This is a genomic window from Acinetobacter sp. M5A5_2a (genome assembly GCF_053345265.1).
The window spans coordinates 1-57671 of sequence record NZ_JBKEZV010000001.1 but is presented as its reverse complement, the minus strand read 5'-3'; the positions used below and the strand labels follow the sequence as shown (position 1 = coordinate 57671).

53 protein-coding genes and 1 tRNA gene (1 of these 54 running past the window's edge) are annotated in these 57671 nt (G+C 37.3%); 38 read left to right on the top strand and 16 right to left on the bottom strand.

Annotated elements, in window-relative coordinates; all coding sequences use genetic code 11:
• From ACLBWE_RS00270 to ACLBWE_RS00250, 5 genes are all read left to right on the top strand, one after another.
• Window positions 1-1775: the 3' portion of a fimbria/pilus outer membrane usher protein gene (locus ACLBWE_RS00270; protein WP_447600954.1), read on the top strand. 682 nt of this gene lie to the left of the window's left edge; 1775 of the gene's 2457 nt are visible here — the last part of the coding sequence; its start codon lies beyond the left edge, outside the window; it ends in the stop codon at window positions 1773-1775.
• On the top strand, window positions 1772-2791 hold the full coding sequence (locus ACLBWE_RS00265) for a fimbrial protein (RefSeq protein WP_447600438.1): 1020 nt from the start codon (window positions 1772-1774) through the stop codon (window positions 2789-2791). The genes ACLBWE_RS00270 and ACLBWE_RS00265 overlap by 4 nt, the downstream gene beginning before the upstream one ends.
• 560 nt (window positions 2792-3351) lie before the next feature.
• A complete protein-coding gene (locus ACLBWE_RS00260; RefSeq protein WP_003651366.1) occupies window positions 3352-3531 on the top strand; it encodes a hypothetical protein in 180 nt (59 codons plus the stop codon).
• Between the two features lie 84 nt (window positions 3532-3615).
• Complete coding sequence (locus ACLBWE_RS00255; RefSeq protein WP_447600435.1) at window positions 3616-4620, top strand: AraC family transcriptional regulator; 1005 nt, start codon at window positions 3616-3618, stop codon at window positions 4618-4620.
• 95 nt (window positions 4621-4715) lie between these two features.
• Window positions 4716-5342, top strand: coding sequence for a sterol desaturase family protein (locus tag ACLBWE_RS00250; RefSeq protein WP_080026919.1), 627 nt, complete (start codon window positions 4716-4718; stop codon window positions 5340-5342).
• Window positions 5343-5433: 91 nt separating this feature from the next.
• Here ACLBWE_RS00250 and ACLBWE_RS00245 read toward each other — a convergent pair whose 3' ends face one another.
• Complete coding sequence (locus tag ACLBWE_RS00245) at window positions 5434-6285, bottom strand: LysR family transcriptional regulator (protein WP_005047512.1); 852 nt, start codon at window positions 6283-6285, stop codon at window positions 5434-5436.
• Window positions 6286-6379: 94 nt separating this feature from the next.
• Here ACLBWE_RS00245 and ACLBWE_RS00240 point away from each other — a divergent pair, with 94 nt between their 5' ends.
• The 3 genes from ACLBWE_RS00240 to ACLBWE_RS00230 all read left to right on the top strand — a co-directional run bounded on the left by ACLBWE_RS00240 (window position 6380) and on the right by ACLBWE_RS00230 (window position 9690).
• Entirely contained in the window at window positions 6380-7309 is a 930-nt protein-coding gene (locus tag ACLBWE_RS00240; RefSeq protein ID WP_447600432.1) for a DMT family transporter, read from the top strand.
• Window positions 7310-7564: 255 nt separating this feature from the next.
• Entirely contained in the window at window positions 7565-8029 is a 465-nt protein-coding gene (locus ACLBWE_RS00235) for a hypothetical protein (protein WP_003651360.1), read from the top strand.
• 245 nt (window positions 8030-8274) lie between these two features.
• Entirely contained in the window at window positions 8275-9690 is a 1416-nt protein-coding gene (locus ACLBWE_RS00230) for a purine-cytosine permease family protein (RefSeq protein ID WP_447600429.1), read from the top strand.
• 58 nt (window positions 9691-9748) lie between these two features.
• Here the strand turns inward: ACLBWE_RS00230 and ACLBWE_RS00225 are convergent, their stop codons facing one another.
• The gene (locus tag ACLBWE_RS00225) at window positions 9749-10186 is read right to left on the bottom strand and encodes a PACE efflux transporter (RefSeq protein ID WP_198078660.1); all 438 of its coding nucleotides are present in this window, start codon (window positions 10184-10186) and stop codon (window positions 9749-9751) included.
• Between the two features lie 89 nt (window positions 10187-10275).
• On the opposite strand from ACLBWE_RS00225, the gene ACLBWE_RS00220 reads away from it, so the two are divergent.
• Window positions 10276-11160: a LysR family transcriptional regulator gene (locus ACLBWE_RS00220; RefSeq protein ID WP_447600427.1), complete on the top strand. Its 885-nt coding sequence runs from the start codon at window positions 10276-10278 to the stop codon at window positions 11158-11160.
• Between the two features lie 1018 nt (window positions 11161-12178).
• Window positions 12179-12255 (top strand) — tRNA-Ile (locus ACLBWE_RS00215).
• Window positions 12256-12442: 187 nt separating this feature from the next.
• Here the strand turns inward: ACLBWE_RS00215 and ACLBWE_RS00210 are convergent.
• Window positions 12443-13306: a hypothetical protein gene (locus ACLBWE_RS00210; protein ID WP_447600425.1), complete on the bottom strand. Its 864-nt coding sequence runs from the start codon at window positions 13304-13306 to the stop codon at window positions 12443-12445.
• Window positions 13307-13585: 279 nt separating this feature from the next.
• On the opposite strand from ACLBWE_RS00210, the gene ACLBWE_RS00205 reads away from it, so the two are divergent.
• From ACLBWE_RS00205 to ACLBWE_RS00195, 3 genes are all read left to right on the top strand, one after another.
• The gene (locus ACLBWE_RS00205) at window positions 13586-14158 is read left to right on the top strand and encodes a TetR/AcrR family transcriptional regulator (protein ID WP_045125357.1); all 573 of its coding nucleotides are present in this window, start codon (window positions 13586-13588) and stop codon (window positions 14156-14158) included.
• A gap of 175 nt (window positions 14159-14333) precedes the next feature.
• The gene (locus ACLBWE_RS00200) at window positions 14334-14879 is read left to right on the top strand and encodes a 1-acyl-sn-glycerol-3-phosphate acyltransferase (RefSeq protein WP_009388278.1); all 546 of its coding nucleotides are present in this window, start codon (window positions 14334-14336) and stop codon (window positions 14877-14879) included.
• A gap of 160 nt (window positions 14880-15039) precedes the next feature.
• Entirely contained in the window at window positions 15040-15789 is a 750-nt protein-coding gene (locus ACLBWE_RS00195; RefSeq protein WP_003651352.1) for a YebC/PmpR family DNA-binding transcriptional regulator, read from the top strand.
• Between the two features lie 44 nt (window positions 15790-15833).
• On the opposite strand, the gene ACLBWE_RS00190 is transcribed toward ACLBWE_RS00195, so the two are convergent.
• A complete protein-coding gene (locus ACLBWE_RS00190; protein WP_004642558.1) occupies window positions 15834-16304 on the bottom strand; it encodes an Lrp/AsnC family transcriptional regulator in 471 nt (156 codons plus the stop codon).
• Between the two features lie 344 nt (window positions 16305-16648).
• On the opposite strand from ACLBWE_RS00190, the gene ACLBWE_RS00185 reads away from it, so the two are divergent.
• A complete protein-coding gene (locus ACLBWE_RS00185; RefSeq protein WP_447600421.1) occupies window positions 16649-17962 on the top strand; it encodes a DcaP family trimeric outer membrane transporter in 1314 nt (437 codons plus the stop codon).
• A gap of 54 nt (window positions 17963-18016) precedes the next feature.
• Here ACLBWE_RS00185 and ACLBWE_RS00180 read toward each other — a convergent pair whose 3' ends face one another.
• The 5 genes from ACLBWE_RS00180 to ACLBWE_RS00160 all read right to left on the bottom strand — a co-directional run bounded on the left by ACLBWE_RS00180 (window position 18017) and on the right by ACLBWE_RS00160 (window position 22591).
• Window positions 18017-18760, bottom strand: a complete 744-nt coding sequence (locus ACLBWE_RS00180) for an amino acid ABC transporter ATP-binding protein (protein WP_042896581.1) — start codon at window positions 18758-18760, stop codon at window positions 18017-18019.
• Between the two features lie 13 nt (window positions 18761-18773).
• Window positions 18774-19451 (bottom strand): amino acid ABC transporter permease, encoded by a 678-nt coding sequence (locus ACLBWE_RS00175; RefSeq protein WP_447600418.1) that lies wholly within the window; start codon window positions 19449-19451, stop codon window positions 18774-18776.
• 2 nt (window positions 19452-19453) lie between these two features.
• Window positions 19454-20296 (bottom strand): amino acid ABC transporter permease, encoded by an 843-nt coding sequence (locus ACLBWE_RS00170; protein WP_004642555.1) that lies wholly within the window; start codon window positions 20294-20296, stop codon window positions 19454-19456.
• Window positions 20297-20389: 93 nt separating this feature from the next.
• Window positions 20390-21283, bottom strand: coding sequence for an amino acid ABC transporter substrate-binding protein (locus ACLBWE_RS00165; protein WP_004642554.1), 894 nt, complete (start codon window positions 21281-21283; stop codon window positions 20390-20392).
• A 543-nt stretch (window positions 21284-21826) separates the two neighbouring features.
• Complete coding sequence (locus ACLBWE_RS00160) at window positions 21827-22591, bottom strand: glutathione S-transferase family protein (protein ID WP_447600415.1); 765 nt, start codon at window positions 22589-22591, stop codon at window positions 21827-21829.
• Window positions 22592-22935: 344 nt separating this feature from the next.
• On the opposite strand from ACLBWE_RS00160, the gene ACLBWE_RS00155 reads away from it, so the two are divergent.
• The 8 genes from ACLBWE_RS00155 to ychF all read left to right on the top strand — a co-directional run bounded on the left by ACLBWE_RS00155 (window position 22936) and on the right by ychF (window position 31418).
• Window positions 22936-24171 (top strand): SfnB family sulfur acquisition oxidoreductase, encoded by a 1236-nt coding sequence (locus ACLBWE_RS00155; protein WP_447600413.1) that lies wholly within the window; start codon window positions 22936-22938, stop codon window positions 24169-24171.
• Window positions 24172-24183: 12 nt separating this feature from the next.
• Window positions 24184-25407, top strand: coding sequence for an SfnB family sulfur acquisition oxidoreductase (locus tag ACLBWE_RS00150; RefSeq protein WP_447600411.1), 1224 nt, complete (start codon window positions 24184-24186; stop codon window positions 25405-25407).
• Window positions 25407-26819 (top strand): LLM class flavin-dependent oxidoreductase, encoded by a 1413-nt coding sequence (locus tag ACLBWE_RS00145; RefSeq protein WP_447600409.1) that lies wholly within the window; start codon window positions 25407-25409, stop codon window positions 26817-26819. The genes ACLBWE_RS00150 and ACLBWE_RS00145 overlap by 1 nt, the downstream gene beginning before the upstream one ends.
• A 14-nt stretch (window positions 26820-26833) precedes the next feature.
• Window positions 26834-27664: a MetQ/NlpA family ABC transporter substrate-binding protein gene (locus tag ACLBWE_RS00140; RefSeq protein ID WP_447600407.1), complete on the top strand. Its 831-nt coding sequence runs from the start codon at window positions 26834-26836 to the stop codon at window positions 27662-27664.
• 13 nt (window positions 27665-27677) lie between these two features.
• Window positions 27678-28511, top strand: coding sequence for a MetQ/NlpA family ABC transporter substrate-binding protein (locus ACLBWE_RS00135; RefSeq protein ID WP_447600405.1), 834 nt, complete (start codon window positions 27678-27680; stop codon window positions 28509-28511).
• A gap of 5 nt (window positions 28512-28516) precedes the next feature.
• Window positions 28517-29593 (top strand): methionine ABC transporter ATP-binding protein, encoded by a 1077-nt coding sequence (locus tag ACLBWE_RS00130; protein ID WP_447600403.1) that lies wholly within the window; start codon window positions 28517-28519, stop codon window positions 29591-29593.
• Window positions 29574-30233 carry a methionine ABC transporter permease gene (locus ACLBWE_RS00125; RefSeq protein ID WP_056479479.1) on the top strand — a complete coding sequence of 220 codons (660 nt, stop codon included), beginning with the start codon at window positions 29574-29576 and terminating at the stop codon, window positions 30231-30233. Before ACLBWE_RS00130 ends, ACLBWE_RS00125 begins: the two co-directional genes overlap by 20 nt.
• Window positions 30234-30326: 93 nt before the next feature.
• Entirely contained in the window at window positions 30327-31418 is a 1092-nt protein-coding gene (gene ychF, locus ACLBWE_RS00120) for a redox-regulated ATPase YchF (RefSeq protein WP_004642544.1), read from the top strand.
• Between the two features lie 45 nt (window positions 31419-31463).
• Here ychF and ACLBWE_RS00115 read toward each other — a convergent pair whose 3' ends face one another.
• Window positions 31464-31991: an Mpo1 family 2-hydroxy fatty acid dioxygenase gene (locus ACLBWE_RS00115; RefSeq protein WP_443272343.1), complete on the bottom strand. Its 528-nt coding sequence runs from the start codon at window positions 31989-31991 to the stop codon at window positions 31464-31466.
• A gap of 95 nt (window positions 31992-32086) precedes the next feature.
• Between ACLBWE_RS00115 and ACLBWE_RS00110 the strand changes: the two genes are divergently transcribed.
• On the top strand, window positions 32087-32791 hold the full coding sequence (locus ACLBWE_RS00110) for a Crp/Fnr family transcriptional regulator (protein WP_447600399.1): 705 nt from the start codon (window positions 32087-32089) through the stop codon (window positions 32789-32791).
• Between the two features lie 171 nt (window positions 32792-32962).
• The gene (locus ACLBWE_RS00105) at window positions 32963-33259 is read left to right on the top strand and encodes a hypothetical protein (protein ID WP_447600397.1); all 297 of its coding nucleotides are present in this window, start codon (window positions 32963-32965) and stop codon (window positions 33257-33259) included.
• Window positions 33260-33330: 71 nt separating this feature from the next.
• Here ACLBWE_RS00105 and ACLBWE_RS00100 read toward each other — a convergent pair whose 3' ends face one another.
• Entirely contained in the window at window positions 33331-33801 is a 471-nt protein-coding gene (locus ACLBWE_RS00100; RefSeq protein ID WP_201784109.1) for a hypothetical protein, read from the bottom strand.
• Between the two features lie 121 nt (window positions 33802-33922).
• Here ACLBWE_RS00100 and ACLBWE_RS00095 point away from each other — a divergent pair, with 121 nt between their 5' ends.
• The 6 genes from ACLBWE_RS00095 to dapC all read left to right on the top strand — a co-directional run bounded on the left by ACLBWE_RS00095 (window position 33923) and on the right by dapC (window position 40717).
• Window positions 33923-34645, top strand: a complete 723-nt coding sequence (locus ACLBWE_RS00095) for an AzlC family ABC transporter permease (RefSeq protein ID WP_447600952.1) — start codon at window positions 33923-33925, stop codon at window positions 34643-34645.
• Between the two features lies 1 nt (window position 34646).
• Complete coding sequence (ygaH, locus tag ACLBWE_RS00090) at window positions 34647-34988, top strand: L-valine transporter subunit YgaH (RefSeq protein ID WP_003651314.1); 342 nt, start codon at window positions 34647-34649, stop codon at window positions 34986-34988.
• A gap of 132 nt (window positions 34989-35120) precedes the next feature.
• Window positions 35121-35510: a tautomerase family protein gene (locus ACLBWE_RS00085; RefSeq protein ID WP_056479469.1), complete on the top strand. Its 390-nt coding sequence runs from the start codon at window positions 35121-35123 to the stop codon at window positions 35508-35510.
• Window positions 35511-35613: 103 nt separating this feature from the next.
• Window positions 35614-36831: a formate-dependent phosphoribosylglycinamide formyltransferase gene (gene purT, locus ACLBWE_RS00080; protein WP_080632523.1), complete on the top strand. Its 1218-nt coding sequence runs from the start codon at window positions 35614-35616 to the stop codon at window positions 36829-36831.
• A gap of 27 nt (window positions 36832-36858) precedes the next feature.
• Window positions 36859-39522 (top strand): [protein-PII] uridylyltransferase, encoded by a 2664-nt coding sequence (glnD, locus tag ACLBWE_RS00075; protein ID WP_348949556.1) that lies wholly within the window; start codon window positions 36859-36861, stop codon window positions 39520-39522.
• A 25-nt stretch (window positions 39523-39547) separates the two neighbouring features.
• On the top strand, window positions 39548-40717 hold the full coding sequence (gene dapC / locus ACLBWE_RS00070) for a succinyldiaminopimelate transaminase (protein WP_447600950.1): 1170 nt from the start codon (window positions 39548-39550) through the stop codon (window positions 40715-40717).
• A gap of 50 nt (window positions 40718-40767) precedes the next feature.
• Here the strand turns inward: dapC and ACLBWE_RS00065 are convergent, their stop codons facing one another.
• The 4 genes from ACLBWE_RS00065 to msrB form a co-directional block, all read right to left on the bottom strand.
• Window positions 40768-41400 carry a LysE family translocator gene (locus ACLBWE_RS00065; RefSeq protein WP_447600393.1) on the bottom strand — a complete coding sequence of 211 codons (633 nt, stop codon included), beginning with the start codon at window positions 41398-41400 and terminating at the stop codon, window positions 40768-40770.
• A gap of 64 nt (window positions 41401-41464) precedes the next feature.
• Window positions 41465-42310: an AraC family transcriptional regulator gene (locus ACLBWE_RS00060; protein WP_447600391.1), complete on the bottom strand. Its 846-nt coding sequence runs from the start codon at window positions 42308-42310 to the stop codon at window positions 41465-41467.
• Entirely contained in the window at window positions 42310-42795 is a 486-nt protein-coding gene (locus ACLBWE_RS00055) for a glutathione peroxidase (RefSeq protein ID WP_003651303.1), read from the bottom strand. Before ACLBWE_RS00055 ends, ACLBWE_RS00060 begins: the two co-directional genes overlap by 1 nt.
• The gene (gene msrB, locus ACLBWE_RS00050; RefSeq protein WP_005041267.1) at window positions 42792-43211 is read right to left on the bottom strand and encodes a peptide-methionine (R)-S-oxide reductase MsrB; all 420 of its coding nucleotides are present in this window, start codon (window positions 43209-43211) and stop codon (window positions 42792-42794) included. The genes ACLBWE_RS00055 and msrB overlap by 4 nt, the downstream gene beginning before the upstream one ends.
• Window positions 43212-43450: 239 nt before the next feature.
• Here msrB and ACLBWE_RS00045 point away from each other — a divergent pair, with 239 nt between their 5' ends.
• From ACLBWE_RS00045 to ACLBWE_RS00010, 8 genes are all read left to right on the top strand, one after another.
• Complete coding sequence (locus ACLBWE_RS00045; protein ID WP_348949563.1) at window positions 43451-44881, top strand: pyridoxal phosphate-dependent aminotransferase; 1431 nt, start codon at window positions 43451-43453, stop codon at window positions 44879-44881.
• 475 nt (window positions 44882-45356) lie between these two features.
• Entirely contained in the window at window positions 45357-46664 is a 1308-nt protein-coding gene (locus ACLBWE_RS00040; protein WP_133746223.1) for a dicarboxylate/amino acid:cation symporter, read from the top strand.
• Between the two features lie 686 nt (window positions 46665-47350).
• Window positions 47351-48418, top strand: a complete 1068-nt coding sequence (locus tag ACLBWE_RS00035) for a type II asparaginase (protein ID WP_198495981.1) — start codon at window positions 47351-47353, stop codon at window positions 48416-48418.
• A 199-nt stretch (window positions 48419-48617) separates the two neighbouring features.
• Window positions 48618-52181: a DNA polymerase III subunit alpha gene (gene dnaE / locus ACLBWE_RS00030; RefSeq protein WP_017390496.1), complete on the top strand. Its 3564-nt coding sequence runs from the start codon at window positions 48618-48620 to the stop codon at window positions 52179-52181.
• Between the two features lie 14 nt (window positions 52182-52195).
• Entirely contained in the window at window positions 52196-53035 is an 840-nt protein-coding gene (locus tag ACLBWE_RS00025; RefSeq protein WP_348949566.1) for an RNA methyltransferase, read from the top strand.
• A complete protein-coding gene (cysE, locus tag ACLBWE_RS00020) occupies window positions 53028-53837 on the top strand; it encodes a serine O-acetyltransferase (RefSeq protein WP_005041283.1) in 810 nt (269 codons plus the stop codon). The genes ACLBWE_RS00025 and cysE overlap by 8 nt, the downstream gene beginning before the upstream one ends.
• Before the next feature lie 105 nt (window positions 53838-53942).
• Window positions 53943-54884: an ABUW_2363 family tetratricopeptide repeat lipoprotein gene (locus ACLBWE_RS00015; RefSeq protein ID WP_198078676.1), complete on the top strand. Its 942-nt coding sequence runs from the start codon at window positions 53943-53945 to the stop codon at window positions 54882-54884.
• A gap of 116 nt (window positions 54885-55000) precedes the next feature.
• A complete protein-coding gene (locus tag ACLBWE_RS00010) occupies window positions 55001-57007 on the top strand; it encodes an esterase/lipase family protein (protein ID WP_447600385.1) in 2007 nt (668 codons plus the stop codon).
• A 54-nt stretch (window positions 57008-57061) separates the two neighbouring features.
• Here the strand turns inward: ACLBWE_RS00010 and ACLBWE_RS00005 are convergent.
• On the bottom strand, window positions 57062-57671 hold a 610-nt coding region (locus ACLBWE_RS00005; RefSeq protein ID WP_447600383.1), incomplete at its 5' end, for an FAD-dependent oxidoreductase.

The following is a 57671-nucleotide window of genomic DNA, read 5'->3' as shown; positions in this document are numbered from 1 at the left end:
TTGTGACTTTAGGCGATTATTTTACTAATAGTGATTTTATCGACTCTTTACCATATCGGGGAGTAAATATTTCAAGTGATGACCGAATGCTTCCAAACAGTATGCTCGGTTACGCTCCCAGAGTGAGAGGTTATGCAAAAACCAATGCGAAAGTCGAGGTTAAGCAACAAGGCAATTTAATTTATCAGACAACGGTACCACCCGGAAACTTTGAAATTAATGATCTTTACCCAACGGGATTTGGAGGTGAGCTACAAGTTTCGGTAATTGAATCTAATGGAGTAATTCAAAAATTCTCTATTCCCTATGCTTCTGTCGTCGAAATGCTACGCCCTCAAATGAGTCGATACTCTTTTACTTTAGGGCAGTTTCGAGATTCAAACCTTAGCCTAACTCCATGGCTGATACAGGGTAAGTATCAACGGGGAATTAATAATTACCTCACAACTTATAGTGCGGTTCAAGCAACCCAGCAGTATTTCTCTTTGTTACTAGGCACAGCTTTTTCAACACCAATTGGAGCCGTCTCTTTTGATGCCACTCAGTCAAAAGCTGAGTTTGATCATCAATCTAAAATGACAGGACAAAGTTATCGTTTAAGTTACAGTCGACTATTTTCTCCAACAAATACTAATTTAACATTAGCTACTTATCGCTATTCAACAGAGAACTACCTCAAATTGCGTGATGCAATTTTAATTCAAGATTTACAACAACAAAATATTGATAGCTTTTCCGTAGGAAAACAAAAAAGTGAATTCCAGATTACTTTAAATCAAGTTCTTCCCAAGCAATGGGGAAATTTTTATTTAGTGGGTTCATGGACAAACTATTGGAATCAACCCACGACCAATAAACAGTTCCAATTAGGTTATAGCAATCAATTTAAAGATTTAACTTATAGTTTATCCGCAATTAACAGCGAGATTAATGAAGGCAGCAATCGTACAGGTCAAGATACGCAGTACCTTGCTTCTTTATCTTTTCCATTAGATTTTAAGAAAAATTCTCTGACTTTTAATAGTGTTATTGGTGAGGACAGCCAGACTTTAAGTTTCAGTGGCTTTACAGGAAGTCGCTTAAACTACGGCGCATCAATTTCTAATCAGGATCATGGTCAAACCAACCTGAATATTAATGGTACCTATAAAACAAACTATACAACACTAGGTGCTTCATTAAGTCACGCAGATTCATACCAACAAGAAATGCTTAACTTCAGTGGCAATGTTGTTGCACATTCCCAAGGAATTCTGTTTGGGCCAGATCAGGCTCAAACCATGGTGCTGGTCTATGCACCAGATGCTACGGGAGCACAAGTCGGCAATACACCAGGGCTCAGTATTAACAAAAAGGGATATGCCGTTATTCCGTATGTTACGCCTTATCGTATGAATGACATCAGTCTTGATCCACAAGATATGTCCACACAAGTTGAACTTGGTGAGAGCAGTTTAAGGATTGCCCCTTATGCAGGCTCGATTACTAAGGTTCAATTCTCAACAAAAAAAGGTTACGCACTTTTTATTAGTACAACAACATTAGATGGCTCACATCTACCTTTTGCCGCACAAGTGTACAACCAGAATAACGAAGTAATAGGTATTGTCGCGCAAGGCAGTCGCATTTATTTACGAACACCCTTAACCCATGACCGTTTATATGTGAAATGGGGAAATACGAGTACTGAAAAATGCGAAATTGAATACGATATAGCGGATCAAATAAAGCATAACAACCAACCAATTATTATGACAAAGGCAGTCTGTAAATGAATAATATTTTAAAAAAAATTGGATTTTTGGCAGTGAGTATATTTGCTTATAGCCATACAAATGCAAATTGTAATTTAAGTAAAGGATTTACTACCGTCGATATTCCGATGAATATAGGTAAAATCGTAGTAAAACCACATGATCCAATAGGAACGATCTTACAAAAGAATACTTTTACAGTATCTCCTAATAATTCGACTGCAACTTGTAATCGAGCGAGTGATCAAATTATTGCAGCTCTCCCCTTAAATTATCCAATTAGTCCTATAGGGAATAATGTTTATGCTACCAATATTCCAGGTATTGGTATTCGACTTTATCGCGAAGCTGCCGATGCTTCAGATTTTTCAGGATATTATCCCTATAGACGTACATTAACACCCAATCAAACATATACACTTTCCCCTGGATATTTTGTTATGGAAGTTATTAAAACTGCCATGACAACAGGCTCCGGAGCACTAGTCGCAGGCCGTTACAGTACCTATTACGTATCAGGACAACAGAACCGCCCATTTTTAACAACGACCGTATTAAGTAATGCCCCTATTCTTATTGCGTCTTCATCTTGTGAAATTCAAAATGGTGTAGATTCACCAGTTCAACTTCCAACCGTGATGAAATCAGGCTTTAGAGCGATTGGGTCAACCCAAGGGGAACAGAATTTTAATCTATCAATCTTATGTAATGGTGGCGAAAACAACTCTGGTATCGCTACGAGCAATACGATCAGCTTAAGTTTTGATTATAATTCTGATACCTCCAATAATCAGGTGATTAACAACAGTGCCGCGAATTCAATCAAAGCCAACGGTGTTGGTGTCGAACTGTTATGGAATATGAATGGAGCAAATCAGCCGATTCAAAAAGCAAGCAAACTAAATATAGGTATGGTGAGTTCCAACCAAACTGTTGAATATGATATACCTTTAACTGCTCGTTACTATCAGACTGCCACCAATGTGACCGCAGGTGAGGTTAAAGCCACAGCGACGGTGACGATTCAATATGATTAACTATTCTCTATAAAATTACTAAAAACAAATAAGCTTAATGCTACTAAGAGAACTCAAAAAACTAATTTTTTTAAACTTTGTAGTTCTATTAAAAAATCACATAAAAAAATGCTCATAAGCAAAAATAGCAAATGAGCATTAGTGATAACCACTTAACCTGAAATACAAATTGTGGGAAATAGATCACAATTTGCATGGGTATAATTTCAAAATTCGGCTTAAAGATCAAGTCTTTTTTTTAACAAAAATTTAAAAAACCACCATAACATATTGTTTTAAATAAATTAAAAAAATAAATTTAATTTATAAACGCTATTTTATAGTGCTTCTAAAGAATTATCATTCTATATAATTAATATAAACTTAATTTTAAGAAAAATTAAAAGACACTCGTCAAGTCGAATAAAATTAAATTTACTTTAACTTCAAATATTTAGGCCAAAATCATCAAAAATTAAATTTTACAGAATTACATAATTTATAATAAAAAAAACATAAATAAATTTAGAAATCTCCTTCAATTGCCAATAATATCTTTAGACTTTTTATCAGAACGTAACATGCTCATTTTTTGGAAAATATTATGTATCTTATTACTAAGTCTAGGCGCTACAAGTATAGGTTTTGCGATTAGTAACATCGATCTTTTTCTTTTTTTTATAGGTTTGCTTTTATTAACCTCTTTTATCTTAGCTTTAAAACAAGCACGTGAAGATGCGGGTTTCTTTCCTGATCATTAAACTAATATAAGTTTCCGAGATATAGAATCAGCAATAAAATCATGATTGAATATGCGCTATAATTTATAGAGTTGTCATCAAATTATGTCTAAAAATTCTTCAGACGCTGGAATTTTTTTATGGATGACTTACCAGACTATGCAAAAGATGGGCTTAGATGCAGCATCTATTTTTGCAAGTGTAAATTTGCCTAATCAACCACCCGATAAAAATATTCGTAGAGATAATTCTACCCAACATCGTTTTTGGACAGCTGCTGAAGAAATTAGCCAAGATCCTGATATTGGCTTACATGTAGGTAAGCAAATGCCGCCGTTCCGAGGTTTGGTTATTGAATATCTATTTTTGAGCAGCTCTACATTTGGTGAAGGATTGCAGCGCGCTATAAGATATCAAGCCCTACTTACAGATGTATTTAGCCTTTCCTTAACCATTAATGAAGATCAAGCAATATTATCGGGTTTTGAGCATCCCGTAAGACATTATCTAGAATGTGGGATTGGTATTTTCCTTAATTTTTTTAAATATATTACTAATAATGAGTTCAGACCTAGTCATATTACTCTACCTTATCAACAAGGCGCCTCGGCTAAAACTTATCAAGAGATGTGGGAATGCCCCGTCATTTTAGGCCAAACAAAAGGTGCTATTGTTTTTCCTAGTGTACTATTAAATAAGACCTCGCCAGCTGCTGAGCCAGAATTATTAAAAATTCATGAAACTCTTGCGGAACAACAGCTATTAACATTAGAAAAGCATCAACTCATTCATGTAATTGAACGTTTGCTTAGTAATGGATTACTTGAATCTGGGCAATTTGATCAAAAATTGATTGCCGAACAATTAAACCGCAACCCTCGTACTCTTCGCGCTGATTTACAAGCTATTAATACAAATTATGAAAAGATTTTAAATCAACATCGAGAAAAACTTGCCAGACGTTTGCTTGCTAATACACAAGAAACTATTGATCAAATTGTTTATTTAACCGGTTTTTCAGAGCCCTCTGCGTTCACACGTGCATTCAAACGGTGGACTAATGAAACTCCCAGTGCTTATCGACAACGCAAACAAAAACAATCAAATTGATTTTAAAGGCAATTGGTCTACTGCCTATTAGGTCAAAGGGATAAAACGTTCTTCTTTTAAAATGGCTTTAAATTGTAAAAGAAGAAGTGACACATATGCTTGGATTCCCTGTAGGTGTTTTTGTAGCCAATGGCTTGGAATGGTACTTTCATAAAGTTTGGCTGCATGAGTTTCCAAGCCAGTATCGTAATAGTCCATTTTTCACCCATATCGCACATCATAAACGTGCCCGTTTAAATGGCTTTCATGATGAAGGCTATGCCGAATCTATGCTTAAAAATGCTGAAATTTATAATGAAAAAACAGCCTTAATTGGATTAGCAGGTGCTGCTACCATTTTTTTACCTGTAGCTCCTTTTTTTACAGCTGGACTCTATTATGGTTTATGGAATTATTGGCGCGTGCATGCCAAGTCTCATTTAGACCCAGAATATGCAAAAAAACGTATTCCTTGGCATTATGATCACCACATGACAAGCAATCAGAATGCTAATTGGTGCGTTACCAGACCTTGGTTTGACTATATTATGGGAACAAGAGTAACCACCGAAGTATCTAAAACCGAAACTAATCCTTTAGGGATAAAATTACCTAAATGGGTAGAAAAACCTATTAATTCAGCTGCTAGACGTTTACTTGCTAAGTCTTTTGCCAAAATTGATTTAAACTCTCGTCAAGATCAATCTAATTTACGTGAAGGCATAGAAGTTAGTCTAACCTAGCGTATTGATCTAACCAAACTCAAAAGAAGCTGCGGAAAAATGGCAGCTTCTTTAAACAGACGTCTAAGAGTTAGCATTTAACTAACCAAGTTTAAGTTCTAAAAGACTCGAAACAACTCACCAGAAAATCCATTACTACACGTATTGCAGGACTATGTCGTAGATCTTCATGGGTTACCAACCAGATTTCAGCACTCATGGGATGATCATCTTGCAATCTGACCAAGTTACTCAGTGTTCCTAAAAAATCAGGTAATACAGCTAACCCAGCTTCGCCACATGCTGCTCTCCACTGAAGTTCAGGATGATTTGTAACCATTACAGGTTCTTTATTGCCTAATCTTTCTTTTAACTTCTGCTGTTTTTGACCATGTACACCCCCGACCTCTACGCTGATCCATTCATAACTTTCAGAATCAGTTGAAGCTAAATAATTTGGAGCAGCATATATCCCAAAAGGAATTTCTCCTACTTTTCGAGCAACTAAGTTTTCATCTTTAGGACGACCAAATCGTACGGCAATATCAGCCTCACTATGCTGTAAAGAAACATAATGAACATCACCGAGTACACGTAATTTTAATTGGGGATAATGTCGATAAAATCTCCCCAGATGAGGCATGATGAGATGCGCAGCCGTTAAAGGAGGCATACTAATAGAAACACTACCCATCACTTCTTGCTGACCAGCTTGAGTTAAACGTTCAATAGAAAACGTTTCTTCCATCATACGAGCAACTACTTGTGCAAGACGCTCTCCATCCGGGGTAAGTATGTAGGTCCGTGGTCTACGATCCACTAATTTGAGTTTTAAATTTTGTTCTAGTTGAGCAATTCTTCTGGATACAGTTGCATGATCTACGCCCAACTTTCTTGCGGCAGCTGACAGTGACTTCTCTTCGGTAAAAACTGAAAAGTAATGTAAATTTTCCCAATCAATCATTGTGCAAATTTTCACATTAGAAGTGTATTAATACGGAATTGTACACCTTTATATAATTGCCCAGAATAAAACCTTTCTTAGTGGGAGCCTGTCGATGAACAGAACGGTGGCTTATGCCTATGCTGGTGTTGTATTAACGATGTTTTTTTGGGGATCAGCATTTAATGCAATGTCTTATATTATTCAACATATGCCTCCGCTATCTGCCGCATCTGAACGGTTTTCAATTGCAAGCCTAAGCTTACTTCTGATCTTTTCAATCACAGGCAAACTAAGATGGGCAGCCTTAAGTCAAAATTTATTTATCTATCTTATTATTGGGGTTGTCGGCATTGCAGGATTCAACATAGGTTGTTTTTATGGCTTACAGACTACATCTGCTGTGAATGGGGCCTTAATTATGGCAACCACACCGTTGATGACTCTATTAATGACAATTATTTTGGACGGTGAAAAACTTACCCCTAGTAAATTTTTAGGTGTTTTATTCGGCTTAAGTGGTGTGTTACTCGTCATTAGTCAGGGGCATATAACAACTTTACTTCACCTGAAAATAGACATTGGAGATCTATTTATATTATTAGGGGCTTTCGGATTTTGCTTAGCAAATGTTCTATCTCGCCGCTATGTAAAAAATGCCACGCCTCTAGAAACAACGACTTTTTCTATGATGTTCGGGGCAATAACACTTGGCGTGTTAAGTATGATATTTGAAAATCCTCTTACAGCCATCACTTCTGCGCCTGTAAATGCACATTTGGCCATGGGTTATGTCATTATCTGCTCTACAATGATTGCTTATCTATTCTGGTTTAATGGCATACAAAAGTTAGGAGCCGGACGTGCTTCCGTCTTTTTTAACTTTGTACCAGTATTTAGTATGCTGATCGCCCTACTTACAGGGCAGTCTCTCAATATCTGGCAATTGATAGGAACAGCTTTAGTAATGTTTGGTGTAATGAGTAGCGGAGGTTTTTTTAAAATTAAAGGCACCCCACTTATAGTAAAACATTGTACAAAATAGGAAATATGCTGCTACATTAAAAATCATATGTTTATCATGTAGCAGCATTTCCAAATAAAAAAATAGAAAAAATATTTACTTAATAAACTCTTTAATTTTATAAGTTTTATTTTTAAAAATATATTTTTACATTTTCAATTATTTATCACAAAAGCTCATCTTAATTATTGCGTTGTAACAAATAATATATGTTTCTTTAAAACTTAATAAAAGATTGCCATATATAGTTTTAAAACAATCTAAGGAGATATTAAAATGAAGCTGGATTTCACCACCATTGAAAAACAAGCCCAATTGCTGCAAGAAGAGCAAGAAAAAATTGGACAACAAGATCATGATTTTCAAATCGCTTTAGATAAGCATAGAGAATCTTTAAAGAATTTATTTAAAGAGCTTTTTCATGATCAAGAAATTAAAACAGAAAATGGAGGCCACTGTTGTGTAACATTCGGAAATTTTAAAATTTCTTTATTAATTGAAACTGCTAAATTTGAGAATGGTGTTCCGGTAAAATTAAATTCAGTAAACCCTATTATTGTGAAATTTAAAAAAGACAAACCCGTTGCAAAAGCACAATTTACCGATGCAACTCAATATCTCGATAATCATTCAGAAGCTCCAAACTATCAATATTATTATAAACAAGAAGATAAAACCCAACTCGTCCAATTTTCTGAACTTCCAACTTTTTTTCAAGCTATCTTAGACACTAATGTATAAAGTCAGGCCCTCAATAGAGGGCTTTTTTATATATTATTTTTATATCATTTAAATCTATTAAAAATAATATCAGTCTAATTATTTTTTTATTTATCTATGAAATATTTAAGCCACTTTTAGGTTCTACAGCCTCAAAAAGTATTTGATTCTTTTTAAAATTACTTGTATATACATGTTTGTATTTGTTTGTACAAATGCGGACTTAATAAAAATAGAGTGGACTCTTAAAGGACAAGGAGAGTGTAATGGACTCATCGGCTGAGAAACCAAATAGCAGTTTTATTGAAAACCGAAGCATTGATTTTATTCCAGAGAATGAAAGACATGGCGGAGTGTTTGCTCAATTCACCCTCTGGTTTGGTGCCAATTTGCAAATCACGGCTATTGTGACGGGTGCTCTAGCAGTTGTATTAGGCGGGGATGTTTTTTGGTCTATTATTGGTTTATTTTTGGGACAGTGTTTTGGTGCTGCTGTCATGGCTCTACACGCTGCTCAAGGTCCAAAACTTGGCCTTCCACAAATGATTTCAAGTCGTGTTCAATTTGGGGTATATGGTGCGTGTATTCCAATCATACTCGTCTGTCTCATGTATCTGGGGTTTACTGCAACTGGTGAGGTACTCGCGGGTAAAGCTATTGCACATCTAGCACATGTCAGCAATACAACTGGCATCTTAATTTACGCATGTTTGATTATTATATTCGCAACTATTGGATATCGTTTAATTCATGTGGTAGGCAAAGTAGCCAGTATTATTGGCTTGATTGCTTTTGTTATTATTCTGACTCAAATTTTAGCTCTTTCTGATTTTTCTGAACTCTTAGCAGTACGTCATTTTAGTTGGTCTTCATTTTTGTTAGCAGTTTCACTTTCTGCTTCTTGGCAAATCTCTTTTGGACCTTATGTTGCAGACTACTCTCGTTATCTTCCAACTAAAACATCTTCATCTCGTGTTTTCTGGGCCGTTGGCTTAGGTTCTTTAGTGGGTTCACAAATTTCTATGAGCTTAGGTGTTTTGATTGCTCAAGTTGCAAACGGCAATTTTGTTGGAAATGAGGTTCAATATGTCGTTGGCATGAACCCCATCGCCTTAGTTGTTACCTTCTTATATTTTAGTATTGCTTTTGGCAAAGTTACTCTGACGACCTTAAATGCTTACGGTAGTTTTATGTGTGTTGCTACGGTTTGGAACAGTTTCAAATCGACAAATCAAATCTCAAAAATAACAAGATTGCTCATTGTCCTTGCTATGGTTGTGATTTCGACCTTTATAGCAATTATTGGCGAGCACACTTTCTTAAGTGCTTTTAAAGCATTTATTTTGTTTTTACTTACTTTTTTTATTCCATGGAGCGCAATTAATCTGGTTGATTACTACTTTATCTCTAAAGAAGAATGTGATGTAGATGCGCTCTATGATCCAAATGGCAAGTATGGCCGCTGGAATCGAATCGGTATTACTTGCTACTTTTTAGGTATTTTAATTCAACTACCATTTATTGATAGCAAATTCTATACAGGTCAAATCGCGGCAATGTTGGGAGGCATAGATCTATCATGGCTAGTGGGACTTATCTCTACAGCTTTGATCTACTATTTTTTTGCTAAAAGAGCTCAACTAAAGTTTGTAAAACAGTTACCTCTCGAACAAGTTAAGTAAAGCCCAAACATAAGATATCAAAGTATGACTTTGATATCTTATTGAAATTGATGAAAAGCTATTCTTGTAATGCTTTAACCTGTGCTGAAGCAGGAAGCCCAAACAACTTATCAAAACTCCAATTAAATATAAAAGTGTAGATGGGAATAATGATAATAAAGGCTACATCTAGCCAAAAAGCAGCAATCAGAGAAATATCCATCCACCATGCAATAAGAGGAATCAAAAATAAAACTAAGGTAAGCTGAAAACCAATTGCATGCCCAACCCTACGTTTGACTGTACGGATATTACTGCTTTGCCTAGCCTCCCACTTCTCATATAAAACATTGTAAATAAAATTCCAAGTTACAGCGATGGTCGTAATCATGACAGATAGAGGCCCAGTATGCTCCACACTATCACCGGCCAAAATAGCTAACCCTACTGATGAAATAATCATTCCAATCACTTCATAAGAAGAAACATATACGATTCGACGCTTTACACCTTGCATAATCAATGAACTCTGCTTAATTCTTTATATTTTAATTTCAGTTAAAATCATATATAAAGTTAATAGCTTTCAGTTTGACTGATATTAAAATGAATTTTAACAGTGAAAATATTGAACTCTTCATTACCGTACTAGATACGGGATCTTTCTCTGCGGCCGCTCGTAAACTAAATCGCGTCCCCTCAGCAGTCAGCATGGCCATTGCTAATTTGGAAGCCGAATTAGGTTATATCTTATTTGAACGAACCCATCGTAAGGTCATTCCAACCCCTACAGCATTAGCTTTAGAACCACAGGCTCGCATTATTTCTGAACAGCTTAGGCTATTTAGTACTCATGCCCATGAACTTTCTTTAGGGCTTGAAAGTAAATTACGTATTGGTGTTGTCTCTGATGTAAATACCAAATTATTATTCTATTCAATAAAAAAATTAGCCGATAAATTCCCATTACTTAATATAGAAGTTATTACTGCCCCTCAAGATGACATCGTCAATTTACTTTATAAGGAAGAAATTAGTCTTTGCTTAGCAGGTTCAGACCTAAATATAAAAATGCGTGAAAATCTGCAATTGGTAATGACTGAAACAGTAGTTGCCACGATTTCGTCTACTCATAGTCTTCTACAAGAAAAAACAAAGCAGTTTTCTATTGAAGAGTTAATCAATATTAGGCAAATTGTAGTAGCGAGTAGTGACCATGAAATGACAGATTCTCGTTCAATTATTGGTGCAATGTACTGGAAAACGAATAGTCTACAAACAGCAATTAATATGGTTGAAGCAGGACTCGGTTGGGGAAATTTCCCTTTATCATTAGTACAAGAAAAAATCGATCAAGGTCATTTAGTTCTTTTAGATTTTAAAAATACCAAAAATCATTTACCTCTATCCATTTATTTAATTTGGCTTCAAGACCGCCCATTATCTAAAGCGGCTCGAGAACTCATCCAAATTATTCAAGAAAATTTATAATTTCTTATACTTTAGTTCTGAGTACATCTGATCTCTTTTTATAGTTTTACTTCAAATTAAATATGCTTGCTTTAAAGATTTACCCTATTGTTCAGCCCCTATTTCCGTCAATATTATACAAAGCAAGAAGCCTACTTAAAAAGCAGGCTTCTTACTGTATTTCAGGACTAAGCAATAGTTTTTTATTTTGGATAAAATACATTTATACTTTATTAAAACCTAGCATTTTAGTCAAGAATAAAATTAATAAAATACAATCATTTGTATTCCATGTGAAAGCAATCACACTTTAAGTTTTATATAGAAAACACATTAGGAAAAGAAAGAAATTTCAATGATAAAAATTTCGAACTTTTCCACTTAAAAGTTCTATGTTTTGAATAAAATGAGATAAAGCCCTTAATTTTAAAATAAGCTCACTTTTATTCATCTTTTTTTGTTTTTCGTCTTTAAAGCTTTATTCATCCTATATATTAGATTATTTATTTTAAAAACTTTGACTCTCAATATTTTATAAGTAATTTTTCGATTATATCCAAACTTCCAAAAATTGAAGGAAAAGTCCTTTATAGGTTCTAAAAATAATTAATCCTAAATTTATAAATTGCATACGATACATACATGCACAAATCAGCTTGTGCTCTACTATTTTTTGGTAAACCTATCTAACTTAATCTTGTCAGTATTATTCCAATAATCTCCCACAACTTGGTTATATTTCAAACAATATATATTTTAAGAGAATTAATAATTTGAATCGAAAAGACAATTAAGCCTCTACCACTATAAGTTGCTGGCTGGAATAAGTTCTAATTGATCGATAAATAACTTAGTTCACTTTACTCGCGAAGTACTCATACGCTAGAATCACTATCGCTTGTAATATTTAACCAAAACAACACAATATTTTTTGGGCTACGATGTGCCTACTTTAGAAAATGACTTGTGTTTAATTAAAAAATTGATTAGTATTGCACGCACTGAAAAGCCTTGAGATTAAAAGCTTTTCTTGCTTATAGGGCCTATAGCTCAGTTGGTTAGAGCAGCGGACTCATAATCCGTTGGTCCCGTGTTCAAGTCACGGTGGGCCCACCAAATACCAAACCTCATAAATTAAAAGTTTATGGGGTTTTTTAATATGTATTCAAATAGAATTTGGTTCACCGTTATAAACAATACTTAAAATTTAATTATCAAATTTTAAAATTTATTTTTATTCCCAAATTTTTCAGCTTTTTTAAAATAAATTTTCTTTGTGCACTGAATATTTCTACTTCATCTATTAAGCTAAGATTTGTTTCCGCATAGGTTCGGAATGTTCTAATTGAGTATCCCAGAACTTTTCCCATAAATCACAATACTCTAAGCATATCTTTTCAATATAGTTATAATCTTCTTCTGTACAAGCTTGCATCAAGACATACCATAAGTCTTCTTCATGATCATCATCCGCGGCTTCGGCACTCTCATCCTCAGAAATACCATGTACATGATAATAACCACCACCCTCCACCTCCAAACCGACGGCTTTAGTTGCTTTACGTAGAGGTGGACTGTAAAGGATAACCTCTTCTTCAGCGACTGCTAATAAAGCTGAAACAGCTTTATAGTCATGATAAGCATTTTCTAAAAATACTCTAACTTGATCTGCAATGTCACTTGGTTGATAAGTCAGACGATCTTCTCCCGTAATACCAAAATCATTTAATACATCTTCAAATAAAGGATAGTGAGCATATTCTGGGTTTCCCTGATAATAACCATCTTTGTCTAAACCAGGTCGAAATCCAAACTCATCAAAAATATTTAGACTTAAAAGAAAACGTGGAAACATTTTTGCACCAGCATGCAATCTTGGCTCTAATTGCTTAGTTTGAAATTGAGCCATGAGCAGTGCATCAGTAAAAGTTTGTACAATTGCATGACGATATTCTAAGTGAATTTTTTTTAAATTTTCTTTATTAATTTTTCCGTTATTTAAAATATCAATTGCTGGATGATTTGACACGGCATGGTTAGCGATTTTTGCTCTTAAACGGGACAAAAAGTCTGAATTTTTTTCCCATAGTTCAGCTGAAATGCTTTGCTTCATCCCTGCGAGTGCTTTCTTTCTAGGATTATTAAAATTCTCAAATTTCTTAGGCATATCCACTCTCATTAAACTTATTGAAGCCTGATCGATTTTTACATATTTTATTATAAAAACAATGACTTAAATTAATATTTAAATATGTTCCTTTATCAATCAATATTAGAATTAAAATCGTACGAAATCAAATAGAAATTTTCAAAAAAAACCCAGATAATGATAATCATTATCACAATATAAACTTGTATCCAATCCCTTTTTTTATTATGATAATTCATATTAAAATTTAAATTTTTTAGATTAAGTTATAATTAGTTCTAACTATATGGAATAGTAATGTCAAAAAAAGAAGATATTATAAATACTGCTTTAAATTTATTTAATCAGATTGGATACAATGCTACTGGTGTTGACCGTATTATTGCTGAATCTAATGTTGCAAAGATGACATTTTATAAATATTTTCCTTCGAAAGAAAATTTAATTATGGAATGTTTGCAACATCGAAATTTAAATATTCAAAATTCAATTAATGAACAACTAAGTTTACGTCAAGATGCTAACCCGCTTGAGAAAATTCATATTATTTTTAATTGGTATATTGAATGGATCAATAGTGAAACATTTAATGGATGTTTATTTAAAAAAGCATTTATTGAAGTATCTAAACAATATACTTCAATTCGTGAACCATTTTACGAATATACGAAGTGGTTGACTCATTTATTACAAGAACAGCTCACTCAATTAGGGATAGAAAACCCTACTCCACTTACTCACATCATTATTTCTATTATCGATGGTATGATTATTGATGGAACAACAGATAAAGCGCTTATTAACTCTGAAAAAATTTGGCAATATATTGAATATTTAATTAATGAAGAGATACCTCAGCAGGTCTCTTAATTTTAAAATTATCTAAGTTTATTAAGTTTAAAAGAAAAATAAAAAGAACTTTTTAAATCTTCTACAGCTTAGATAATCTTCATTTTTGATGCTCTACTTCAGCTTTCATAATTTTTCTATGCTTTTTTACAAACTCATATTAGAATCCTGAAAATTTATCACCTTGCACTGATCTATGAAAAAATTTCTAGGTAACTCTATCTTTAAAGCTGCTGGTTGGACCTATAATGTAGATCCCGAAATTCTTGAGAAAAAACAAGTTATTATTGGCTTTGAACATACATCAAATCTAGATGCAGTGCTATCTATTGCTCTCTTCCAAATTTTAGACATTAAGATTCATACTTTAATAAAGAAAGAACTTTTTAAGGGTCCTCTTAAGCCAATTCTAGAAAAACTTGGTGGCATTCCCGTTGACCGCAAAGCGAGTAAAGATATTGTTTCTCAAATGGTTGAACAATTTCAAAATCATGAAACTTTTAACTTGGTGATTGCTCCTGAAGCTACTCGTGCCAAAGACGGCTCTGAACGTAAACCTATCCGTACAGGTTTTTGGCATATTGCCAAAGCAGCTAATGTTCCCATTGTACTCATGTATGCTAACGCGCGAAGTAAACAAGGCGGAATTCTAGGAAAAATTTACCCAACAGACTTACAAAAAGATTTGGAAACAATTAAAGAGCTATATGCGCAATTTGACATAGACGTCAAAATTAACTAAATCAAATTGGACTTGATTCGGCCTAATCTTACTCATTAGGTCTTAAGTTTATTATTCTTATTCAATTGGCTAACAAAACGCAGAGCAACGGTTTTCAACAAAACCAAGCCTATGCTAATATTCCAGCACTTTTGCATTTTCTTTTTTGGAGTTCACGTCCATGGCGGGTCATTCTAAATGGGCCAATATTAAGCATCGTAAAGCGAAACAAGATGCAAGTCGCGGTAAAGTTTTTACTAAATATATTCGTGAAATTGTGACTGCTGCCAGACTTGGCGGTGGAGATGCTGCTAGCAACCCTCGTCTGCGTGCAGTAGTTGAAAAAGCTCTTTCAGTTAATATGACACGTGACACCATCAACCGTGCAATCCAACGTGGTGCTGGTGGTGAAGATAATGATGATTTAAAAGAAGTAACTTACGAAGGTTATGGTGTTGGCGGTGTTGCTGTTCTTGTTGAAACAATGACAGATAACTTAAACCGTACAGTACCAGATGTACGTCACTGTTTTAGTAAAACAAATGGTAACCTAGGAACTGCGGGTTCTGTAGCTTATCTATTTACTAAACGTGGTGAAATTACTTTTGAAGATGTTTCTTTAGAAGACAAAATCATGGAAGTTGCTTTAGAAGCTGGCGCTGAAGATATTGAAATTTCTGAAGATGAAATTTTGGTAATCACGTCACCAGAAACTTTTGGTGAAGTCCAAGATGCTCTGACTGCTGCTGGTTTAAAATCTGACAATGCAGAAGTGGTTATGAGTCCATCAACAAAAGCTGAAATTACTGATGTCGACCAAGCAAAACAAATTCTTAAAATGATTGATATGTTTGAAGATCTCGATGATGTGCAAAACGTTTATACCAACGTTGAGTTCACAGATGAGGTATTGGCTCAACTTGATGCCTAAATCAAACATTTGAATTAAAAAAACGCACCATTGGGTGCGTTTTTTTATAGTTTATTTAATAAGTTATAGCAGTTAAAAACATTATATTTTTTAATAACAAAGCTGGAATGCAAAGCAACCACATTGTCAATTTTTCCAATACGTCTTAATAAAATTTCGCTGTAGTCATCCATGTTGCGTGCTACAAGTTCCAAAATAAAATCGGCACTTTGCCCTGTCACTAGAAATGCATTGGTCACTTCTGGAATTGCTTCTATTTCGGAAAGAAACTTATCAAATGTTTCAGTGTCATGCTTACTCAATGAAACTTGCAATAAGATGTGCAAGGTAAAGCCGAGTTTACTAAAATTAATTTCCCTTTTGAGCTGCCCCATAACGTTGGCTTCAATCAGGTGTTTAATCCGGCGATGCACAGAACTGACTGACAGATTGATCCGTTCTGAAAGTTCATTCAAATTTAAGTCTTCATGAGACAAAATTTCTAGAATTTGTTTATCAAAACGATCTAACTCCATTCCTATCTCCAGCCAGAATTTACAATGAGGACAGTATACCCTATACAACTGCGACGCATTGAAAAATACAAAGGTTTAAAAATAGCTAAAACATTTATTTCTTTTACATATTTTATTGCAGTTATGCATTTTAACCGTGCAAATAGTGGAGCATATGACTCATTTTAGAGAGTCAATTTCATGCTCTCATTTATTTTTTTCAATGAAAGGTCTTATTTACACTTGTATTTTAACATAAACCAATGATAAAAATAGAAATTTGACTATTTTTCTAAATTCTTAAAGTTGGCATTATTATTGTTATGTATTTGCAGGAAATTTTTTATCCATGTCGGGGAATGCCTGTGAATAAGATCAAAACACTAGTGCTAGCAATGAGTTCTTTAGGTGTAATTAGCGTGACGATGCCTGTGCATGCAGCTACAGATGCTGAAGTTAATGCGTTACGTGATGAGGTAAAGGAATTAAAACAACTCGTCCAGAAACTATCTGATCAACAAAAAACAGCTTTATCTGTCAGTGCTCCACCAGCACCTCCCGCAACACCTGCGGCTTCTACCTCTCCTGTATCAAAACCAGGTTGGATGGCAATGGCAGATGGACAAACCCAAGTCAAGCTTTATGGTAGTGTCCGTGCAGATGCAACCTATGACTTTAAAGGTTCAAATGGTAGCATTTCAAATGGCGCTAACTACCCTTTAAATAAAGATGACCCAAGACAAGATTCTTTAAATGTATCTGCTGCAACCTCAAGAATTGGTCTAGACATTACTCGGCCTACCCAATACGGAGATTTAAACGGCAAAATTGAAGCCGATTTCATGGGTGGAAATGGCGATAATGGTAATGGGACCTTCCGTGTTCGTCATGCTTATATGTCTTTAGGTAAATGGTTAGCTGGTCAAACGACCTCACCTTTTGTAAACACTGATACATCGCCAGAAACAGTAGATTTTAATGGCGCTATTGGTACCGGTACTACGCGTACAGTACAGGTTAGATACACTCAGCCAATTAATGCACAACAAAAAATATTAGTTGCCTTAGAAGGTGGTGATGTTGAAAAAGCTGGTAATGCTGCCGGTGGGAGCCGTTTTCCTGCTTTAACAGCACGATATGATTTCAAAACTGCAGATAATAAAGGCCTATTACAGTTACATGGTCTTGCCCATGAAAACCGTGTAGCTCCAAAAGATAGCGCTTCTGAAGAAAAATTTGGTTGGGGTGTTGGGGTTGGTGGTAAATATGATTTAACTCCTCAAGATAGCTTGGTTGCTAATTACTATCACGTTAAAGGAGATGGCCGCTATTTACTTTATAGCAATTCTGCTTATGCCTATGACACAACAACACAAGATATTAATTTAGGTGAATTCGATAGTGCCGTTATTGGCTATCAACGGAAATGGAGTCCTATCCTCCGCTCTACTTTTGCAATAGGCGGTATTCAATATAAAGATGATAGCATTTACGCAAATAGCAATTTAACCAGTACCAGTTATAACAAAGAAATTTATAATGCCTTGGTCAATTTAATCTGGAATCCAGTTAAAAGTATTGATTTAGGTGCAGAATATACTTACGGCCAGCGAGAAACTTTCGCAGGAGATAAGGGTGATTACTCTCGTATTAATTTATTAGCAAAATATAGTTTCTAAAAAATTGGATGCAAAAAAAGAGCCTTTCAAAAGGCTCTTTTTTTATTAGCGGTATTAATGCATGGCTTGAATTTTTTCTAAGAAAAGCTTCGCACGTTCGTGGCGAGCGTCTAAGTTATCAAAAAATTCATGCGTTGGGCAATCTTCCAAAATCTTACCTTCATCCATAAAAATTAAACGGTTAGATACTCTTTTAGCAAAACCCATTTCATGTGTAACGCACATCATGGTCATACCTTCATGTGCAAGTTGCACCATCACTTCAAGTACTTCACCGACCATTTCAGGGTCAAGTGCAGAAGTTGGTTCATCAAATAACATACAGATTGGGTCCATGGACAAGCCACGCGCAATCGCTACACGCTGCTGCTGTCCACCAGACAATTGACCCGGAAACTTATCTTTATGCGCAAGTAAACCTACACGCTCTAAATATTTCAGACCTTTTGCACGAGCGTCAGCAACTGAACGCTTTAACACTTTAACTTGAGCAATTGTTAAATTTTCCAAAACAGTCATGTGTGGAAAAAGTTCAAAGTGCTGAAAGACCATTCCCACTCGTGAACGGAATTTAGCAAGATCCGTTTTGGGATCTTTCAGAGAAACGCCATCAACAATAATGTCGCCTTGTTGAAATGGTTCTAACGCATTTACTGTTTTAATGAGTGTTGATTTTCCTGAACCAGACGGCCCGCAAACAACAACGACATCACCTTTTTCAATACTCGTCGTGCAATCTGTTAAAACCTGAAAATCACCATACCATTTAGAGATATGTTGGATGTCTATCATTGGCATTTAAAATCTCCAATTAGCGAATGATGGCAATTTTTTGCTGTAAGCGTTTGACTAATTGCGACAGCACAAACGAACTACAGAAGTACACTACAGCGACGATTAAATAGAATGTTGCTTTCGTTTCAGGACCATAAGTATTAGCCAATGTATCTGCACGACCTAAAAAGTCTGGTGCACTAATCACATACACTAATGAGATATCCTGAAATAGAATAATTGTTTGAGTTAACAATACTGGGAGCATGTTACGAAAGGCTTGAGGTAAAACCACATAGCGCATTGATTGACTATAGGTAAAACCTAGCGCGTAACCTGCATTTACCTGACCTCTTGAAATAGACTGAATTCCGGAACGTACAATTTCCGAGAAAAATGCAGCCTCAAAAATAGCAAAAGTCACAACACTCGAAAACAACGGTCCCCAATATGTATCAGATTGAAACTCAAATATTTTTGGCAACAAAAAGTAGAAAATAAAGATTACCTGAATCAATGGAATACCACGAAACAGATCGACATAAAATTTTGCGAAATTACTTGCGATGGCATTGCTTGATAAACGCATCATTGCCAATGGGGTTCCGATCAGGATACCTCCCAACATCGCCAATACAGTCACGGTAAGGGTAAAAACGAAACCTTCTTTGAGTGCCGCGATCACGTCAGGATTGTGTAATAAAGAAAAATCCATAATTACTTCCCTCCCGAACCTAAGCCAGGTACAGCCATTCGTTTCTCAATCCATGCCATTACAAATTTAATGCTATAAGTAATGATCAAATAAACAGGTGTAGAGAGAATAAGAATAATGATGTCCTGAGAAGTTTCTTCTCGCATGGTTTTTGTATAAGCGAAGAAGTTCAAAACGCTCAAAGCATATAAAACAGCTGAGTTTTTGAAAACGTTCATTGCTTCAGAAGTAATCGTGGGCCACACTGTACGATATGCAACAGGTAAAATGACATAACGATAGCTTTGTGCAGTGGTAAAACCTACTGCGGAAGCAGCAAATTTTTGTCCTGTTGAAACAGTATTAATACCAGCACGTATGTGCTCAGATACACGCGCAGCTGTGTAGAGACCTAATGCAAAAACACCAATAACCGCAGGTTGCTGATTTAAAAGATTTTTCCACCATCCACCAGCGACAACATCTCCACTGCCTGCACTTATGCTATCCGGCAAAAATTCCGGAAAAACAAATGCCCAGAAGAATAGCTGCACAATAAGTGGAATATTACGGAAAATTTCAACGTAACAATTGCCAATAAATGCGAGAGGTTTGTTGGGTAATGTACGAATTACCCCTAGGAGAGAACCTAATAAAAATGCGATAAGAAAGGCTATAACAGCTGTCCAAACCATAGTAAAGACGCCTGAACCTAACATTTGTAACCATGTGGGCGCTTCAGCATGAGCATTGTAGCTTGAGCTACCAATTACTCTACAGACTGATTCTGCCCATGCGGCTTTATCGACACCATATTCATTAGACTCCGCACAGAATATAGTCCAGTTTAGCGAGCCGACTGACATGTTTGCCCCTTAAATGAATATCTTTAGGAAAATAGACCGCTTAAGCAAGTGAGGTCTCACTTGCTTAAGTAAATTTAGGACAAAAAGATCTTGTTAGATCCCTGCATCTGTTGGGTGAGCTTTTAATTTTTTATAAGATGAACTTTGTGGCATGTTCAAATTTGTATTTTTTGGTGGAATTGGCGATAAGAACCACTTCTTATATAAAGCGTCCATTTGACCAGTTTTCCATAGATTATTTACAGTACGGTCAGCAATCGCTTTAAATTTTGTATCACCTTTAGCAAGCATAATGCCATAAGGCTCTGATGAAAGTACTGGACCAACAATTGCGAAAGCTTTAGGTGTAGAAGACTTGGCAACTAAGCCAGCTAAAATATTATCATCCATGACAAATGCAGCAGCACGACCTGATGCCATCATTGCAAAAGAGTCAGAGTGATCTTTACCATAGATGTTTTGGATATTAAGCGCTTGGCCTTTTTCATTCATCTTGATGTATTTATCGGATGTTGTACCTTGAGTTGTTACTACAGCCTTGCCATTTAAATCTGCCAAACTCTTAATGCCAGAGTTCGCTTTAACTGCCATACGTACTTCAGTCGCATAGTAGTTTGTTGAGAAACCAACCTGTTCTTGGCGTTGCTTAGAGTTTGTGGTCGTACCACATTCCATATCGATATTGCCTGCTAAAAGTTCAGGAATACGAGTTGATGAAGTTACTGCCTTGTACTCAACTTTTAGCCCAGGCATTTTCAATTCTTTTTTAATGTCATTTGCAAACTGGTTACAGATATCGACTGCATAACCTACTGGTTTACCTGCAACAACATATGAAATTGGGTCAGAAGATTCTCGGTGGCCAATGACGATTTTTCCGCTGCTTTTAATTTTAGCTAATGTATCTGCTGCCTGAATTTGAGAAGTAGCACCAACCGTACAAAGCATAAATGTTGAAATAATGAGAGAGGTTGCAGAACGTTTCATAAGAACTCCTTGATGATCATTCTCTCTATTTATCTATAGAATCATTCATATAGAGAAATAGAGTGATTTATTATTAAATTGCAATTATCGAGCCAACTTTTCCAAGTAGGACACATCCATTTGCTTCACTTATTTTATTCAATCTGTTTTGCAGAATTAATACCTTTAAAACTGCTCACATGTTTCTACTTTAATCTATATTTTAATCTTCTGTCTATTATTAAGCTCACCTAATTACACTTAAATGTGGCAATTATTGATTACATTGTAAACACATGCACAATAAAGAGGCTTAACTTCTTCTAAAAACTGTTTTTAGAAAAATTATATTTTCTGCAAAATTATAAAAATTAAACTTATTAGAGATTTAGCTAAACATTAAATTCACATTGTAAAAAGCAACTTAAGCATCAAAATAATATATGCAAATGGTTTAATAAAAATCATTTAGAAAATTGATAGTAATATTTAGATAAATGAGTAGCCTTAGAAATATTACAAAAATGCCCTGAGAAAATCAGGGCATTTTATAAATTATAAAGTTTAAATTCCTCGCCAATCTACGCGCGCGTTTCTTTCGGTTTGATATATTCTTAAAACATATTGGCCTAGAGGCAAATCAAGTAAATATTTTTGATAGTTGCTCCATTCTGCAGAAACTTCTTCAGCCTCTTCACGCTCCCACGGCGTACCTTTTACCTCTAGTAGTGGTGCAAGCATCGAACAGACAGAAATATCGGCAAGACTTAATCGGTCGCCCACCATATAGCGCGCTTGATTTTCTATTAGATACTGGTTTAGTTCATTTATGAGTTCGTCCATTTTCTCTTTGGACTGGCTCACTAACTCCTCTTCAAGCTTATAGTTCTTCTTTACGAGTGTTTTGAGAAAAGGTTTTGATATTTTTTCAAACTGACGTAAATAACCTTGTTCACCCATCATAATTTCTAGAGCATGGTCCCCTTGGGCTAAATTATGTGCTAATGCCCAACGACGCACATGTATCCCAAGATCATCAGCCAAACTATCGATTTTAAGTGTTTGTTGCCTAAGTTGCTCGTCACGACGTAAAAGCACATGTTCTGGGTAGGTATCATCCAGATAAAGTGCAATTTTGGTTGATTCAGCAATCCATTGATGATCATCTTTCAAAATTGGCAGCAAATTTTGCCCTGTTTTGAGTTGTGCGAAAGCACGATGAAACCCTGGAATCAAGTTATGAGCCACATAATCAAGTTCTTTATGGTCTAACAACCAGCGAGCTTTTTCACAATAATGGGACAAAGGGAACTGATACAAAACCCGCATAAAATCTCCACGTTTATTTTTATTTGACTATTTGTACAAAAATGGTCGATGGTAAGTAGATACTTTAGAAGCTATTTTTAGTGAAAACAATGGATATTGTGCTCATTTTTGCTGACAGTTAAGTCTATTTTTTTTATATCTTTTTTTACCGTACTTATTGCTCTTTTTCATATTAAAACGAGTTTTGTTATTATTTTTTTGCATTAATAATATAAAGTGTTGATTAATATAAACTTTATATATCTTTATTTATCCTTTAAAAATCAAAAAAAATGCTTTGCACTTTATTTCATAAGCTGAGCATAAGTCCTCGTTTAGTGGAAAAATATTTCTTTTGTAAGGTAATGACAGCAATACAAGGTGTCATTATGTCTAATTCTCTATCTAAAACGACGGCATACGTCCAAGTCATTCAAAATGATCAACAAGCCATTAATGCCGCTTATCAAGTGGCGGATTATGCTTTAGAGGGTCGTAATACACGTGATCAACAACGCTTATTACCTCATGAGCAAATCGAAAGCTTTAGCCAAAAAGGCTTAGGCGGAATCCGAATTGCAAAAAAATATGGCGGAGCTTTTGTGTCGAATAAAACCTTGGCACAAGTTTTCCGTATTTTAAGTAAAGGCGATGCAAATGTTGGTCAGATTCCACAAAATCAGATTAGCCTTTTAAACCTGATCGAAATCTTGGGTACAGAACAACAAAAACAATTTATCTTTTCAGAAATATTAGCAGGAAAACGTCTTGCCAACGGTGGCCCAGAACGTAATACACATGACTCAAAAACGCTAAAAACCACGCTCACCATTGAAAATGGCAAATATATTTTAAATGGTGAGAAATTTTATTCGACTGGAACAAGTTTTGCCCATTGGCTTGCAATTAAGGCCGTTCATCTTGAAGGCCATGTCGTTTTAGTAATTGTTAACCGAGATACTCAAGGCATTGAAGTCATTAATGACTGGAATGGCTTTGGTCAACGTACAACTGCGAGCGGTACAGTTAAATTAAATGATGTTGAAGTTAATCCTGAACTTATTTTTGATGAACGCTTATTAACACAAGCCCCAACCTATCGCGGTGCTTATTCGCAGTTATTACAAGTTGCAATTGATGTTGGCATTGCAGAAGCCGCTTTTGAAGATACCTTATCGACCATTCATAAAGCACGACCGATTATTGATGCAAATGTTGAAAAAGCCAGCTTTGAACATTACACCCTGCAAGAAGTAGGTAAGTTAAATATTGTGCTCGATGCTGCAATTTTATTACTTGATGAAGCTGCTGAATATTTAGATGAACTTGACCAACTTGAAAATGTGACTGATGAACAAGTAGCGAAAGCTTCAATTTTGGTTGCTGAAGCGAAAGTCTATGCCAATGATGCCGCTCTACAAATCTCTGAAAAACTGCTGGAACTTGGCGGTAGCCGTTCAAGTTTAAGCCAGCACAATTTAGATCAACATTGGCGAAATGCCCGTGTACATACATTACACGACCCTGTTCGTTGGAAATTACATGCCATTGGCAATTATTACCTTAATGGTCATTTCCCTGCCCGCCATGCCTGGATTTAAGGAGAAATTGTCATGACTTCATATCAATCGGTTCAAACTAAACAAACATCGGCATCAAACCAAGCACACATTATTCAAAATGATGCTGAAGCTTTAGAAATTGCTAAACAATTTGCTGAGCAATTTAAAAAAACCGCAGTAGAACGCGATACCAAGCGTATTTTACCGTATACCGAAATTGATGCCTTAAGCCAGTCTGGGCTCTGGGCAATTACAGTACCAAAGCAATATGGTGGTGCCGAAGTTTCAAGCCATACTGTAGCTAAAGTAATTGCCCTTTTAAGTGGTGCAGATGGTTCAATCGGACAAATTCCACAAAACCATTTCTATGCTTTAGAAGTCTTACGCAATACGGGAACAGAAGCTCAAAAACAACGCTTATATGGCGAAGTGTTAAATGGCACGCGCTTTGGTAATGCACTTGCTGAATTTAAAACAAAAACTTCGACTCACAAACAAACCAATATCCGTCCTCATGAAAATGGATACTTGATTCAGGGTGAAAAGTTTTACTGCACAGGAAGTTTATTTGCTCACCGTATTCCAACCTTAGTTTTAGATGATGCAGGCCGAGAATATCTGGCTTTTGTAAAAAGTGGTTCGCAAGGATTAAAACTTGTCGATGACTGGTCTGGCTTTGGACAGAAAACCACAGGCAGCGGCACAGTTAAGTTTGATCAGGTTTTTGTAGATGCAGACGATGTCATTCCTTTTGATACTGCATTTTTACAACCGACCTTAGTGGGCCCTTTTGCTCAAATTATGCATGCATCGATTGAGGTAGGCATTGCACGTGCAGCCTTTGAAGAAAGCTTGCAAAGAGTACATCAAGCTCGCCCGTGGATTGATTCAAAAGCAGAAACGGCAAACCAAGATCCTTTAACAATTTATGAATTAGGACGCATTGCCGTAGATGTACGAGCAAGTGAAGTTCTATTAAAACAAGCTGCTCAATCAATTGATGCCGCAAAAATTGAAACCACACCTGAAAGTATTGCTAAAGCTTCAATTGATGTTGCCAAAGTACGTGCTCATAGTAGCGATATCGCATTAAAAGCGTCTTCGAAGCTGATTGAACTTGCTGGTAGCCGTGGTAGTCAAGCACAAGATGGCTTAGACCGTTTCTGGCGCAATGCACGCGTGCATACGTTACATGATGCTGCACGCTGGAAATATTACTTTATCGGCAACTATGTTCTGAATGGTGTTCTACCACCTCGTCGGGGGACATTGTGATGACTGATTTTAAAGCTAAAGAGATTTTGCTGAATGCCTTTGATATGAACTGTGTTGGGCATATCAATCATGGTTTATGGACACATCCACGTGATGAGTCACACCGTTTTAATGAACTGAGCTATTGGACAGAACAAGCCAAAACCTTAGAAAGTGGTTTATTTGATGGTTTGTTTATTGCCGATATTACAGGTGTGTATGACGTCTATCAAAATGGCATTGACCTCACTTTAAAAGAGTCAATTCAGCTCCCGAGCCATGACCCATCTACACTCATCTCGGCAATGGCAGCAGTCACTCAAAACTTGAGTTTTGGAGTCACTGTGAACTTAAGCTATGAGCATCCGTATCAATTTTCTCGTCGCTTTGCGAGTCTTGATCATTTAACTCAAGGTCGTATTGGCTGGAATATCGTTACCGGTTATCTAGATAGTGCAGAACGCCTAATTGGTCAAAAAGGTTTAAAAGATCACGATGCACGTTATGAACAAGCCGAGGAGTTTTTAGAACTTTGCTATAAATATTGGGAAGGTTCATGGGAAAACGACGCAGTCAAAAAAGATAAAGTCCAACGTGTTTTTACAGACCCATCTAAAGTTCACACCATTCACCACCACGGAAAATATTACCAAAGTGAAGGTGTATTTCAGGTGTCTCCTTCTGTGCAACGCACCCCAACACTGTTTCAAGCTGGTGCTTCACCCAAAGGTATGCAGTTCGCTACTCGTCATGCTGAGTGTGTATTTATTGGCGGCGACAAACCCGACAAAATACGCGAACAAGTGAAAAAGATTCGTGCGCTTGCCGAACAACAAGGTCGTTCAGCGGATGACATTAAAGTCTTTGTCGGTATAACCGTTGTTGTTGCTGAAACACATGATTTAGCTGTACAAAAACTTAATGAATATCGTCAGTACGCAAGTCCTGAAGCAGGCTTAGCTCATTATGCGAGTTCAACAGGTATTGACCTAAGTAAGTTTGACGATGATGAAGCAATTCCATATCAAAAAAGTAACAGCATTGTTTCGATTACCGAAAAATTTAAAGAACAGCAAATCACTAAAAATGATTTAAAAGCTCAACATGTTTTGGGTGGTCGTTATCCACTCATTGTCGGTAGTGGCGAAGAAGTTGCTGAATATTTAATTCATCTTTTAGATGAAACCGATATTGATGGCTTTAATTTGACGCGTACTGTTGCACCTGAGTCTCACCACGACTTTATTCGCTTGGTCATTCCTGAGCTGCAACAACGTGGTCGCTATAAAACTGCATATAAAACGGGTTCACTACGGAACAAAATCTTTAATCGGGGTGATCAATTACCGAAACAGCACCCTGTTCAAGCGTTCCGATGTAGTCCCTATAACAACAGCAAAAACTTAACAAAAATTGAAGAAATAACTGCTTAAATTTGGAGATAGACATGGCTCAAACAGCCTCTAAAAAATGGCTAGGCGTAGGCTTAGTCGTTGTAGTCCTTTTTGTTGCTTTATTCTTTTGGAATAAACACCGTCAAAGTGGCTCAAATGAACTTGTAATTGGCATTAGTCCACCATTTGCAAAAACTTTACAAGCTGCTGCCGATGAAGCAAAGCTACAGGGTTTAAATGTGAAACTGGTTGAATTTTCTGACTGGAATACACCAAACATTACGTTAAATCATGGGGATATTGATGCGAACTTTTTCCAGCATCAACCGTTCTTAGACAATGCAATTAAAGAAACTGGCTTTAAATTAAAGGCATTTGCAGTGGGTGCAGCATCACATGTGGGACTTTATTCAAAGAAATATAAAAGCTTAGATGAATTGCCACAAAATGCACGTGTAGTCATTCCAAATGATCCAGTGAACCAAGGTCGTGCCCTACTACTTTTACAGCAAGCTAAATTAATTACGCTTAAAGATTCAAACAATCATTTCTCTGCACTTAAAGATGTTGTTTCAAATCCTAAAAACTTGCAATTCATCGAGGTTGAAGGACCACAGACTGCTCGTGCAATTGATGATGTTGACTTGGCTTTTGGCTACCCACATTACTTGCGCTTAGCAAAAACAGCTGACCCTGAGAGTGCACTTTTACTTGATGACAATACCAATAAACGTTATGCCATTTTATTTGTAGTACGTGACGACTATCAGGACAAGGGCGACAAATTAAAGAAATTTGTTGAGATTTATCAGAACTCGCCAAAAGTTAAAGCTGTCTTAGATGCTGAGATTGGGCCAACGCTTTGGTTCCCGGGCTGGAAGTAATAACGGAAAGATTATGGCTATTCAGTTCAAACAATATAAGCCTTGGTTACTCGGAATTACGATTTTAATCGTAATTCTGGGTCTCATCGGCTATCGCTATATTAAAAATAAGCAAACCGATGATGTTTTAACGATTGGCATTAGCCCGCCTTATGCTGAGCTATTACAAAGCGTTGCCAATGAAGTTGAAAAGCAAGGTGTTCATGTCAAACTTGTTGAATTTTCTGACTGGCGAGCACCGAATGTTGCCGTACAAAACGGCGATATTGATGCAAACTTTTTCCAGCAAAGCGTATTTCTACGTAATGCTGTCAAAGAAACTGGTTATGACTTACATGCATTTGCCGTGGGTTCAGGAAGTCACGTAGGCTTATATTCAAAAAAATATAAAACACTTGATGATTTACCTTCACAGGCACGCGTTGCTATTCCAAACGATCCAGTCAATTTAGCTCGTGCCTTAATTTTGCTACATCGCGCTGGCTTAATTCAGCTCAAAGATAGCAACAATGAACTTTCGACCACCCAAGACATTATTGCTAATCCTAAACAGCTGAGCTTTGTTGAAGTTGAAGGCCCTCAAACTGCACATGCATATAACGATGTCGATTTAATTTTCGGCTTCCCCCACTACTTAAAAATGGCAAAGGTAACCGACCCGCATAGCGCATTATTTTTAGATCCAATTGATAAAAAATATGCAATTTTGTTTGTAACTCGTCGTGATTACCAAGATAAAAACCAAAAACTTGCAACCTTCGTCAAGGCATTCCAGAACTCAAAACAAGCGCAGGATATTCTGGATAAAGACTTTGGCAAAGGTATGTGGTTTAAAGGCTGGAAATAAGGAGAATGACGATGGTGAGTTTTGGATCACAAGTTGATTTTTCTCTACCCCATATCAAAATTCGCGGTTTAAATAAATTTTACCAATCGCAGGGTCAAAAACTGCATGCCTTAAAAGAAATTAACCTTGATGTTCCCAAAGGTAAAATCTTAGGCATTATTGGTAAAAGCGGTGCAGGCAAATCTTCCTTGCTCCGTACTTTAAATGGCTTGGAACAAGTGAATACTGGCAGTATTCATATTCATCAACAAAACATTGCTGAATTGAGTCATGCCGAGCTCATCCAAACCCGTCAACGGATTGGAATGATTTTCCAACATTTCAACTTAATGTCTGCAAAAACAGTTTGGGAAAATGTGGCATTGCCCTTAAAAGTTTCCAATTACAACAAAGCAGATATCGACCAACGTGTAAATGAAGTTTTGGCACTGGTGGGATTAGCAGATAAGTCGAACTACTATCCCTCACAACTTTCTGGTGGGCAAAAGCAACGTGTCGGTATTGCACGCGCACTGGTTCACCACCCTGAAATTTTACTTTGTGATGAAGCGACCTCCGCACTTGATCCAGAAAGTACAGCCACTATTTTGGCTTTACTTAAGAAGATTAATCAGGAGCTTGGCTTAACTATTGTATTAATCACTCATGAAATGCAGGTTATTCGAGAAATTTGCGATCAAGTCGTAGTGATTGATCAAGGTGAGATTGTAGAGGCTGGACAAGTTTGGTCTGTGTTCTCACGACCAGAGCAACAAATTACTCAAGAATTACTGAATCTTGAACAGATCACCCTGCCTTTTAAGATCAGTCCGTTACCCGATGAAAATTCGACTCATATTATTATAAAACTTAAATATGAGGCTGAAGCACATCAGGTTCCTGATATTCAAGAACTACTTGCTAGATTTAAAGCACCAGTCAATTTATATCAAAGTCAGGTCGATACCATTCAAGGGCACATTATTGGCTCGCTTTTAGTGGGTATTCCTAATGTAGAAATTGATATTTCATCCATACGACAAGATGCATTAACAGCAATTGCACAATTTGAGGTACTTGGCTATGCCCGACCAGCTCATTGATCTATTAATTACTGGAACTGTAGATACCTTACTTATGGTGGGTGCATCTGCATTGATTGCTTTTTTAATTGGCTTACCGATTGCTGTTGTTCTAGTGAGTACTTCTGAGCATGGCATTCACCCATCACAAAAGATTAATCAGGCTTTGGGCTGGGTAATCAACATTACTCGCTCTGTACCTTTTCTTATTTTAATGGTTGCCCTGATTCCACTGACTCGCTGGATTGTAGGTACAAGTTATGGCGTTTGGGCAGCCGTTGTTCCATTAACGATTGCTGCAATTCCCTTCTTTGCCCGTATTGCAGAAGTCAGCTTACGCGAAGTCGATCAGGGCTTAATTGAAGCTGCGCAAGCCATGGGTTGTAACCGTAAACAAATTATTTGGCATGTGCTATTACCAGAGGCTTTGCCAGGTATTGTTGCGGGCTTTACTGTCACAATTGTTACCATGATTAACTCCTCTGCGATTGCTGGTGCTATTGGTGCAGGTGGCTTAGGAGACATCGCTTATCGTTATGGCTATCAACGTTTTGATATGCAAATTATGGTGGCTGTAATTTTAGTGTTGATTGTTTTAGTCATGTTAGTACAAGCAACTGGTGATGCATTAGCCCAGCAACTTGATAAACGTAAAGTTTAAACTCAACAGAACCCTGCTCTAGCCATGACTTTGTCATGGCTTTCATGTAAAATCAGCGACAATTTTTAATTTACACATTTGTGAGTGGTTTTCATGGGTTTTAATTGCGGTATTGTTGGTCTGCCAAACGTAGGGAAATCTACCCTTTTCAATGCATTAACGAAAGCAGCAATTGCAGCGGAAAACTTCCCTTTCTGTACCATTGAGCCAAACACAGGTATTGTTCCTGTACCAGATCCACGTCTAGACAAACTTGCTGCGATTGTTAAACCGCAACGTATTTTGCCAACTACAATGGAATTTGTGGACATTGCAGGTCTTGTTGCTGGTGCATCAAAAGGTGAAGGCTTAGGTAACCAATTCCTTGCTAACATCCGTGAAACTGATGCAATTGCTCACGTGGTACGTTGTTTCGAAGATGAAAACGTGATTCACGTAAACGGTAAAATTGATCCGTTAGATGACATCGCAACCATCAATACTGAACTTGCACTTGCAGACCTTGAAACTGTTGCTAAAGCAATTTTACGCTTAACTAAAGTTGCTAAAGGCGGTGACAAAGAAGCTGTTGCAACTAAAGCAGTTTTAGAAAAAATCCAACCATTACTAGACGAAGGTAAACCAGCTCGTGCGGCTGATTTGTCTGATGACGAACGTAAATTAGTTCGTGGTTTTGGTTTAATGACTTTAAAACCAACGATGTATATTGCCAACGTTGCTGAAGATGGTTTTGAAAATAACCCACATTTAGATGCAGTAAAAAAACTTGCTGCGGAAGAAAATGCAATTGTTGTTCCTCTTTGCAACCAGATCGAAGCTGAAATTTCATTATTAGAAGATGAAGATCGTGCTGAGTTCCTAGAAGCAATGGGCATGGAAGAACCAGGCTTAAATGTGGTTATTCGTGCAGGTTATGCACTTTTAGGTTTACAAACTTATTTCACTGCTGGTGTACAAGAAGTACGTGCATGGACAGTAAAAGTTGGTGCAACCGCTCCTCAAGCAGCTGGTGTTATTCATACTGACTTTGAAAAAGGCTTTATCCGTGCTGAAGTTGTTGCATATGATGACTTCGTACAATACAACGGTGAAAACGGCGCTAAAGAAGCTGGTAAATGGCGTTTAGAAGGTAAAACTTACGTTGTTCAAGACGGCGATGTAATGCACTTCCGTTTTAACGTTTAAGTTAAAGCTTAAAAAAGCCCCAACATATTGGGGCTTTTTTTATATTTATAAGGAATGATTCAGATCCATCATCTCTCGTTTACTACGTGCTTCTTTCAAAATTCGCTCATGCAATGGTTTTCTAAAACCCAGCATAAATATAAATTCTGCCAATACAAATAACGGCCCAATCGCAAGTCCTATTACATCATCCACAAAAGCTGGTTTTTTCTTTTCGAAATAATGCCCAACAAACTGAAAGACCCACCCCACCACAAAGAAGCCAATACTTGCTGCTAACCATTCTCCCCAAGATAATTGAGCAATTTGGCTCGCCAGTGGATAGACAGCGACTAAAAGAATCAGCATGAGTAAACCAAATACTTTATCTAAAATAAAATAATAAATCGTACTAGCTGCAATCAACACTATAGCTAAAGTCAGTTTAAAATCGCCAATATCGACTCCAGCTCTTGCAGTTAAACATAAAATTGAAAACACGATGAGCGGAATACCGATAAAATGCGTCAAAATATTTTTATGATTTAAGTGGTAAGCAGCATATTTGCTAAGCTGTTGCTCCAGATTCGACATGAGTTGTTCCCTATTCATCTATCTATAGTCATACTGTACAAATAAGGAAAACTTAAAGTTGTCAGCTATTTGACAAAGTAGTGATTTTTTCATGGATGGCCCCAATATTGGACCTTATTTATATTAACCGACTAAAAGAAAATACATGGTTTAGTGTGCTTCCAGAAGCATTCCAAAACTTTATTCTAGAACATGGTAAGCAAAGAACTTTTGAAAAAAATAGTTATGTTTTCCGTGCCCAAGATGTGTTTGATGGCATTTATACCGTGCTTGAAGGCTCAATTAGCTTAGGTTATGTCGATGTAAATGGTAATGAAGCACTTTCTGCAATTGCTGAACCAATTATGTGGTTTGGCGAAATATCGCTGATTGATCATGAACCGCGCTCGCACGATGCGATTGCTTTGAAAAAAAGTACGGTTTTGCATATTCCTGCGAATCCCTTAAATGAGCTACTCAAAGAAAATCCCTATTACTGGTATTATTTTGCACGTTTAACCAGTCAAAAACTTAGGTATGTCTTCTTAGAACAGATTGCTATCCAAACACGCAGTATTTCTCAAAGGCTTGCTCAGCGTCTTCTATTTATTTTAGAAGGTTATGGTAATCATATTCTTATTCAAGATCATCACATTCATATTTCTCAAGAACAATTGGCAAATATGTTAACTACCTCCAGACAGACCATCAATCATGAACTAAGCCTGTTCGAAAAACAAAAGATCATCAAAATTGCTTTTAAAAAAATTGAGATTTTAGATATTGAAAAATTGAAAGTAATTGCTCATGTCCATTCGTGATTCTTGCTAAGGCAGCTATATAACAAAAACTTAAAATTAAATTAAAAAATTAGATAACGCTGCAAAACAAAACATTGTTCAAACTCTATTTCACAAAATAAATGTTTTAAAGCAGATATTTTCATTTTACACTCAGGCTGAGCAATAATACTCAACAAGGCGCTGATTAACATGAAAAAATTATCAACAATTCTTACAGCAGGCGTATTGGCTATGTTAAGTGTTTCGGCATTTGCATGTCCAAAAGGAACTCAATTACAAGGCGGTACAGGACCAAATCATAAAGGCGGAAAATGTGTTGCTGCACACGGCAAAGCAACTGCTAAAAAAGAAGTAGCAAAAGCAAAACAAGATGTTAAAAAAGATATGACTGAACAAAAGCATGAAGCCATGACGAAATCTATGCATGCTCAGCATGATGCAAATCAAATGAAACATGACACAATGAAACCAGCAACAAAACCTTAATTAACATTCACTCATTATCGTTTAAAAGCAAAAAAGCGAGATTGATCATCTCGCTTTTATATTTGTCTGCTTTATTTTGGAGAAGTATTTCCAAGGCTTGGCTTCTCAATTGCATCCTTACATTGAGCTTTATCTCGCTCATAATCTGCCTGCTTCTTAGCAACTGAATCATTATTTTCAAGCGTTTCGCGAGCCCACACATCTAGACTAGTAAGAGCTTTACGACAAAGCGCATATTTCCCTTCTGTCACTGAGTCCGTCATTTTCACATTAATACGCCAGTCCGTACTCAATTGACGTAAAGGTTTACGAACTTCGTCATCGATTTGACTCAGTTGCTTTTCATAAACCAAATGCTCAACCGTATTAATTAATGTCCATGCTTTTTGAGCATAAACAGTTGCATCATTGGTTAGTTTCGGTGCTGGTTTAATTTCTACTTTTTTTTCTGCACCCTGATTACCATTGTCACAGCCCTGCAATGTAAAAATACCTGCACTCAACATGGCGATATAAACTAAACGAATCTTTGCGTTGAACATATCAAACTGCCGATTAAACATTTCGGCACTATGCTATTAAATTCGGCTACAATACTCAATCTTTCAAGTATTTTTATCATTTGGTTTATTGCCAAGGTGCATTGTGTCCAAACAACAATTGATGGCTGATCAAACGGCAACTTTTTGGCAAGGTGCCAAAGATAGTCAAGCTATCGTACTCACCTATTTACCCGTTTCTTTTGCCTTCGGTGTTTCTGCATCTCAGTTTGGTTTTACACCATGGGAAGCTTTTTTCCTATCTTGCTCAATGTATGCTGGAGCCAGTCAGTTCTTGGTTGTCGCACTTTTGGCTAGTGGTTCATCTATCTGGTTAACTGCATTAACAGTCATTGCACTTGATATTCGCCATGTGCTTTATGGGCCAGCGCTATACAACCTTATTCCCAACAAGTTAAATCTTAAAAAAACGGCGGTTTGGGCATGGGGATTAACCGATGAAGTTTTTGCAAGTGGCATGATCGAACTTTCACAACGTCGTCAGCAATGGTCTGAGTCTTGGATGTTAGGACTTAGCCTATTTAGTTGGATGGCTTGGGCAACTGGCTCTTTACTAGGCGGATTATTTGCAGATCAGGTCACTCATCTTCCAAAATTTTTACAAGCAGCATTAGACTTCTTATTACCTGCTTTATTTTTAAGTTTTTTATTAGCAGCATTTGAGCGAAAGCATAGCCTTGTAGTTGCTGTATCTTTAGTTGTTTCAGCGTTGTCCTGTTATTGGATTAACCTCTCTGCGGCTATTTTTATTGGTATTCTTTCAGGTATTTTAGCCGGCTTGTTTAAATATTATGTGCTGAAACAACAAGAAGAGGTCGAAGTTTAAAATGAACCTAGAGATTATTCTGGTCGGCATAATTGTGGGTATTGCTAATTTCGCCTCACGTTTTGGACCATTCTTTGTTATACAAAAGCTGCAAGGGACACAGCAAAGACGCGGTTCAGTCTGGTTAAAAATTGCTTTGGGAAGCATTGGTATATCTGCAATTAGCGCCATGCTTGTGGTTGCGACTCTTCCACCACTTCTTGAAAATCCAGACAAGAGTTTCGCCATGCTTATCGGTTTTCTGGTTTTAGCAGGCCTTTATTTTAAATTTAAGAAAATTGTTCCAGCAACTTTAACTGCCGCAATTGTTTATGGCCTGATCTATACTTATTTACCTTTATAAATAGATAAACTCATCTTCCTTATATAAACTAAAACCTAGCCAGAAGCGTTTAAGATTGAAACTTCTGGTATGAAAAATCTAATTTTTTGAATTGATTAAAAAGATAACTTCATCTACCCATTAGAGATAAAAATGTCACAAATTAAAATTTACGCAAATGAACAAACGATTATGCAATATCGAGAATTACTTTCTCATGCCATACATCAAGCCCTCATTGAAGAATTGAAATATCCGGTTGAGAAAAGATTTCAACGTTTTATTAGCCTTAAACCGGGAAACTTTATTTATCCTTCTGACCGTAGCCAACACTACATCATCATTGAGCTTTCAATGTTTATAGGTCGTAGTACAGAAACGAAAAAGAGACTTATCCAAACATTATTTCGCAATATTGAAGAACAATGCAAAATAGCACCTCAAGATATCGAAATTACGATTTTTGAAACACCTAAAGAAAATTGGGGTATTCGCGGTAAAAATGCAGATGAGCTACTTTTAAACTATCAAGTTAATGTATAAATAAAGTACATTCTTAATTGTCCGACAAAATTCATTTTTTATGCGTTATAAGGCTTAACTCCACCATAAGTTCTGCTATGCTTAAAAAAATAATTTTGTCAGGATGATTCGCATGAGCGTGACACTCGGTACCCCACTTCAATCTTCTGCATTTAAAGTTTTATTGTTAGGTTCAGGAGAGCTTGGCAAAGAAGTTGTAATTTCCTTACAACGCCTTGGTGTAGAAGTACATGCAGCCGACCGTTATGATCATGCGCCAGCCATGCAAGTTGCACATTTTTCTTATGTGTTAAATATGGCTGATCCTACTCAATTAAAACAACTCATCGAAAAAATTAAACCGAATTTAATTGTTCCAGAAATTGAAGCCATCGCTACAGAAGTTCTTGTTGAAATTGAAGCGAGCCAAACTGCAACTGTTATTCCTTCTGCCAAAGCTGTAAACCTGACAATGAACCGTGAAGGTATTCGTCGTCTTGCTGCTGAAGAACTTGGTTTACCTACCTCTGCTTACCGCTTTGCAGACTCACTAGAAAGCTTCCGCGCCGCTTCTGATGATATTGGTTATCCAAATTTTGTAAAACCAGTGATGTCATCTTCAGGTAAAGGCCAATCTCGTGTAAAAAGTTTCGATGAAGTCGATGCTGCTTGGGAATATGCGATGCAAGGTGGTCGTGTTAACCAAGGTACGGTTATCATTGAATCTCAAATTGATTTTGATTTTGAAATTACATTACTTACCGTTCGCGCTAAAAACCCTGAAACTGGTGAAATCGAAACTCACTACTGCGACCCAATTGGTCACCGCCAAGACGCTGGTGATTATGTAGAAAGCTGGCAGCCTCAACCAATGACACCTGCTGCACTTGAAGAAGCAAAACGTATTGCAAATAAAGTGACAACAGCACTGGGTGGCTGTGGTATTTTCGGTGTAGAACTGTTTATTAAAGGCGACAAAGTCTGGTTCAGTGAAGTATCACCTCGCCCACATGATACAGGTCTAGTGACTCTAGCATCGCAATTTCAAAGCGAATTTGAACTGCATGCTCGTGCAATTTTAGGATTACCAGTGAACACAGCTCGTCATAGTGTTGCTGCGAGTGCAGTCATTTATGCGGGGGTAGATGCCAACAACTTAAGCTACAGCGGCTTAAATACGGCGTTAGCCAATCCAAATACTGACCTACGCCTGTTTGGTAAACCAGAAGGTTTCAAACGACGTCGTATGGGTGTGGCAACTGCTCGTGCAGAAAATACTGATCTTGCTCGTACTTTAGCGAAAGAAACCGCTGATCAAGTAAGCGTAAAAACCAACTCTTAATATTTACTTATTGGTAGACCCATTTTCATGATCAATACATCGCCATTGCTGAACTACGTTACAAGCCATCATGATATTAAAGCCATTAATCAATGGCGAACGGATGTAGAAAAGCAATTGCAAGATTCATATGAAAATGGGCAATCTATTCGAGAAGTCATTAAAGCGCGCTCAGACCTCGTTGATGAAGCACTGATCTTTTTATGGAAACATGCCGAACTCGACCAGACAGGATTAGGTCTTTTTGCTGTGGGTGGTTATGGGCGCCGTGAAATGTTGCCCTATTCCGATGTTGATATCATGATTTTGTCAGAACATGAAATTAACGAAGAAAACGAAAAGCGTATTTCTACATTTATTTCCTCTTTATGGGATGTTGGTAATTTTAAACCCGGAATTAGCGTTCGTACCATCCAAAGCTGTGTTGAACAAGCTGCTACCGATTTAACTGTTGCAACTACACTCATCGAAGCTCGTTTAATTACCGGTAATAGTCAACTTGCAAAATGGCCACGTCGTATTGTTTCGCAAACGTGGACAGACAAAACATTTTTTGATGCAAAAATGGCTGAACAAGCCAAGCGTTACCACCAACACAACAATACTGAAAGCAATTTAGAACCAGATATTAAAAATGCACCGGGTGGCATTCGTGACATTAACCAAATTGGCTGGATTGCCAAGCGTCATTTCCGTGTGAACCGCATTTATGACTTAGTGCATTTAGGTTTTATTTCAGAGTTTGAATTAACAGTTTTAGAAGAAGCTGAAAGTTTTCTTTGGGAAATTCGCCACCACTTACACCGCTTAGCGAAACGTGATGAAAACCGTCTTCTGTTCGATCATCAAAGAGAAATTGCGGCTCAATTTGGTTATGTCCGTCAAGAAGGTCAACCTGTAAATTACGGTGTTGAGCAGTTCATGAAACGCTACTACCGTACCGCACAACAGGTTTCTACCCTCAATGAAATGTTGTTGGCCTATTTTAGCGAATCAGTCATTACTCCTCGCTTACCAAATTACGAACGTAAAATTGAAGAAGTTAATAATCATTTTAAAATCGTTGATAACAAGCTTGCAGTACAGCACCACAAAATATTCGCAGAACACCCAAGTGCTATTTTAGAATTGTTCTATATTTTGGCTAATCGACCAGATATTGAAGGGATCCGCGCTCGTACTTTACGCTTACTTATTCTTGCTGCAAAACGCATTAATCAAAACTATCGAGATAATCCTGAACATCAAGCACTGTTTATGTCGATTATTCGCTCACCCTATCGTCTATACGATACTTTGGTAGCGATGAAGCGGTATGGTGTTTTAGGAAACTATATTCCAGCATTTGGCCAAATTATGGGTCTTATGCAATATGACCTATTCCATATTTATACAGTCGATGCTCACACATTATTATTGCTGCGCAACTTAAACCGCTTTAAAGAACCTGAGTTTGCTAAAGAGTTCCCTGTTGTAAGCTCTGTTTTCCAACGTCTTGCACGTCAAGATATTGTATTTATCGCTGCATTATTTCATGACATTGCTAAAGGCCGTGGTGGAGACCATAGTGAACTCGGTGCAGAAGATGCAATCGAATTTGGACGTGCACACGGCTTTACAGAGCGTGAATGCAAATTAATTGCATGGCTCATCCACAACCATTTGCTCATGTCACTGACTGCTCAGAAAAAGGATATTTCCGATCCAGATGTTGTTAAAGATTTTGCTGAAAAACTTGGCGATATGGAACATCTTGATTATCTATATACCTTAACGGTTGCCGATATTAATGCAACAAATCCAAAACTATGGAACACATGGCGTGCTTCACTTATGCGTCAACTTTATACGCATGCCCGTGATGTAATTCGTACAGGTTTAAGTCGTCCTGTTGACTATCAAATGCTGATTGAAGACACCAAATTTGCAGCAAGTGAATTACTGGTGAATAACTTCTCATTAGCAGACGTCGAAAAAGTATGGCAAGAACTTGGTGATGAATACTTCATTAAAGAATCAGCAGATGAAATTGCATGGCACACTCAAGCAATTTTGAAACACGGTGATAATCCAGAGCCATTAGTACTGTTGCGTGCTCACCGTAAAGCTGCCCAAGATGCAGTGCAAATCTTTATATATACACGTGACCAACCCAACCTTTTTGCCACCACTGTTGCAGTTTTGGACAAAATGAATTTAGACGTTCAAGATGCAAAAATTATCACGGCAAGTACGGCATTTAGCTTAGACACCTATGTTGTGCTTGATCGTTTCGGGACATTGCTGACCGACCCTGAACGCGAAGAAACCGTTAAAACTGCATTAGTAAAAGCGCTTAGTCAGCCCGATCAATATCCAGGACTCATGCAACGTCGAATTCCACGTCAACTACGTCATTTTGATATTGAAAATACAGTTGACGTTACATTGAATGAAGCGTTACAGCAAAATATGGTCGAAATTTCAACACTTGATCACCCTGGCCTACTTGCACGCATAGGTGGCTTATTTATGATGCAAGGTTTAGACATCCATTCAGCTAGAATTGCAACTTTAGGTGAACGTGCAGAAGATATTTTCTTTGTCACGAAAAAAGATGGAAAACCGTTAAATAACGAAGAGGTCAAACTCTTCTCGGAAAAGCTTAAAGCTGCATTAGATGAAGCATCTAATCAAATTTGTCAGCACTGAAACTCAACTAATTGGTAACTGTTTAATGAACTCTAGCTTGTCGTTATTGCACCCATATCCATTTGAAAAGTTAAACCAGCTTTTTAAGGATATCACTCCTGCTAATCTTCCATTGATTCCACTATCAATTGGTGAACCTAAGCACCCAGCACCAGAGTTTGTTAAACAGGCAATCATTGACAACTTTAATCATCTATCAACTTATCCGAATAGTAAGGGTTTGCCAGAGCTTCGCCAAAGTATTGCAGAGTGGTTAACCAAACGCTTCAAACTGAATAGCATTAGTGCAGAAAATCATATTTTACCCGTATCAGGTACTCGTGAAGGGATTTTCTCATTTGTTCAGGCGCTCATTAACCGTGAAGACGCGCCGTATGTAGTAATGCCGAATCCGTTTTATCAAATTTATGAAGGTGCAGCTCTACTCGCTGGTGCAAAACCTTATTTCATCAATTGCACCGAAGAAAATGGCTATTTAGGTGATTTTGATGCCGTACCAGCAGAAGTATGGGAAAAAACAGCCCTTCTTTTTGTATGTACACCAGGTAACCCAACAGGCACAGTACTTTCCAAAGAGCAATTCAAAAAGTTAATTGCCTTATCTGATCAATATAATTTTGTTATTGCTTCTGACGAATGCTATTCAGAACTTTGGTTCGATCAAGCACCTACAGGCTTATTAGAAGTTTGTGCAGAACTTGGTCGTGATGACTATAAAAACTGTGTCGTATTCCATTCACTTTCTAAACGCTCAAACTTACCGGGTTTACGCTCAGGTTTTGTTGCTGGTGATGCAGAATTATTAAAACCATATTTGCAGTATCGTACTTATCATGGTGCAGCAATGCCTGTTCAACATCAGCTTGCATCAATTGCAGCATGGAATGATGAAAGCCATGTTGAAGAAAACCGTAAGCAATATCGTGCAAAATTTGATTTATTCCAAACCGAACTAGGTCACTTATTACCTCTGCAAAAGCCAGATGCTGGTTTTTATTATTGGTTAAAAGTTGATAATGATGAAACTTTTGCCAAGATGTTAATGGAAAAAACACATATTAAGGTTTTACCTGGCCGTTATTTATCTCGTGACACAGATCAAGGTAACCCCGGTGAAAATCATGTACGTATGGCTTTAGTTGCCGATTTAGCGCAATGTGAAGAAGTGGTTAAGCGTTTAAAAGCAATTCTCTAAGCATAAGTAAATTGTACAGCCTTTAGTAATATTAAAGGCTGTACACTACATTAACTATAAATAACCAGCAGTACTGCAAAAAATATAAAAGCCAGACTAGAACAATAATATAGGCCCTTAGCAGAACGTTTAATCTGCTCTAGAACCCGATTTTGAAGCAATAAGCGAACCAATAATAAGTTCCAAGCAAGCACGACTCCAGTCATCCACGTACTCATCAGCAATTTTTGAAGCAGATTAAAGTCATGCTGAATGAGCAACATTAAGCTGCTATAAAACATAATATTTTTCGGATTAAGAAGACTAGATTGTATTCCTAACATTAAGCTCTTAACTTTATCCTGCTGTTGATGCTCTTGATCCATCAAACCATTTTTTTCAATAGCAAAAGTTAAGGTGCCAGACCGAGCCGCACTAAAACAAAGGTAACTCAAATAAACCAAATACCCAGCCCCAAGCCATTTAAGTACTAAAAGAATGTTCGTACTCAAATTTCCAAGCACCATAAATCCAATCATACACGCCATCAAAATCAAGGCATTACCAAAAGTAATTCCCACAATGACGCCATATGTATAACGCGAACCTTTTTGCAAAAGACTCGTGAGAATCAGAAAGAAGTCAGGTCCCGGAGATAACAAAGCTAAAAAATGGGTAAAGGCAATAACTAAAAAAACTTCCATAACGGCTTCATCTATAAAACAGTATGGAATAGCTTAAAAATAGAGAAAAATAATTTCTTGTAAATTATTGCGCAGCAACGAGTTGGAACTGACGAGGAGTGATTCCTGTATGAGCTTTGAAAGCTTTATGAAAATGGCTCTGATCACTAAAGCCTAAATTTACAGCGAGCTCTGCGAGTGGAATACCTTGTTTTAATTGTGCTCTGGCCTGATTAATCTTTAAATTAATTTGAAATGCATGGGGTGTTAAACCAACATTGGCTTTAAATAGGCGAATGATTGCATATCGACTAAGACCCACCTGTTGAGCAAGCTCTTCTAAAGAAATAAATCGTTCGGATGATTTAATAATATGAACTAAGTCAAAAAAGCTTTCATACAAATATTGAGTTTTCTGTATTTCTTCTAATATAAAATGAGGTAATAACAACTGTGTAAGGCAATAGATCAGCGACTGTTCTTTTTCAAAAATCAATTTTTGAGAATCAAATAAAGTTTCATTCATATCAGAAAAAGCCTGATATAAATTTTCATCTTTAATAATGAGAGGTCTATGCTGAGGCAAATTTAAATCAAAGCCCTCTTTTTGAAACTCGGCATACCATTGATTAAGCCAAGATATATCCAGATGTAGCATCTGGTAACTCCAAGCCTGATCAGGCAGCGGGTTACAAGAATGTTCAATGTGGGCAGGCACAATCACTAATGTGCCGGCAGAAATCTTTTGTGCTGTACCAAATGAGCTTTGAAAAACGCTATTCCCTTCGTCTATAGCTCCAATAGAAAATGTTGGATGACTATGAGACTTATAACATGTTCGGCTAAAACACGACCTTCTGGTTTCAACATAAGGCATTCGCCCATCTTGCCAAAACTCAAAATCTTGGGGAATAGCGTTCATCGAATTCATTAACTTGCTAATGCTTTTTCAATATCAGCTTCTAAAGCTTCTGGTTTAGTCGTAGGAGCATAGCGATTTAACACAGCACCATCTCTTCCCACCAAAAATTTGGTAAAGTTCCATTTAATCGTGCTACTGCCTAAAATACCTTTAGCCTCACGTGTTAAATATCTAAAAATCACATGAGCTTCCGGTCCTTTTACATCAACTTTTGCAAACATCGGGAATTTCACCCCATAGTTGCGCTGACAGAACGTACCGATTTCTTTATTGTTACCTGGATCTTGCCCACCAAACTGGTTGCAGGGAAAACCTAAAACTTCCAAACCTTGATCTTTATATTTCTCATAAAGTTTTTCAAGGCCAGCAAATTGTGGTGTAAAACCACATTTACTCGCAGTATTTACAATTAGTAAAACTTTACCTTTGTAATCAGCTAATTGCTTAACTTCACCCTCTAACAGTTCAGCTTCAAACTGATAAATATTACTCATGGATAGGTTTCCTCATCATTTTTTTCTTGTGATTTCAGTTGTAATGATGCCGAGTTTACACAATAGCGCAAACCAGTCGGCTGTGGTCCATCTTCAAAAACATGCCCTAAATGGGCTTCGCAATCATGACAAACAATTTCTGTTCTGACCATACCATGCGATAAATCGTCATGTTCTTCAATTGCGGTTGCCTCAATCGGTTTAAAGAAGCTAGGCCAACCACAACCACTGTCATATTTAGTATCTGATGAGAACAATTCTGCGCCGCAGCAACGGCAGACATAGGTACCATGTTGCTTAGTATTCCAGTATTGCCCCGTAAATGCAGGTTCAGTGCCCTTTTGTCGTGTAATCCGATACTCTTCTGGTGATAACTCTCTTTGCCATTCCCGGTCTGTTTTATTGACTTTTCCCATGACATGCACCTTTATTCTGATGTAAACATTTCTGATGATTGAGTTTTTATATTTACGCCATTCATCACAAAAACACTAGTCTCTGAACGTAAAATTTGTTGGAATTTAATCATCTAAGTAATAGAAAGCAAAAAGTAAGCAAAATTCAAAATCAAAAGTAAGCAAAATTATGCTTTATTTTCTTCCAAGGAAGCAAAGATGGTGCTATTCTTGTTTGGCACGGTTGTATAGGACAAAACATGTCTCAGAAAAAAAGTGTGCTTTTCCAGCAACTATTACCGGTTATCAAACAGTATCAGCAATCGGGCTTTACCCATGAAAAAATTGTTGAATTACTAAAAGATCAACACGATCTGAATTTGGTAACAGTTAAAACATTTAAAAGTTATTTATACCGATATGCAAAAGTGAATCCAGTTATGTCTAAAAATACTGCTACCCTCCAATCCATGCCAACTTCTCGAGAAATAAAGAAATCATCGAAGCTTGAGCATGTTTGTTATGACATTCGCGGACCAGTATTACGAGCCGCCAATGAAATGGAAGAGCAAGGACATAAAATCATTAAGCTAAATATCGGCAACCCTGCTCCATTTGGTTTTGAAGCCCCACAAGAAATTATTAATGACGTTGCTTTAAACCTACCAAATGCAATTGGTTATGTTGATTCAAAAGGTATCTTCCCTGCTCGTAAGGCGATTTGTCAGTATTACCAGCAAAAAGGCATTCTAAATATGCACGTGAATGACGTGTATATCGGTAATGGCGTATCTGAACTCATTGTCATGGCGATGCAAGGCCTATTAGATGATGGCGATGAAATGCTAATTCCAATGCCGGATTACCCTCTCTGGACAGCAGCGGTTAATCTTTCAGGTGGTACTGCAATCCACTATAAATGTGATGAAGAAAATAGCTGGTATCCAGATATTGCTGATATTGAAAGTAAAATTACGCCGAACACACGCGGCATTGTCATTATTAATCCGAACAACCCAACTGGTTCAGTATATCCACGTCATGTGCTTGAACAAATTGTCGCAGTTGCAAAGAAACATGACTTAATTTTATTTGCTGATGAAATTTACGACAAAATTATTTATGACGGCATTGAACATGTTTCGGTGGCGTCATTAGCTGGTGACCAGCTATGCGTATCTTTTAATGGCTTGTCAAAAGCTTATCGTATTGCAGGTTTCCGTTCAGGATGGATGGCAATTACTGGTGATAAAAGCCGTGCTGCTGACTATATCGAAGGTTTAGATATGTTGGCATCTATGCGCCTATGTGCAAATGTTCAAGCTCAATATGCGATTCAAACCGCTCTAGGCGGTTATCAATCAATTAATGACCTGATTCGTCCGGGTGGCCGTTTATACGAACAGCGTAATATTGCTTGGGAAATGCTAAATGAGATTCCCGGGGTAAGCTGCGTGAAACCAGAGGGAGCAATGTACTGTTTCCCTCGCCTCGATCCAAACATCTATCCAATTGAAGATGACGAAAAGTTAATGCTTGATTTGTTACGTGCAGAAAAAGTGTTATTGGTGCAAGGTACGGGCTTTAATTGGCCAACTCCAGATCATTTCCGCGTGGTTTTCTTACCTGCTGAAAATGAATTACGAGAAGCAATTACTCGCTTAGGTCGTTTCTTAGCCAACCGTCGTTAAAAAAATGCATATCAAAAAAAGCATCTTAAATTGGATGCCTTTTTTGATAATTCTATTTTATTATTAAAAAAAAAGAATAATCGCAAACGCTCTCACCTTCGCGCCCATTTAAAAACAACACTTTGAAGTTAAATGTTTTTCATTGGAAATTTAATTCTTTTTATCTTTAAATTCACTTTAATAATTCATTTATATATTTTTTACCATACGTTTAAATTTGTGTGTAATTTCACACTTCTCTCAATCTTCATTATGCAAAAAATGCATGGATCAATATATTTTTGCATTTCACACTGCTTCAAAATCGAGCAACAATCCCCTTCCATAACAACATCACCATATTCGATTCGGTTAAACAAATACAGATATCTAGGAAGATAAAATCGGTAGAACGACCGGACTGAACTAACAAGGAAAGCTTTCAATCATTCAAATCCCATCAAAGAATGATTGAATCAAATGGATAGAGGTTCATATGAAGCAAAAGAAATTGCTCAAGTATATTGTTATTGCTATTTTACTCGGCATACTAACAGGTTGGATTTGTCACCACTTTTTCAATGAAGGTGAACAACTCAAACAGATCGCTTCTTATTTCAGCATTATTTCAGACATCTTTTTACGCTTAATCAAAATGATTATTGCTCCATTGGTATTTGCCACAATTGTTTCAGGCATTGTATCAATGGGGAAATCTACATCAATTGGAAGTATTACACTTAAGTCAATGACTTGGTTTATTACTGCTTCGTTTGTATCGCTTGCAATCGGTATGGGTTTAGCTAACTTCTTCCAACCTGGTGCAGCTTTAGATTTAGCATTACCAACAGCTCAACAACTTAGTGGCGCCTCTCTCCCAGCGACCACTGGCTTTACACTACAATCATTCTTAAGCCATGTTTTCCCACGCAGCATTGCAGAAGCAATGGCCAACAATGACATCCTACAAGTACTCGTTTTCTCAATCTTCTTTGGTTCAGCTCTTGCTTTTGTAAATCAAGGTAAAGAAAAAGACTCTGTCATTATTCGTTTGACTGAAGAACTTAGCAAGATCATGTTCCGTATTACCGATTACGTCATGATGTTTGCCCCTTTTGCAGTATTTGCTGCAATCGCTTCAGCAATTACGGTACAAGGTTTAGGCTTGATTGTTGACTACGGTATTTTAATCGCAGAGTTCTATTTCGGTCTTCTGTTGCTTTGGATTATTTTGTTCTCTGTTGGTGCAATCGTACTTAAAAAAGATATTTTCCGCTTAGGCAAATTAATTCGCGAACCTGTAACGCTTGCTTTTGCTACAGCTTCAAGTGAATCTGCCTACCCTAAAGTAATGGATGCACTAAATAAATTTGGTGTACCTAAAAAAGTGACTAGCTTTGTATTACCTTTGGGTTATTCATTCAACCTAGATGGTTCAATGATGTACACCACGTTTGCAGTACTGTTTATTGCTCAAGCTTACAACATCGATCTTAGCTTCACTCAACAAATCTTAATTCTGTTAACGCTCATGGTAACAAGTAAAGGTATTGCGGGTGTATCACGAGCTTCTATCGTGGTTATTTCAGCAACACTTACCATGTTCCATTTACCTGAAGCAGGCATTCTCTTATTGCTTGGTATCGATCAGTTCCTTGATATGGGTCGTACTGCAACAAACGTAGTAGGTAACAGTATTGCTACTGCCGTAGTTGCTAAACTTGAAGGTGATAAAGTAGCTGACACTGAAGAGCTACCAGAGCCTGTATTAATTAAATCAACTCAAGAACAAACGACCGCTTAAGTTTCTCTTTTCTCCCATTCTCCCAACTTAAGAGCAATTTTATATGACCTTATAAAATTGCTCTTCTTTTTATTCTAAAATTAAACAATAAAAATTTATCTGTATTTTCATATTAAATAATGAACCAAAAAATGTACTTTAACCCCTATTAAATTTTCTTAAAGTAAACCTTAAAAAGAGAATAAAAATCACCCAAACAGAATTTATATTCTTAGAAATAAACATCAAGTGATTAAATTTTAATTCATTTTATTAAAACTTAATTATATTAAACTATTGTAATTATTATTTAGTTTCCCTACTAAAAAATTTATATAATTTCACTTACAAATAAAAACTTTTATAATCAATATAATATAAATACCAAATGGTAAATAAAACTCCGTCACACCCATTATTTTTTAATTTTATAAAGATAAAAAAATCATTTGCTTTCTTTATATTAAAAAGCAAAAAAATCGAGATAAATTAGAAAAACTTAATAGATTTTTTATTTTATTCATGATATTTATTAACGCTGAATAAAAGCAATGACTAAGTAATTGTTGGTGAAACAAAATGCTATTCAGGGATGCTTCTTATTCAGCAAGTTACGAATATGTTTTACATGGTATGTATTTTGCTTAGGAAAAGCAGACATATTCGACAAACTTTTTTACTTTCGTCACTTCATAAGGATATTTTCGATGTTGACTAAAACTGTTAAATCTTTAGGTTTAGCGATGGGCTTATTGGCCTGCTCTCTCCCACTTTACGCAAAAAACAATGTAGTTGTTGTTGCCACTGGCGGTACTATCGCAGGTGCTGGCGCAAATTCAACAAACAGTGCAACTTACACTGCTGCGAAAGTTCCAGTTGATGCCTTAATTAATGCAGTTCCACAAATCAAAGATTTGGCGAATGTAACTGGTATTCAGGCATTACAGGTCGCTTCTGAAAGTATTACTGACAAGGAATTATTACAAATTGCTCGTCAAGTAAATGAGCTGGTAAAAAAACCATCTGTTAATGGTGTTGTGATTACTCACGGTACAGATACTTTAGAAGAAACAGCATTTTTCCTAAATCTGGTTGTTCACACTGATAAGCCGATTGTTATTGTTGGTTCAATGCGCCCTTCAACTGCTCTTTCAGCAGACGGTCCACTTAACCTTTATAGTGCAGTTGCTTTAGCAGCTTCTGATGATGCAAAAAATAAAGGCGTTATGGTTCTCATGAACGACTCTATTTTTGCTGCGCGTGATGTAACTAAAGGCATTAACATTCATACAAATGCTTTTGTTAGCCAATGGGGTGCTTTAGGTACATTAGTTGAAGGCAAGCCATACTGGTTCAGACAGTCTGTAAAACGTTTTACAAATGCTTCAGAATTTAATATTGAAAATATTAAAGGTGATGCACTTCCAATGGTACAGATCGTTTATGGCTCAGACTCTATGCTTCCAGATGCTTATGAAGCATATGCAAAAGCTGGCGCTAAAGCGATTATCCATGCAGGTACTGGTAACGGTTCAGTTGCGAACTATATCGTACCAACTTTACAAAATCTTCACGACAATAACGGTATTCAAATTATCCGTTCATCACGTGTTCCACAAGGTTTTGTAGTGCGTGATGCAGAACAACCTGACTCTAAATATGGCTGGGTAGCAGCACATGATTTAAATCCTCAGAAAGCGCGTCTTCTTGCAGCATTAGCTCTTACCAAGACTACCGATGCTAAAGAAATTCAACGCATGTTCTGGCAGTACTAAGTTTTTCAACCAGCTCAAACCTAGATGTTTGAGCTGGTCATATTTTATAAAAATAATGTCTTTTATATTAAATCTGTACAATAGATGTTCAACTCATTCTTCTTAAATAATAAAATCCTTAACAGTTTGCCAAAATATTAACCATTTCCTTTTAACTTTGCGTGTTAAACTATGCTGCGGTCGCATTAAGGATTGGTTTATGCAGTTTGTTCATCTAGGTATTTATACAGAATTTTCGATTACAGAGTCGATAGTTCGCATACCTGACTTGGTCAATGCTGCGGTTAAAGACCAAATGCCTGCGTTGGCATTAACTGATCTCTCTAACCTCCATGCGGCGGTAAAGTTTTATAATTCTTGTTTAAAAAAAGGAATTAAGCCGCTTTTAGGTAGCACAATTCGACTTGATGATGCTCAACATCGTGTCACCTTACTTGCAATGAGTGATATTGGTTGGAAAAGTCTCACCGAAATCGTTTCACGCGGCTTTATTGAAGGACAACAGCTCAGTATTCCATGTGTACAAAAAGAATGGGTACTTGAACAGCATCAAGATATTATCGTTTTACTTGGCCAGCATAGTGATGTTGGTCAGATGCTTTGCTCATCTAACCCTCAAAAAGCTGCTCCCCTTTTAGAAGCATGGCTTGAAAAGTTTGGTAACCGTGTTTATCTTGCTTTAACACGTACTGACCGTCCCGGTGAAGAAGACTTTATTCAAGAAGCAGCTAAGCTTGCTGCACAATATAATGTTGGTGTAGTTGCACATAATGATGTGCACTTTGTAGAAAAAGAAGATTTCGAGGCACACGAAGCACGTGTTTGTATCGCTGATGGTTATGTATTAGCAGATAATCGCCGTCCACGGACATATAGCCCTGAGCAGCACTTTAAAACCTCAGATGAAATGATCGAGTTGTTTTCTGATATCCCTAGTGCTATCGAGAACACCTATCATATTGCCAAACGCTGCAACGTTAAACTACAACTCGGTACTTACTTTTTACCTGACTATCCAATTCCAGATGGTTTTACCATCGACACTTATTTTGAACATTTATCAAAAGTAGGTTTGGAAGAACGCTTAAATTATCTTTACCCTGTTGAAAAACGTGGCGAGGACTGGGCAGAGATTCGTAAGCCTTACGATGAACGAATTGATTATGAAGTCGGTATTATCCTCAAGATGGGTTTCCCTGGATACTTCCTCATCGTCATGGACTTCATTCAATGGGCAAAAAATAATGGTGTTCCTGTAGGGCCAGGTCGTGGTTCAGGTGCGGGTTCTTTAGTTGCATATAGCTTAAAAATTACTGACCTTGATCCACTTCGTTACGATCTACTCTTTGAACGTTTCTTGAACCCAGAACGTGTATCGATGCCTGACTTTGACGTCGATTTCTGTATTGCCGGACGTGACCGCGTCATTGATTATGTATCGCGTACTTATGGCCGCGAAGCCGTTTCACAAATTGCAACTTTCGGAACCATGGCAGCAAAAGGTGCAATCCGTGATGTTGCGCGTGTATTAGGTAAATCTTACGGTTTAGCTGACCGTATTTCAAAAATGGTGCCTACCAAACCGCTCGGTGTGGACTTAGCCACTGCTATTGATATGGAACCTCAGCTTAAAGATATTGTGACCAACCCATCTAACCCAGATAACGACGATGCAAGCGAAATCTGGGAAATGGCATTAAAATTAGAAGGTGTAACCCGAAATACTGGTAAACATGCCGGAGGTGTAGTCATTGCACCAGGTAAAATTACCGATTTCTCGGCTGTACTTTGTGATGCAGATGGAACGAACCGTGTTGCTCAATATGATAAAGACGATGTAGAAGCAGCAGGTCTGGTCAAATTCGACTTCTTGGGCTTACGTAACTTAACCGTTATTGAAGACGCGATCCAAAATATTAATAAAAACCGCGACAGTAATGATCAGCTCAATATCTTGCATGTTCCTCTAGACGACGCTAAAGCATATTCTGTCTTTGCCGATGCAAATACAACAGCGGTATTCCAGTTTGAATCCGTCGGCATGAAACGGATGCTTAAAGAAGCACGTCCAAGTAAATTCGAAGAAATTATTGCGTTTGTATCACTGTATCGTCCAGGTCCAATGGACCTGATTCCTGACTTTATTCACCGTATGCATGGTGGAGATTTTGAATATCTCCACCCCCTTCTTGAAGGTGTATTAGAGCCAACATACGGGATTATGGTTTATCAGGAACAGGTGATGCAGGCTGCACAGATCTGTGCAGGTTACACGTTAGGCGGCGCAGATTTATTACGCCGTGCAATGGGTAAAAAGAAACCTGAGGAAATGGTTAAGCAACGCCAAATTTTCCTAGAAGGTGCTGCTGAAAAAGGTATTGACGAAAGCACAGCTAACCATATCTTTGACTATATGGAAAAGTTTGCAGGCTATGGTTTTAACAAATCTCACGCCGCTGCTTATGCACTCGTTGCCTACCATACAGCATGGTTGAAAGCTCATTACCCTGCTGAGTTTATGGCAGCCGTAATGACATCGGAAATGCAAAACACAGACAGTGTTGTATTCTTGATTGATGACTGTCGAAATAATAATCTTGATGTCTTACCACCATCGGTCAACATGTCGACTTATCATTTCCATGCGAGTAATGATAAAACGATTGTTTACGGTTTAGGTGCAATTAAAGGCGTCGGCGAACAAGCAATGCAGTCAGTTATTGACTCTCGTCGACAATATGGCCCTTATACAGATCTATTCGATTTTTGCCACCGTATTGATTTAAAGAAAATCAATAAGCGTACTCTTGAAGCTTTAATTCGTGCAGGTGCACTCGATTGCCTAGGTATTGAACGTGCAAGCTTAATGGCTCAATTGCCTGAAGCTGTTCAAGCTGCTGAACAAGCTCGAAGTAACCGTGAAAGCGGTATTATGGATTTATTTGGTGAAGTTGAAGAAGTTCAGCGTAAGCCAGCTAAACCCGTAAAACCGTGGAGCGATGAAGTTCGTCTAAAAGGCGAAAAAGATACGCTTGGTTTATATTTAACGGGTCATCCAATTGACGTTTACCGACAAGAACTCAAAGCATTTATTCCTGTAAAACTAAATGAAATTACTGCGACGCGTCGTGGTGTTACAACAGTTTATGCAGGTTTGGTCATTGATGTCGCAAACTTCCCGAACCGAGTTGTTATTGTACTTGATGATGGTACGGCACGTATTGAAGTCAGCTGTAACCATGAGCGCTTCCAACGTTTTAAAGATATCGTTCAAGTGGAACGTGTTGTAGTTTTCGAAGGCGAAATCTATGAACGAGAAGGCTTTGATCGCCCAATGGGACGTTTAACCAAAGCTTTCACCTTAAATGAAATAAGACAAAAACGCGCTAACAGTATTCAAATCAAATTAACAGAAGAGTTCATGCAACCAACATTGGCAAAAGATCTGCAAAACATGATCTTGCCATTTTGCAATGTAGATATGCATCAACATATCGCTCTACAGTTACAGATTGATCAACCCTATGCTCAAGCCGAGCTTCTGTTTGGTCCGCAATGGAAAGTCGCTCCTCTAGATGAATTACTTGCTAAGCTCAGAGATTATTTTGGTAAAGATAATATTTATATTGAATATCAAGTAAAGTCGAAAGCGGCTAAAGCAGCAGACCCTGTTCGTCCACATGCTGTTGCCTCTCCTCCTGCGGGTATGTCTATGGACGATGCATTGGATTTATACCAAAGCGAAGTTTCTCAATATTCGTAATTTCTGGAAATCTTATGAGTTCGTTTGACCACACCACCGTGTCAAAACAATTAGCACAAGTGCGTATTGTCATGGTAAATACAACTTTGCCTGCCAATATTGGCAGTGCTTTACGTGCCATGAAAACAATGGGACTAATTAAATTAGTTCTCGTAGCACCCAAAACATATCCTCATCCAGATATACAAGCGCTTGCTGCCGGTGCCCAAGATTTATTTGAGCACCTTGAGATTGTAGACACCTTAGAAGATGCGATTAAAGATTGCCATTTGGTTTTTGGAACAAGTGCACGTAGTCGCACCATTCCTTGGCCTTTACTTGATGTGCGACCTGCGACTAAAGAAGCCATTAAAGCAACCGCTCAAGGACAACAAATTGCGATTGTTTTTGGCCGGGAAGACCGTGGTTTAACTAACGAAGAATTAGCACTGGCAAATTACCATTTAACGATTCCTGTAAATCCGGACTATGGCGTATTAAATGTTGCGCAAGCGATTCAAGTCGTATGTTATGAGCTTCGCATGTCTGCTCTGGAACAAGACAAAGTCGATCAGAATGTAGATGAAATGCCATTAGTGCAAGGCCAAAGCATGCAATGGGATGAACCTTTGGTTACTCAGCAACAAATGGAAGAGTTTTATCCTCACCTAGAAAAAATGCTGACTGAAATTGAATTTTTAGATCCAGAGAATCCACGTTTATTGCCTTTACGCTTGCGTCGTTTGTTTGGTCGTATACAATTAGATCGTATGGAATATCATTTACTTCGCGGTATTTTTAGTCGTGTGCAAGCTCTGACAAGTGGTAAATGGAAAAAAGCATTATCTGACAAGGAGGATCAACCCAATGCTTAAGCAGCTTAAAGAAGATATAAAGGCTGTATTTGCGCGAGATCCTGCTGCCCGCAATACACTCGAAGTTCTTACGACTTATCCTGGCATTCATGCAATTATGATGCATCGTGTTGCACATGAATTATGGCAAAAAGATTGTAAAGGTGCAGCTCGCCTACTTTCTTCATTTAGCCGTTTTGCCACAGGAATCGAAATTCATCCGGGTGCTAAAATCGGTAAGCGTTTTTTTATTGATCATGGCATGGGTGTTGTGATTGGTGAAACTGCTGAAATTGGCGATGATGTTACGCTTTACCATGGTGTTACCTTAGGTGGTACAACATGGAAGACAGGCAAACGTCACCCAACTTTAGAAGATGGCGTTGTCGTTGGTGCTGGTGCAAAAATTTTGGGCCCATTTACGGTAGGTAAAGGCGCTAAAGTCGGTTCAAATGCTGTAGTGACTAAAGCTGTTCCTGCTGGTGTGACTGCTGTAGGAAACCCTGCTCGCTATATTTATAAAGATGCCGACAAAAATAAAGATGAAGAACGTCGCCGTGATTATGCACAAAGTATTGGTTTTGCCCCATATGCGACAACTGCTGATCAGTCAGACCCTATTTTAGAAGGTATGCGTGTTTTGCTTGATCGTATTCAGCACAATGAAACGCGTATGAATAATTTATGCCAGCGTTTATCAGAGCTAGACCCTAGCTTCAAAAAAGAAAACCAAGATGAACAACCTTTTAGTGATGAAGAGCTAAAAATTCTTGAAGAAGTGCGTCGTGAATGTGGTGCACAAAACAAGATATCAAAAACGTAATATTCTTGATTCATAATGTAACACGCTTACTCTTGCATGTCGGTTTAGCTTTTCCTAGACTTACCACTACCAAATCTGACTTTACTAAAATGAACGGAAGATCCTATGAATTTTAAGCCTTTGGCATATATCATCCTTGCGACCTCAAGTTTAACAGCTTGTACAATGGCACCTGTAAAACAACAAAAAATTGAGCCTTTTGTTTTCAAGGAACCAGAGCTTACTCCTCCTTTTTATGCACTAAATCCTTTTAACTATGATCAACCGCCAGCATTTGAAGTTGCGTTAAAAGACGCTGCTGCACAGCCGGTAACGAAAATGGTGGTTAATCGTCAAGATGACCCAACCAAACAGCTTACTCTCGACACCAATAAACTGATTGTTCCGACTGTAAATAACACACAGCGTTCAATGAAATACGCAGTTTTGGCAGGTGATAATGAAATTGATGTTACAAGCATTGATGACTTCTTACAGTTAGTGGAAGGCAAAGCACGTCACTATCCACCTCGCTTTACTGACCGCCAAGAACGTAAAGGCTTCGAAAGTAAACTTAAAGAAGTAACACAGCAACTCGATACACTTGCTGCAAACCCAAATGCATCATTTGATATTTTACTTCGCGCTTTTAAAGCAAGTGTTCTTGCACGTAATCTTGATTTAGGTACTGTTCATACCACTAGATCTTTAGAATATGCTCAAAGACTTTTAAAAATTAATCCAGATGATGCGGAAGCAAACTTCTGGTTCGGTTTTGGCTTATCTGAAGGTGGTGGTCAACGCGAAGCGATTCCATATTTAGATAAAGCAATTAAAGGTAATGTTCAAGAAGCATATTTAGCTGCTGCAAATAACTATATTGCGATGGAGCAAAAGAAAAATGCGATCCAGACGCTTAAGAATTATAAAGTTAAATATCCAGATGAATCGGAAATTGCTGATCGTTTAATTCAAGAAATTGAAAAACAAGGTCGTTGGAATGTATGGCAAGTTTTAACTAACCCTGCAATGTCTGCCACTACCCCTAGCACAACACCTAAAAAATAAGCCTAATTAGATAAAAAAGGGCTGTTTTGACAGCCCTTTTTTTTATTTGATCATTTGAAAAATATTTTAAAATTTGTATGATCTACCTACCATTGAGCCACTAAATTTTGACCATAATGTTTTCAATAAAAAGAAGCAAAACAGTATTGACGGTCATACTACTCGGTTCAATTCTGAGTGGTTGTCAGGTCGTTAATGTTAAACAGCAAGCTTTGAATGTAACTATTGCAAATGAACGTAATAGTATTCTTACGCAAGATAAACTCAGCGAAGCAAGTCTGAATGTTTTATCAATGTCTGGTCAGGAAGCTAAAGTTTGTACTGACACACCTGATAACTGTGTAAATCAACTCAAAAAATTACCTCAAATTTTAGATGAACAGTTCTTATCAGCTGCAAGTGAAATGTATTTGGCAAAAGCAATGGCTTTGTCAGATTCATCTAATTGTAAAGTTAGTAGATTTACTAAACATAAGTCTGAAGAAGAACAAACCAATATTCAGAACAAATATGATGATTGTTTAGACCAGCAATTAAATTTACTGGATAAAAGTATTCGTTATAGTTACGCCTATTTGTTTTCAACGAAGCGTCAGCCTACTGACCGTATTTTTGATAATAGACAAGTTCAGATTCGTGACTTCTATAATCAGGCAATTGCCAAAATGGTCGGTGTTTATGATTTGAGACACCCTCAAAAAAATGGTGTTGAACCCCAAATTCATATTGGTAAAAGTGTCTATTCGATTGATTTTGAATTTCATAGACAGTTAACGGGTCAAAAATTAGAAAAATTAATTTCAAGTTATAACTTAAATTTTTCGGGCTTAAGAACCATTAACCGCCGTGATGGTTTTGGATCTGAATTTGTAGCGGTTTTTCCGAGTTCAGGAAAAGAAGATATTAATGAGTATATTTTAGACCCACTTAAATACAATTATAAAAATGGCGTTAACCCAAATATTCATCATGCACGTTATTTGGCTGCAACGATTGTAGCTGAACCAAAACATGCGACCACTGTTGAAGAAATTATTAATAATCCTGAATTCATGATTCGGGTTTACGATCCATACCGGACCGACAATATTAGTGTAGCAGGAAAACAATATCCTCTAGCAGCCAACTTTTCCGCGCCTTACGGCTTATGGTTAGCTGAAAATAATTTAGGTGTCGCGGCTTATTTAAGCCTGATTGATCGTGATCAGCACTTGACCATGCCACACCTATATATGCTTGAACCATACAATCCAAATAAAAAAATTATTGTATTAGTCCATGGGCTCGCAAGTAGTCCTGAGGCATGGATTGCTTTGACTAATGATGTTATGGGTGACACGGTTTTAAGAGATAATTATCAAGTTTGGCAAGTTTTCTATTCGACTAATATGCCGATTCTGGAAAGCCGTTTCCAAACTTATGCCCTTCTTAAGCAAGCTTTTGGTTCTTTGAACCCTAATGATCCTGCTGCACATGATGCTGTACTGGTTGGACATAGTATGGGAGGTATTATTAGCCGTTTACTGGTAAGTGATGGCGATATTACCAAGCCTGCTTTAGAGCTAATGACGACACGTCAGCAAAACCGCTTTAAGAAACATCCAATGGTTACTGAACGATTGCAAATGCATTCAATCAATAATTTTGATCGTGCAATTTTCTTGGCTTCTCCTCATCGAGGTACAGATTATGCAGATCGCTGGTTTACATTAGCAGCGCGTAAAGTTATTCGTCTACCTGGTGCTTTTTTATCAGCTGTAGCAACTTCACTCACCACTGAAAATTTAGATGTTAAAGATTTCTTAAGTAATATTGATAGTGGTTTAATTCAAAATGGTCCAAGCGATTTGAGCCATCAGTCCAAATTTATGGAACTCACAGAAAATATTAATCCTCATAAGGGCTTGGTTTTCCACTCAATTATGGGAAATATCACCAAGAGCGATGATCCAAACGTAATTACAGATGGTATTGTTCCGTATAAAAGTGCTCACTTAGAAGGTGCCAAATCTGAGAAAGTTCTTCCAGGTGGACATTCAATTCAGTTAACGCCGCAAGCTGTATTGGAACTGCGTCGTATTTTACGAGAGCATTTAGTCGAACATGGTCTATATAAACCATAAAAATAAAAAGAGCCAAAGGATAACCTTTGGCTCTTTTGTTTCTGGACCTAAATTTTACTGTCCAGAACGGATGATGTAATCAAAGGCAGAGAGTGATGCTTTAGCGCCTTCGCCTGTGGCAATAATGATTTGTTTGTACGGAACCGTAGTACAGTCACCCGCAGCAAACACACCTTTCACATTGGTTTCGTTGCGGTCATTTACAATGATCTCGCCACGGTTGGTTAACTCAAGCTCACTGTCTTTCAAGAAGTCAGTATTTGGCAATAAACCAATCTGTACAAAGATCCCTGCAAGCTCTACCACATGCTCTTCATCAGTCGCACGGTCTTTATATTTAAGACCAGTCACTTGTGATCCGTCGCCTAACACTTCTGTACTTAAAGCATTCATAATCACAGTGGTGTTTGGCAAGCTATGCAATTTGTTTTGCAAGACTTGGTCAGCACGTAGTTTGGTGTCGAATTCAACTAAAGTCACATGCTCAACAATCCCTGCAAGGTCAATTGCAGCTTCTACACCCGAGTTACCACCACCAATCACAGCAACACGTTTTCCTTTGAACAAAGGGCCATCACAGTGTGGGCAGTACGCGACACCACGAGTACGGTATTCTTGCTCACCCGGTACATTCATTTCTCTCCAACGCGCACCTGTTGAAAGG

Excerpts from the sequence above, each read along its gene's own strand:
- ACLBWE_RS00265 (WP_447600438.1), top strand. The coding sequence starts at position 1,772 with ATGAATAATATTTTAAAAAAAATTGGATTTTTGGCAGTGAGTATATTT.
- ACLBWE_RS00260 (WP_003651366.1), top strand. The coding sequence starts at position 3,352 with ATGCTCATTTTTTGGAAAATATTATGTATCTTATTACTAAGTCTAGGC.
- ACLBWE_RS00255 (WP_447600435.1), top strand. The coding sequence starts at position 3,616 with ATGTCTAAAAATTCTTCAGACGCTGGAATTTTTTTATGGATGACTTAC.
- ACLBWE_RS00250 (WP_080026919.1), top strand. The coding sequence starts at position 4,716 with ATGCTTGGATTCCCTGTAGGTGTTTTTGTAGCCAATGGCTTGGAATGG.
- ACLBWE_RS00245 (WP_005047512.1), bottom strand. The coding sequence starts at position 6,285 with ATGATTGATTGGGAAAATTTACATTACTTTTCAGTTTTTACCGAAGAG.
- ACLBWE_RS00240 (WP_447600432.1), top strand. The coding sequence starts at position 6,380 with ATGAACAGAACGGTGGCTTATGCCTATGCTGGTGTTGTATTAACGATG.
- ACLBWE_RS00235 (WP_003651360.1), top strand. The coding sequence starts at position 7,565 with ATGAAGCTGGATTTCACCACCATTGAAAAACAAGCCCAATTGCTGCAA.
- ACLBWE_RS00230 (WP_447600429.1), top strand. The coding sequence starts at position 8,275 with ATGGACTCATCGGCTGAGAAACCAAATAGCAGTTTTATTGAAAACCGA.
- ACLBWE_RS00225 (WP_198078660.1), bottom strand. The coding sequence starts at position 10,186 with ATGCAAGGTGTAAAGCGTCGAATCGTATATGTTTCTTCTTATGAAGTG.
- ACLBWE_RS00220 (WP_447600427.1), top strand. The coding sequence starts at position 10,276 with ATGAATTTTAACAGTGAAAATATTGAACTCTTCATTACCGTACTAGAT.
- ACLBWE_RS00210 (WP_447600425.1), bottom strand. The coding sequence starts at position 13,306 with ATGCCTAAGAAATTTGAGAATTTTAATAATCCTAGAAAGAAAGCACTC.
- ACLBWE_RS00205 (WP_045125357.1), top strand. The coding sequence starts at position 13,586 with ATGTCAAAAAAAGAAGATATTATAAATACTGCTTTAAATTTATTTAAT.
- ACLBWE_RS00200 (WP_009388278.1), top strand. The coding sequence starts at position 14,334 with ATGAAAAAATTTCTAGGTAACTCTATCTTTAAAGCTGCTGGTTGGACC.
- ACLBWE_RS00195 (WP_003651352.1), top strand. The coding sequence starts at position 15,040 with ATGGCGGGTCATTCTAAATGGGCCAATATTAAGCATCGTAAAGCGAAA.
- ACLBWE_RS00190 (WP_004642558.1), bottom strand. The coding sequence starts at position 16,304 with ATGGAGTTAGATCGTTTTGATAAACAAATTCTAGAAATTTTGTCTCAT.
- ACLBWE_RS00180 (WP_042896581.1), bottom strand. The coding sequence starts at position 18,760 with ATGCCAATGATAGACATCCAACATATCTCTAAATGGTATGGTGATTTT.
- ACLBWE_RS00175 (WP_447600418.1), bottom strand. The coding sequence starts at position 19,451 with ATGGATTTTTCTTTATTACACAATCCTGACGTGATCGCGGCACTCAAA.
- ACLBWE_RS00170 (WP_004642555.1), bottom strand. The coding sequence starts at position 20,296 with ATGTCAGTCGGCTCGCTAAACTGGACTATATTCTGTGCGGAGTCTAAT.
- ACLBWE_RS00165 (WP_004642554.1), bottom strand. The coding sequence starts at position 21,283 with ATGAAACGTTCTGCAACCTCTCTCATTATTTCAACATTTATGCTTTGT.
- ACLBWE_RS00160 (WP_447600415.1), bottom strand. The coding sequence starts at position 22,591 with ATGCGGGTTTTGTATCAGTTCCCTTTGTCCCATTATTGTGAAAAAGCT.
- ACLBWE_RS00155 (WP_447600413.1), top strand. The coding sequence starts at position 22,936 with ATGACAGCAATACAAGGTGTCATTATGTCTAATTCTCTATCTAAAACG.
- ACLBWE_RS00150 (WP_447600411.1), top strand. The coding sequence starts at position 24,184 with ATGACTTCATATCAATCGGTTCAAACTAAACAAACATCGGCATCAAAC.
- ACLBWE_RS00145 (WP_447600409.1), top strand. The coding sequence starts at position 25,407 with ATGACTGATTTTAAAGCTAAAGAGATTTTGCTGAATGCCTTTGATATG.
- ACLBWE_RS00140 (WP_447600407.1), top strand. The coding sequence starts at position 26,834 with ATGGCTCAAACAGCCTCTAAAAAATGGCTAGGCGTAGGCTTAGTCGTT.
- ACLBWE_RS00135 (WP_447600405.1), top strand. The coding sequence starts at position 27,678 with ATGGCTATTCAGTTCAAACAATATAAGCCTTGGTTACTCGGAATTACG.
- ACLBWE_RS00130 (WP_447600403.1), top strand. The coding sequence starts at position 28,517 with ATGACGATGGTGAGTTTTGGATCACAAGTTGATTTTTCTCTACCCCAT.
- ACLBWE_RS00125 (WP_056479479.1), top strand. The coding sequence starts at position 29,574 with ATGCCCGACCAGCTCATTGATCTATTAATTACTGGAACTGTAGATACC.
- ychF (WP_004642544.1), top strand. The coding sequence starts at position 30,327 with ATGGGTTTTAATTGCGGTATTGTTGGTCTGCCAAACGTAGGGAAATCT.
- ACLBWE_RS00115 (WP_443272343.1), bottom strand. The coding sequence starts at position 31,991 with ATGTCGAATCTGGAGCAACAGCTTAGCAAATATGCTGCTTACCACTTA.
- ACLBWE_RS00110 (WP_447600399.1), top strand. The coding sequence starts at position 32,087 with ATGGCCCCAATATTGGACCTTATTTATATTAACCGACTAAAAGAAAAT.
- ACLBWE_RS00105 (WP_447600397.1), top strand. The coding sequence starts at position 32,963 with ATGAAAAAATTATCAACAATTCTTACAGCAGGCGTATTGGCTATGTTA.
- ACLBWE_RS00100 (WP_201784109.1), bottom strand. The coding sequence starts at position 33,801 with ATGTTCAACGCAAAGATTCGTTTAGTTTATATCGCCATGTTGAGTGCA.
- ACLBWE_RS00095 (WP_447600952.1), top strand. The coding sequence starts at position 33,923 with ATGGCTGATCAAACGGCAACTTTTTGGCAAGGTGCCAAAGATAGTCAA.
- ygaH (WP_003651314.1), top strand. The coding sequence starts at position 34,647 with ATGAACCTAGAGATTATTCTGGTCGGCATAATTGTGGGTATTGCTAAT.
- ACLBWE_RS00085 (WP_056479469.1), top strand. The coding sequence starts at position 35,121 with ATGTCACAAATTAAAATTTACGCAAATGAACAAACGATTATGCAATAT.
- purT (WP_080632523.1), top strand. The coding sequence starts at position 35,614 with ATGATTCGCATGAGCGTGACACTCGGTACCCCACTTCAATCTTCTGCA.
- glnD (WP_348949556.1), top strand. The coding sequence starts at position 36,859 with ATGATCAATACATCGCCATTGCTGAACTACGTTACAAGCCATCATGAT.
- dapC (WP_447600950.1), top strand. The coding sequence starts at position 39,548 with ATGAACTCTAGCTTGTCGTTATTGCACCCATATCCATTTGAAAAGTTA.
- ACLBWE_RS00065 (WP_447600393.1), bottom strand. The coding sequence starts at position 41,400 with ATGGAAGTTTTTTTAGTTATTGCCTTTACCCATTTTTTAGCTTTGTTA.
- ACLBWE_RS00060 (WP_447600391.1), bottom strand. The coding sequence starts at position 42,310 with ATGAATTCGATGAACGCTATTCCCCAAGATTTTGAGTTTTGGCAAGAT.
- ACLBWE_RS00055 (WP_003651303.1), bottom strand. The coding sequence starts at position 42,795 with ATGAGTAATATTTATCAGTTTGAAGCTGAACTGTTAGAGGGTGAAGTT.
- msrB (WP_005041267.1), bottom strand. The coding sequence starts at position 43,211 with ATGGGAAAAGTCAATAAAACAGACCGGGAATGGCAAAGAGAGTTATCA.
- ACLBWE_RS00045 (WP_348949563.1), top strand. The coding sequence starts at position 43,451 with ATGTCTCAGAAAAAAAGTGTGCTTTTCCAGCAACTATTACCGGTTATC.
- ACLBWE_RS00040 (WP_133746223.1), top strand. The coding sequence starts at position 45,357 with ATGAAGCAAAAGAAATTGCTCAAGTATATTGTTATTGCTATTTTACTC.
- ACLBWE_RS00035 (WP_198495981.1), top strand. The coding sequence starts at position 47,351 with ATGTTGACTAAAACTGTTAAATCTTTAGGTTTAGCGATGGGCTTATTG.
- dnaE (WP_017390496.1), top strand. The coding sequence starts at position 48,618 with ATGCAGTTTGTTCATCTAGGTATTTATACAGAATTTTCGATTACAGAG.
- ACLBWE_RS00025 (WP_348949566.1), top strand. The coding sequence starts at position 52,196 with ATGAGTTCGTTTGACCACACCACCGTGTCAAAACAATTAGCACAAGTG.
- cysE (WP_005041283.1), top strand. The coding sequence starts at position 53,028 with ATGCTTAAGCAGCTTAAAGAAGATATAAAGGCTGTATTTGCGCGAGAT.
- ACLBWE_RS00015 (WP_198078676.1), top strand. The coding sequence starts at position 53,943 with ATGAATTTTAAGCCTTTGGCATATATCATCCTTGCGACCTCAAGTTTA.
- ACLBWE_RS00010 (WP_447600385.1), top strand. The coding sequence starts at position 55,001 with ATGTTTTCAATAAAAAGAAGCAAAACAGTATTGACGGTCATACTACTC.